The following is a 45,928-nucleotide window of genomic DNA, read 5'->3' as shown; positions in this document are numbered from 1 at the left end:
GTTGAGGGGATGGGGGAGATGGGGGGATGGGGAGAATAATAACTCTTCAGTCAACAGTCACCAGTTAACAATCATCAGTCAACAGTCATCAGTCAACAGTCATCAGTCATCAGTCAACAGTCAACAGTCATCAGTCACCAGTCAACAGTCAACAATCAACAATCAACACTCCTCGTTTGCCCAATTACACAAAGGTATATGTAATGGAGAAAAGTATTTCATCTTTAGTAATGGTTTTGAAGCGACGGAGTTGGCCGGCTTTGGCGACGTTTGTTGCTGTGATTGGGGGAGCAGTAGCCTACTTAGTTTTTGCTCCAAGTTTGTATCGAGCATCAGCAAAATTGATATTGGATGACAAACGGGTGAGTGTTTCTGAGTTGGGGCGCGACCTCACACAGGTACCTGCGGGTGTACCTGGCGGCCCTAGTCCGTTGGCGGAACAGGCAGAATTAGTCAAATCAGTACCTATTTTAGAGCGATCGCTGGCTAAGGTTTTTCCTGTTTCTCAAAGCAAAAGCAAGTTGACAACTAAGAAATTCAGTAAAGGTTTGCGAGTCAAAATTGTCCCAGCGACGAATATTTTGGTTATTAGCTATCAAACCCAAAACCCAATTCTGGCTGCTAACCTCGTGAATGCTGTTTCTCAAACAATGGTTGAGGAAAGTGCCGAACAAATTCGCAAAGAAGCTGCAAATGTCAGGAAATTCTTGGAAAAAGAGGTTCCTGTGGCTCGTGGGCGGCTGGAACAAGCGGAGGCTGCGGAAAACAAATATAAACAAGCTACTGGTTTGATTTCTTTTGCTGACCAAAGCAAAAGTTTAGTTGATAGTTTAGCTACTTTAGAAGACCAGGAGAGGACTTTATTTACCCAACTCCAAGAAAGGCGATCGCGTGATGCATCCCTACGAGAAATTACTACTACTCAAAGCCTTGGCAATGCTTATGCATCCATACGCGGTGGTCAAGACGAGCAACTCCAGAAACTACGCACTCAATTAGCAGATTTGCAAACCCAGATAGCTACTGTGCGTCTGCGGTTCACAGATAACCATCCAAGTTTGATATTGCTGCTGCAACAACAACAAGCCCTCAATGCTTTGTACAATCGCCAATTAGCTAGTCTTACCTCTGGAAATCGAGCTATTTCTCAAAATCACGTAGCATCCGATCCTCTGAGTCAGGATCTCACTTCTGACCTGATTGGCAATGAAATTGAAAGTTTGGCATTGGAAAATAAGCTCAAAGTTGTTCAGTCTTTAAAAGCTAATCTCCAAGCTCGTTTAGCACAACTACCAATTCAACAACAACCTCTGACTGTACTGACGCGCCAACGAGAAGAAGCAGCAGCATCTTTAAAGTTGTTGCAAAGCAAACTCGAAGAAGCGCGAATTGCTGAAGCCCAATTAGTTGGCAATATGCGAATTATCGAAGAGGCTAAACCACCAACTTCTCCCAGCTTCCCCAAACCTCCTTTGGTATTGGCCCTGGCTACTGTGGTGGGGGGTGTCTTAGCTGTTGGTGTGGTATTACTTTTAGAAGCCACCGATAACACCATACACGATACTTCCGAAGCCGAGGAAATACTGACAAAAATTCCCATGTTGGGAACATTACCATCTCTACCTCACAAAGCCCTGAATCTCCAAGCAGCAGAAGGATTTTTAGACGATATTGCTTTGGTGGAACCTTATCGGATGTTGCTTAAGACTCTAGAGTTTCGCAGTTCTCAGAAATTGCGGAGCATTGTTATTAGTAGTACTAAATCTGGAGAAGGGAAATCAGTAGTTGTTTCCCACTTAGCAGCTGTTTGTGCAATGTTATCTCGACGAACGTTGATTATAGATGCCGACTTACATCGTCCGATGCAGCACAAGCTGTTTAATTTACCAGCTAAACCCGGACTTAGCGAAGCCATCACCAAAGAGCGATCGCTATTAAATGCCGTGCAACTTGGAGATATTGAAAACCTTTCGGTGCTGACTGCCGGCGAACTACACCCAAGACCCTCCCAGCTACTAGAGTCTGAGGCCATGAAGTCGTTGATAGCAGATGCTACAGAAAATTACGATCTAGTAATTATAGATACTCCTCCGTTAAATATCAGTGCTGATGCAGCTACCTTGGGTCGCTATACCAATGGTGTCGTGCTGATTACACGTCCTAGTTTTACTCTCAAAGATTTCCTGAAAAAAGCAGTATCAGAATTTACACAAAATCGAATACCAATTCTGGGAGTAGTAGTTAATGGTATGGCAGTTCAAACTGAAAAGTCTTACCGTTATTTATCCCGTCCTGCGATCCATTCAACTCCCCCAAGGGATACCGTCAATTCTGGAAACGGTTCGAGGTCGAAGTGATGATATGCAATAGGAGTCAGAATTCAGGAGTCAGGAGTCAGAATTCAGGAGTCAGGAGTCAGAATTCAGGAGTCAGGAGTCAGGAGTCAGGAGTCAGGAGTCAGAATTCAGGAGTCAGAATTCAGAAGTAAATCGGCTGTAGGGGCGTACAGCTGTATGTCCCTACCTATATCTATATCTGTATCAGGTATTTCGTGAAATTTATGAAGATGTTCGCCAGTGAACGCTCCTGGATACTAAAGATTGGGTTGGCAGGTTTGGTAATTGGGTTACTTACAGCATTTATGCCTGTTTATCTGGCGTTGATAGTGGGAGCGATCGCGGTAGTTTTCTCGTTCTTTGCCAGCTTCGAGCAAACTGTACTCGGATTATTAATCTTGCGTAGTGCCCTCGATCCTTTTTCTGCTCGACAAATTCCCTCTTTATTCGCCATTGGTGTGGATGTCCTGACTTTACTTTATGTGACAGTCACATTACTAACTGGGCGGGTAGTACGTACTGATAAGTTTTGGTGGTTTTTTGCAGGTTGGGTAGTTCTCCAAGGTTTGGGAGTCATACTCATACCTTTAGGAGAACAGGATCTAGATGCTGGTGCTTTCTTAAATAGTATCCGCGAGTGGGTGCGTCTTTTTTCTTCGCTAATGGTCTATTTGCTAGTAATGCAACTGCAAAACCGACTTCATCCACAAAAGATTATTTCTACATTATTTTTCGCTCTCATCTTACCCTTGACAGCAGCAACAATACAGATGCTTGTTCCCGCTTCCATGCTACCAGGCGTACTGCAAGCTACCAAAGATCCAATCACTGGGGAAATTTCCCGAATTAATGGCACACTTGGTCTAGCTAATACCTTTGCAACTTTTTTGTTGCTGTTCATAGGTTTGACTTATTGGAAACTAAATCAGTCCCAGCGTCGTTGGCCTTGGATAATACTGCTTGTTGTACTCGGCTTTTTCTATGTGAGTACTAAAACTTTGTTTAGCTTGATCATGCTGGGTATTCTGATTTTGGTTTTGATTGCACCAAGATTGAATCTGATTAATTTGATTGGTGGAGCATTGTTATTTGCAGTAGTTATAGTTTTATTTGCTAGCACTGAGTTTGGACAACAACGCCTCGCCTCTTTAACTCAAACACCGTTGTTAAATCCAGATTTAGATATATCGCGGGCAATTTTGTTGTCACATGGAGACGGTAATAGTTTTAACTGGCGACTTGCTCAGTGGTCTTTACTCATACAAGCTTGGGAGCAGTCGCCGATTTTGGGTTATGGTCTAGCAACTAGTCACTATTTAACTATTTACAATAACTACGCTCACAATGATTATGTCCGAGCTTTAGTAGAAGGCGGAATTTTTGGGCTTTTAGCTTTCCTACTGTTTCTTTGTATCCAAGCTACATATTTAATTCAGTTACTTCAACGCACTTCTTCTACTAAACCTCAGCGAGATTTGTGTCGGGTATTGTTAGCTATTCTTGCAGCTGTGGCTGTCGGTATGATTACTGAAAATATTTGGAGTCACACCACCTTCTTTTTCTATTGGTGGACTTTGTTTGCAGTTGCTACTTGGAATTGGAATCGGCCAAATCTGAATTTGAGGAGTGGGGAGTAGATATAACTGTGTATCTGAATAAATTTTTTATGATTCAGCCCTCGATTGATACTGATAATCATGCTCAAATGACAGCACGACATCAAAGATCCTATCGAGTGGTTTTAGTGCATCCGAGTGCGGGAGTTAACTGGAGTGGAGGGTCGGAGATTTTTGCCATAGAACTTGCCGATCGCCTGAGTACGTACTTTGATGTGGAATTATTAGCGGGCGATCGCTGTAGTCAATTTTACTATCCAGCTGGTGGTATTGACCGCACAAAGGCACGTCAGATTGTGAATAATTTAGCGATCGCTTCTCTATTGAAACGTTTTTTTACCCATTCCGATATTGCCATCGAACACTTGACAAGTTTTTTACCTTGTGCATTTCGACTGCTCACACACCCCGCGGACTTAATTTTTCCCTGCAACGATTACGGAGGCTTAGCGGTGGCAGCTTTTGTCCGTAGCCTAATTGGTACGCCCTTTATTTATACCGAGCATACTGGATTATTAGCCCAAGGGCGACTGCTTGCACGTAATTTGCGATTTTGTCCCGATCATCTCGTGGTTTTTTCGGAAGCTATGGCTAATTTTGTGCAAAATTTACGACCTTCTCAACCTACTACCGTTATTCCCAACGGTGTAGATACAAACCGATTTACACCACAAGGAGAACATCTAGACTTGGGTTTAAAAAAACCTTTAGTTTTGTGTGTAGCTTCTTTGAATCGTCACAGTCACAAGCGAGTTGAACTAGCAATTAAAGCTGTAGCTTCGTTACCAAAAGTTAGTCTTCTTATTTGTGGAGATGGCATAGATAGAGCATACTTTCAATCCTTAGGCGATCGGTTATTAGGAAGCGATCGCTTTGCCATCAAAATCTTTCCCAGTAATCAAATGCCCAAAGTTTATCGCAGTGTCAATGCCTTCACTTTACCTTCAATTAATGAACCATGCGCCCTTTCTTATTTAGAAGCAATGGCTAGTGGCTTACCAATAGTGACCACAGACGATGAAATGCGTCGCTATATGGTTGGAGATGCCGGAATTTTATGCGACGTTACAGATATAGAAAATTATGCTGCTGCCATTGCCAAAGTCTTGAGTGGAGATTGGCTGCAAAAAGCAGTTATAAATGCTTCACGTTTTAGCTGGGATACTATTGCATTATCTTACCGCAATGTCATTTTGCAAACGATTTTGCAACCAGGAAAAATGTACTCTAAAAATATTTAATTAAAAGAGAATTCAGAATTCAGAACTCAGAATTCAGAACTCAGAATTCAGAACTCAGAATTCAGAACTCAGGATTCAGAACTCAGAATTCAGAACTCAGAATTCAGAACTCAGGATTCAGAACTCAGAATTCAGAACTCCTCACTCCTAACTCCTAACTCCTCACTCCCAACTCCCGATTCCCCAATCCCTAATTATTATGTCAATTTCTCGGCGAATTGCTTTTGCAGTTAGTGTTTCTTGGCTAAGTCGGGTGTCGATAATTTGCTCAGGCTTAGTTTTGACTCCGACTCTCTTCCGATTTATGGGAAAAGAGGAATTAGGACTATGGTATTTACTAGGTAATAGCCAATCTTTTTTATGGTTGTTATCTTTAGGAATCACGCCAACTTTGACACGGCATATAGCTTTGGCAAAAGGAAAAAGCGGTTTCGATCCAGAAGTAGAATTAACAGATGAAACTCAACAACATATTGGAGATTTAGTAGTTACAGGTCGGTTAATTTTACGATGGTTAGCAGTAATTGTTTTCTTTGTAGCTTGGGTTATTGGTTATGCTTTAATCAGTAAAATTGAGTTACATGAAGTTTCTCAAGAGCAAGTGCTTTGGTCTTGGACATTGATGTGTGCTGGTTATGCCATCGCAGTTTGGTTATCTTACTTTGATTGCTTACTGGCAGGTATGGGATATGTTGGTTGGGATGGTTTGATTGCGGTCTTAACCTATTTTTTAATTATATTTAGCAACATGGTTGCAGTCATGTTGGGAGGTGGATTATTAGCATTGGCAACAATTTCTGTAGTGGCTGGGTTAATGCAGCGGTTAATATTTATTACAATTATTCGCTGGCGTTTTCCGAATTTATTGCTTTTTCAAGGCAATTGGAATATTCAATATGCTAAAGCACTGTTTAAACCTTCTTTATACTGGTGGTTAACTGATTTAGGAGTATTTTTAATTTTACGTACTGATACTTATTTTATTGCTTTATTTAAGGGGTCTCAATTTATTCCTAGTTATCAAGCTACTTATAATTTAATGTCTAATATTTCTCAAGCTGGTATTGCTTTTGCTGGTTCTTCAGCAGTTTTTATTAGTCAAGCATGGCAAGCCGGAAATTTAGCAGATATTCACCGAATGACTTTACGGAATGCACGCATAGGATTGTCCATTGTGGCTGCGGGAGTTGCTTTTTTGCTGGTGGCGGGTGGAGGTTTTATCAAATTGTGGTTGGGTAAGGGTAACTTTGTTGGTCTAGATGTGTTGGTAATTTTTTGTATTATCGTCTCCTTAGAAACTCAACATGTAATTTTAATCACAAGTTCGCGAGCCACGGAGGATGAAAAGTATGCTCCTTGGTCTTTAACTTCGGGTGTTTTGAACTTAATATTTACATGGATTTTGATTAAACCTTTGGGTTTACTGGGAGTAGCAATGGCGACAATGTTCGCACAGATACTAACAAACAATTGGTATGGAGTCTATAGACCAATGGTGCGTTTGTATCTCAACTTTGGCATTTATTTACGTCAAGTAGTTGGTTTATGGGCTACTGTGCTGGTATGCTGTTTGGGCCTGTCTTGGTTAGCAAAGAGAAGTCTGTTGCTGTTAGGAATAACTTCAGAATGGGCTGTAATTGTAACTACCGCAGTTATTTGTGGCGCTGTGCTATCAACTTCACTGTGGATGAGTGTTTTAGAAAACCATCATCGCCAAAGTATTCAGGGAAAGCTAAAAGCTTGGCTGAAGCTGCCTGAATTTTAAAATGAAAAAAGTTGACACTGTAATAATACTGTGCCCATTTGTAGCTATTAGTAAATGTAGTTACTAAGGTAACTCCAAAAAATAAATTATTCCGGTTAAAGCGTTGACTGTGAACCGTCAATAGTCAACGGAAACAGTTAACAGTTTTCTATGGAATATTTTTTTACCTGGAAGTTACTAAGTGCTGCGATCGCTCTCGAATTTGTATATCTGATTAAAGATTTATATATTTGTGAATAATAATTAAGAAAATATAAAATCATCAGATAGATGCACAAGTAGTTGTAGTTTTATAAAGTATAATTAAGAAAAAGATAAACAAATCTAAGCAGTAATATAGGCGAAATTTGCCTCGAACGGCATCCGAAAAGGGTAAAGTTCTGATTGTTTTAGATAAAAGACTATTCCTATCCTGTACGTGCAACTAAGTTGCAGTTCAGGAAACAAGGCAGCAAAAGTGTAAATTTCAACAGTTGAAGAGGCAAACAAAGCCGTGGGTCAGTATCAACCTGCTCAGCTAAAAGGCTACAATCCAGAAGCGATCGCTCGCTACTACCGTTACCGTCCCTGGCTAGCTTGGGGGCGACTGGTGAGAATTCTCTGGTCTTTTGCAGGATTTATACTCAATATTAAGTTGGATGAATGGCGAGATCGAGTAGAGCAAAACAAAGTAAAACGAGCTGTAGAGCTGCGAAAACTGCTCACGAATCTGGGGCCGACTTTTATTAAAGTTGGTCAAGCCCTTTCTACAAGACCAGACCTAATACGCAAAGATTTTTTAGAAGAACTGGTGAAGTTGCAAGACCAGTTACCACCGTTCGATAATGCTATTGCTTATCAAATTATCGAAACCGAACTAGACCGCCCAATTCATGAAAGTTTTAGCGAACTGTCAGCGACGCCGGTAGCTGCGGCTAGCTTGGGTCAAGTATATCGCGGTCGTTTGATCACTGGGGAAGAAGTGGCAGTGAAAGTGCAACGCCCCAACTTGCGCCCCGTTCTGACACGCGACTTATATTTGATGCGCTGGGCGGCGGGTTGGCTAGCCCCTTGGTTACCTCTGAATCTCGGTCACGACCTGACTTTAATTGTGGACGAATTCGGCACCAAGTTATTTGAAGAAATTGACTATATCAATGAAGGTCGCAACGCCGAAAAATTTGCTAGTAATTTCCACAACGACCCCCAGGTGAAAGTTCCCAGCATTTACTGGCGTTACACTAACACCCACGTTTTAACCCTGGAATGGATTAACGGCTTCAAGCTAACAGATACCCAACGCATCCGGGAAGCAGGTTTAGACCCAGAAGCCATTATTCAAATTGGCGTCACCTCAGGTTTGCAACAGTTATTAGAACATGGCTTCTTCCATGCAGACCCCCATCCTGGTAATTTGTTTGCCATGCCCGATGGTAGGATGGCTTACATAGACTTTGGCATGATGGATCAGTTGGAAGAAACCACCAAAGAAACCCTAGTGGATGCCTTAGTGCATTTGGTGAATAAAGACTACACCGATTTAGCCGAAGACTTTGTAAACTTGGGTTTCCTGACGCCAGACACAAACATTTGCCCAATTGTACCTGCATTAGAAGCGGTGTTGGGAAATGCCATCGGTAAAAACGTCGGCGATTTTAACTTCAAAACCATCACCGATGAATTTTCGGAACTGATGTATGAATATCCTTTCCGAGTTCCGGCGAAGTTTGCTTTAATTATTCGTTCCTTGGTGACTCAGGAAGGTATTGCCTTGAGTCTCAACCCGAATTTTAAAATTGTCGAGGTTGGCTATCCATATATAGCACGGCGATTGCTGACAGGAGAATCACCAGCATTGCGGCGACGACTATTGAACGTGCTATTTAAAGATGGTAAATTCCAGTGGGAGCGGTTAGAAAATTTAATTGCGATCGCTCGTACCGATGGTAATTTTGATGTCGTACCCACAGCCCAAATGGGATTGCAATATTTAATGTCCGAAGAAGGCAAATTTCTGCGCCGACAGTTGGTCATTGCTCTCACCGAAGATGACAGACTGCACACCGAAGAAGTCCAACGCCTATGGAACCTGGTTAAAGACGACTTAAAACCGAATCGTTTATTCAATGTAGCCATCGGTATTTTGACAGAATTATCCAGAGAAGGTGCAGCTGCGATATTACCAAAAGCGACATTTCTTGGGTCTTTTGTCGGAAACGAGCCAATACGGTTTGGTTAAAGGGGAAAGGGRAAAGGTTTCAAATACATCCTTTACCCCTTACCCCTTAACCTTTTCCCAGACCACAAGGGAARTTCATACTGCTTATCCGAACCSTATTGGAAAACCAGCCACCAGGTAAAAATTAAAAGTTTTAATCAGAATTCAGGAGTCAGAATTCAGAATGGCTTCTGTATTATGACTCGCTGATGTAACTTACTTCTACATCAGAGAATAACTGAGTTTGAGTCATCCATTAATTGATTTTGATTCCTGAATTCACCAATTTTGAATTCTTCTTTTTATAACCAGGAGTTTCCATGTACTATTTCCCCTTGCAACCGCCTTATTTTCTGTTAATTGTAGGCTTTTTTGCCGCCTTAACCTCTGGTATTGCATTATCTGGAACATTAAAAGTAATTGTACAGAAATGGCCAAGGGAACGCTCAGAAAATACTAAGCCAAATTCCTCATTAAAACAATTATTTGTGCCATTTCTCGGCATCACTGCTGGTATTTGTTTATTTATGTCTTCAGGGTTAGAAATATTTGGTTTTCCCACCTTGCTAGCTTTAGGAGTTGGTTTACCAATCAGTTTACTAACCTGTTTATTAGTGTGGTTGCAGTTGGGAAGTATGCTCAACTTTGCCCAAAGTAGAGGAATGCAATCTCTAGATTTAGATGCTGAAGGGTGATGTAGTAGTCTGTTCAATTAATTTTGTAATAAAAAAATCTTCGTAGTAAGGACTTTAGTCCTTGATTTTTAAGCACTAAAGTGCTTACTACGAACTTATCACAACTAATGGGACAAACCACTACTGGTGTGTTCCATTAGTTCTGAGGAGTGAACTCAATCTTCTTTCTCTCTTTCTCTGCGTTCTCTGCGCCTCTGTGGTTCGTTCCTTAACCAATCAAAATTAATGGGACAGACCAGTAGTGGTTTATCGCATTAGTTCTGATGGGTAAACTCATTCTTAATTTTTCTTTCTTTGCGCTCTTTGCGTCCTTTGCGGTTCGTTTATTAACCCATCAGAACTAATGGGACAGACCAGTAGTAGCTCGTCCCATTAGTTCTGAGGGGTGGACTAATTCTTAATTTTTCTTTCTTTGTGCTCTCTATTTATCAGTCAACAGTCATCTCTATTTAGTAATTTTATCTTTAAAATTGCGATAATTTAACTTAAAATTGTTGATTTTTTGTTGAATAAAACTGGTGGTAGATTTTTGCATAACCGTTAACTTGCTGGGGCGCGTAAAGGTTTGGGGGCGTTTTTCAGGCGATTTTAAATAGCGATAGTGTAAGAAAACATCGCGGTAGGGAATATCAACATCTTCCCCTGTACAAAGGCGAGTAAAATCGGATGAAGATACACTCATATAGTGAAGATACGTGATGGGTGTTTCCTGAGCGTAAAGAATATTATCTACAACATTAAATTTAGAAGCCCAATGGCAACCGGTAGCGCCTTCATAATTGGCATAGTTGTAGTAAGAAATTCCACTTTTTAAAACTAAATAATTAAGAACTGTTTGGTCGGAATCTGCCCATGCTAGGGCATCCGCTTCACCTGCTTCTAAACTAGTTAAAAAATTTGCTAAAGTAGCATCATCAAAAATATGTTTTTTAGAAGCAAACCAACCAGAACAAAAAATGCGATCGCTAATATTTTCTTGATGAAAAATTTGTTGTAATTTATCTTCTGTCCAGTCAAAAATATACTTCAAATCTGATTTATATTGAAAGTCGTTTGTTATCCAATCATATTTATCTAATTTTTCATAAACATCATCTAGTGGTTTCATTAATAGGGTATCGCCATCAAAAAAAATAAATTTTTCAAATGGGCCATCTAAACAACAAAGTTTTCTATGTCTTTCTATGCGAAAATTCTCTGCTAAACCATATTCTCTCCAGAGTTTTAATGCTCTGGGATGAGCTTTCCAAATACGAGTACCAAATTCTTCCCAGCGAGCTATTGAAGCATCATCTTCAAATAAAGTGACATTATCCCTAGTTGCTATCTCTGCTTTTACTTTATCTAGCCGATTATTATATGGAATTACGCAAACAGGAATTTTTCTACCAGCATTTGCTTCGATACTGTTGAGCAAAGCAATTAGTTGGTCATATACTACATCATTGGCTAGGGTATAAATACCATCAATCATTGGCGTACTCCTCATATTAAGTGCGGCTAGCAACAAAGGGAAATAAACGGCGAGTTAATTTTGGAAGAAAAGCAAACTTACCCTCGTGAAGATAGCGATAGTGTTCCCACAATTCCCAATAAGGACTACCGGCTTTAATGCGTGTCCCCGCCCAATGCAGATATTTTAGTCGTTGTCCCCTGTCATAGAGAGCATAGCCTTGCTGTTGGAAATTTCGCGAACCCGCCCAACTACCGGGGCCTCCCCCAGGAATTTTAACGAGATTTCCACGTTTGGCAATGAGTTTGAGAATTAAATAATTTAAAATTGGTTGGTCTGTAACTCCTTCGGAAAAATCAAAATATTCGCGATGGGCTGCACATTCGCGCAAAGTGTCATCCATTTGTTGTTCGGTAATTGTTCCTTTTTTAGCAGCCCAAAAACCACTATTAAAAACATCTTCTAATTGAGCATCTGAAAAAATTTGCTGTTGTTTTACCAATGGTGAAAAAATATTTCGTAACTTGTCATTGGCGTAATGATAATCACAGCAAAAGAAATCCACTTCTGCAAGTTTATCTAAATTGTCAGCAATTTTTTCAAAGACGACAATATCAGTATCGATATAAATAAACTCATCTAAAGGGCCAAACCACGCCACTAATTTACGCATTTTATTTGGTAAGGCGAGGAAATCTCGGTCAAAAATTTCGCCAATGCGTTTGGTAAATTTATCAATGAAATCTAAATCTGGGAAAATTTGCACGTTGTGTAAGGTTGCAAGTTGCTCTGCTACCTTGTGATAATTTTCGTTAAAAGGTATGAGATAAATTGTTACTTCTGGGTCATAGTAACGAATACTATTGAGTAAGGCGATGGCATTATCCATCACTCGGTCATTGGCAACAATATAAATTCCCCTGCTCATAAATTATCCTTGTTTGATTAACTTCAGTTTTCGTAACGCTCTGGTAAATAAATTTGGTGTGGGAGCTTCATTATAATTCTTCGGAGGAGTTGTAAATACTGGGCGTTTTTCTGGTTCGTGTAAATAACGATAATGGAGAAATAAATCTCGATAGGCAAAGTCAATATTTTCTCCAGCACACACCGCCTGGGTGAGATTCGGAGGAATGCCAATATAATGAATGTAAGTTAGGGGATTGCCTTTGTCATATAAAATATGTTCTCGTTCTTCAAAGTGTTTTGAGGTTGCAGAACATCCTGTTTTGAGATTATCTGGTAGTTCGCGAGCAAAGTTATAAGTAGAAAGCTTAGACCTCATTACCATGTAATTGAGCAGTGGTTGTTCGCCAGCACCTTCATATAAAATTTCTGCTTCGCCATTTTGTAAATTAGATATCAGCCAATTTCTTTGTTCTGTATCAAATATTCCCCGTTTTGAACCATAAAAGCCAGAACAAAATATTTCTGTATCTATGCGCTTTTGTGCAAACACTTCTAGTAATTTAGGAGATTTAACATTGTAGATTTTACTAACGTCTTTAAATTGAAAATCGTAAACCACAAAATCATGGTTATCTAATTTTTCAAACACCGCATCAAGTGAATTCATCACCAAGGTGTCTGCATCTAAATAAATAAATTTATCGAAGGGGCCATCGAAGGCACAAAAACGACGATGAGCGCCATAAAGGCGGAATTTACTACGATTTAATCGTTCTGGTGCTGCTGAGAGCATAAATTGATCCCAGCGTTCGATTGATTCTTGGTTATCGTAAATAAATACATTGGGTCGATTAACTATTTCCTCGGCTATTCGCTGTGTTCTATCATCGAAAGGATAGATACAAACTGGAGTTTCTTTACCCAAAATTACATCAATACTGTTGAGTAAAGCTATTAGTTGATCGAAAACATAATCATTGGCTAGGGTACAGATACCATTCATAATTTATGAGTGTTGAACAACAAAGTCTGACAACCAGTTAAGCAGATTTAATTTGTGTAAAATGATTTGACGTGCTTCAGCGATCGCATCTTTAGCCTGATACCATGCATCGGGTGTTGCTGTGACTTCTTGGATATAAGCAATGCCTTTTTCATCTAAACTAGGCAATCTTAAAAAACTACCAGGTGGCAATAATTTATCCGCAGCCGGGCCGCCATAATAAATTGGCAAACACCAAGCAAGCAAACTATCCCAAAGTTTTTCACTGACATACCAATTATTATCAGCATAGTTTTCAATTGCTAAGTTGTAATAATATGGAGCCATCCCATACCATTTATTACCCAATTCCCCCGATTTTTTCGCCGATTCTGGTAAATTCCGCCCATACAAATCAAACTTTATACCACTCGATTGTAGAGATTGTAAAAAGTCTAAACGTTGGCGATGGTTGGCTGTGCGGTTAATTCCTGAAGTAATCCAACTACATGGCGCAACTTTTTGTGGAGGTGGCATTTCATTCAAATCTTGAAAGGTGTTTGAGTGATACCAAATAGCAGGCATATAATCGGGAGTAGGGGCAAAATCATCAGGGCCAGAAATGTAACTGCAATATTTATCGGCTACTTGATAATTCTTTTTAGTGATTTCTAAAACTTCATCTAAAGGCGGTTCTCTGAGTAAATAAATAATCCGTTCTTTGGGCACACCACGCAATAGAGAATCAACATTGACGACTGATTTTTGCTGGCGTTTGCGTAACTTATCTACCCAAGATTGTTGCGGTGCTGGTTGGGGAAAATCAAATTGATACATGAGCAGAAAATCTGGTTTGGGTGCTATTGCCTGCATTTGCATGTTGCCCCAAATTCCAAAGTGATGCGGGGTTTGTTGCCAAAGCCAATCGGCTCTAGTTTCTAAACCTCGATAACTGCTAATCATTCCTACTGTAATATTCATGTTAATAATTTCGATAGTGAAGAATTGAGACGCGGGGACACGGTGACGCGGGGACACGGAGAGCAAGAAAATAAAATTAGAGATTATGAAGTTTTAGACGAATGGGTGTTAATTGTCCATTGTTCAGGGTGTGAAATCATAGCTACTATTTGACTAAGTAATTCTTTACAGTGCCTGTCTAAATCCAAAGCTTGCTCTTTGCTTAAATAACCACATCTGGTGGCAATCTCAATCCAAGTTTGAGTTTCAGCAGCTTCGGTTTCAGCATCACTCAGCTTACTGATAAATGCTGCTGGATACCTTCTTTTTCGCCAAGACTCAGAAATATTAGCTGCTACAGAACGAGAAGAACGTCTTATTTGATCTGTGAGTGAGTAGCGTTCTTCTATTGGAAAACTTTTAGTTAATTCAAAAATTGTCATTGCTACATTTATTGCATTTTTCCATACTCTTAACTCCTTAAATGAACGAATATTTCCCATTTCTAGATTTCCTCATCACTATCATTTCTTTTTCTTCTCTCCGCGTCCCCGCGTCTCCGTGTCTCCCTGTCTTTATCCAATAATTGGAGGAAGTAGAGATTCATCGACGTAACTCAGGATTTTTGCGGCTCGATTTTCCCAAGAAAATTGCTTGACAAATTCGATGCTATCTGGATAGCCTTCGATTTTTCGGGGATGAGTTTCTAAAACTTGCTTTAAACTTTCAGCAAATTTGTTGGGGTTATCTGGTTCGCACCATGCAGCGATCGCTTGGGTATTTTGAAATTCTGTTAATGATGGAATTTCTGTGGCGACAATGGGAGTTCCGGAGGCAAAATAGTCAAATAATTTTAAGGGAGATGTGAAAGTTGCGGCTTGTCCCGAACAATGAGGATGAGCTAAAACATCGGCTGCTTGTAGCAAAGATGCTAATTCGTGATGTAAGATATAGCCCAAAAATTTAATGTTGTAAATTTGTTTTTCTTTGGCTAATTGCTGATAATGTTCTACTTCTGTTGGTTTACCACCTGCACAGACAAATTGCACTTCTGGCATTTGTTGAGCTACATCAATTAAGATATCAATACCTTTAAATTGCTGTATTGCTCCTGCATAAACTACCAATTTTTGATTGTCATTTCGTAATAATTTTTGACGCCATTCTGCTGCTTTTTCTGGTTGTCTTTCCATAAATAAATGATTAAAACCGTTGTGCAGTCTAATCACTTTTTCTGGCGGCATCCCATTTCTAATCATGCTTTCGCGGATAGTTTCTACAACTGTAACGGCAATTTGTAACAGTGGATTATTGACAATTTCTGGGTCGAATGGTTTTTCTTCGTGATGGTGATGTTCGTAAATTGCCGGAATGCCATTTTTAATGGCAGCTTTGACAAAATTCCAGTTGCGGCTGTGGACAAGTTTGGTAGTTGGAAGTATATGAAATGGTAAATAATATTTGCAGGCGATGGTGTTAGAATCTGTGAATTTACTGGGTAAATGGTCAATGGGCCAAGGCATGGGCAAGGGCGAGACTTTTAATTTGTCATGGAGGTTGTAATATTTAATCAGTTCTGTTGGTGTTTTTTGCGGTTGAAAAGGACGCGCTAGATTCACTAATTTACTAGGATTTATTTTTTTATCAAGATATACCAAAACGGTAGAATAACCCAAGTTAGCAGCAGCATTAGCAGCGTTTGTAGATTGCACTAAATGAGCCTCTGGCTTTGGCAATTCATCACCAATAAAGTAAATATAATGTTTTTTCTTATGGTAATTTTTCATCATTTTAATTACTAATACTTTCCTCGAATTTTTCTAAATTATTAATTAGATATATGGCAGATTCATAACTTTCTGAAAGAAATTGAATTTGTTCTTCTAAGCTATAAAGTAAATTATCAGACAGCGAACGGAGAGAACTAAGAATAAGGTTCAAAGAAGTACGAAATTCTGCTGATATTTGATTAAAATTTTGATAATGGCTACTGATGACATTTTGATTTTGGTCGGAAATTGCAAGGATTTGCCCACTGATTTGCGAGTTAATCACGTCATCAAAAACATCAATGGTGTTGAGAATTCTCCAAGCTGATTTATAAGAATCTTCGATTAATTCTTGCCGTTCTTGGGCATCATCTACCAAATCATCAAGTAATAAACGCAAAAATCCAATCATTGAGTTTAATTGCGTCCGAATTTCGTGAGAGATGCGGAGTAAACTTTGATTTGGTTTGGTAATAGTTTCAGGACGTTCGGCAAATTGCATTGAGTAGAGGCGTGAGTAGTAACCACCTTTTTGTAAAAGTTCTTCATGGTTTCCTACTTCTACTACTTGTCCTCGATCTAATACGGCAATTCGATCGGCTTTTTGGACTGTGGAAAGGCGGTGAGCAATTACTAATGTGGTACGATGGCGGCTGAGTTCATCGAGTGCAGTTTGTACTAAACGTTCGGAAACAGTGTCTAAGGCGCTGGTGGCTTCATCTAAAATCAAAATTTCCGGATTTTGCACTAATGCGCGGGCGATGGCTAATCTTTGCCTTTGTCCGCCAGATAACATAACGCCGCGATCGCCAATTAAGGTATCAAATCCCTGGGGTAATTTGCTAATAAATTCATAAGCATTTGCTCGTTTGGTGGCTGTAAGAATTTCATCATCGGTAGCCTCAGGACACCCATAGGCGATGTTATTTTTTACGGAATCATTAAAAAGAAAGGTATCTTGACTGACAATTCCCATCCGCCGACGCAGGGATACCACATCAAATTCCCGTAAATCAACGCCGTCAATGGTAATAGCACCAGCGATGGGGTCGTAAAATCTCGGTAAAAGATCCGCTAAAGTCGATTTTCCCGCACCAGAACCGCCTACTAATGCTAAAGTCGTGCCACGGGGTAAATATAAATTCACATCTTTGAGGACTAACTTTTCATGGCCTGGGTAAGCAAAGCACAAAGAATTAAAAGATACTCCCTCTTGTAATTTTGTGTAGGGAAGCTTACCGTTGCCCATGAATGGCTTATTATCCAAACTTAAAAATTCATTTGTCACATCCACACTAGCGGCTGTGCTAGCAAAGTTGCTGCGAATGGTATTTAGCTGAGAAAGTAATGGCAAAACTCGCAGCAACACTAATAAATATGTCAAAAGTACGGTAGAAAGAGAAGAAATTTGATTGGCAAAAAAGGTTTTACTCAAAATTACAATCATCAGCAAAGCCGTAATCCCCATCACCTCGCCTATGGGCGCGATCGCTTCTGAATTCACCTGAGATTGGAAATCTGCTTTTTCGCGATCGCGGATTAATTTTTGAATGCGTTGAAATTCTTTTTCTTCATTTCCTGTGGCTTTAACTAACCGAATTCCGTTCAAAGTCTCCAGCACAGAAATTGAATATGCTTTTGACATTTCACTGAGCATCTTGCCAAAAATTTTAGAACGGGAAATCGCATATTGATTTACTAATGTCACTAGTGACAACAACAGTGTAGCTGCAATTGTTAATTGCCAAGATATTGACAGTAATAAACCCACAAAAACTAAAATAGTGATTCCTAAAACCACTATTTTCACTATACTACCCAAAGCACTAGCAGCACGTCCGATTTCTCCACCAAGGCGATTGATTAAATCACCAACTTTAGTTTTTGCATAATAATCTATATCAATTTCTAGTAATATTTTTAATCCAGTTTCTCGCATATCCGCCGTTAATTTGCGAGTTAGAGAACTCGATGCCAAGGCGCTAGCATAGGTAGCTAAATTTTTTAAGATAATTGTAAAGATAATTGCCCCAGCCATAATCCCTATCCGATAATTTTCTGGAGCATTATCAAAGGGAGATATCATCTTTCTCAAGATGGGAGGGGCAGTAGTTAAATCTACTTCTTGTCCGACAATTTTTAAAACCACTGGCACAATTAAAGCTGTGCTAATCCCATTAAATAAAGCTCCAGAAAATCCTAACAATATTGTCAACAGAATCAAACCTGGATATGGTTTTGCGAATCTTAGTAATAGTTTTCTGGTAGACATGGGGTATTTTAATTAATATGATTCATAACTTGGCAATTACTGACTTAAGTGTAGAAGCCATCGCCTCTATGCTATAGTGTTCCACACATCTTTGTCTTGCCTTAATACCTTGCTCATTTGCTGAATCTAAATTGTGAAAAATAAATTGAATTTTTTCAGCAAGTTGTTCGGGACAAGCAGGTTCAACTAAATAACCAGTATCAGTTACAATTTCGGGAATATCTCCAACACGCGTTGATAATACAGGTTTAGCCATTGCCATGCCATCTGTCAACTTTAAAGGAAATTGAGCGCGAGTTTCTGGGGTATCTCGCTGGGGAACAACTACAATGTGAGCAGCTGCTACTAAATCAGGCATAACATCAGCTGGATACTTTGGTAATTTGATAATCCAACGTCCCCATTGTTGTTGAAGTTGGCGATCGTAATCATCATAAGGACTACCGCCGACAATTACCAATCTCAAGTCTGGTTGATTAATTTTATCAAGGGCGGTGAGAACATCTTCTAAGCCTTTATAAGGTCTTGGCGCACCAGGAAACATTAAAATTCGATATTCAGATAAACCATAACGACTTCTACTTGATTCCGCATCATATTCAGTCGGATCGAATAAAGAGGTATCTTTGCCATTGGGAACAAATGTACCGCCAAAACGCTGCTGCAAAAATTTAGTATGCACTGTTATAGCATCAGCTTGATTTATGAAACCTTCCATCCATTTCACATACAAAGGATGATGAGGATTTCTGAGTGCGCCGTCTGGCTTGAATAAATCTCTTACTAATTGTTTTGGTGCAGGATGATAACGCCAATCATCGCCACCATGCCAACTCATTTCCCAATCATCTATATCTAGAATTAATGGTTTATTGCTGAATATTTTCTTGAGTAAGCCAACTCCAAAACTGGCTATTTGGGGCTTGATAGCATAAATTATATCTCCACTAATTTTGGGTAAAAATTCGTGGACTTGTCCAAAGAATTCCGGAAGATTTTTACCGGGAAGATGATAAACTTTTAAATCTTCTGGTAAATTTCGATATAAATTATTTCCAAATAAAAACCCTAGAATTTCAATTTCATATCCTAAATTGATTAGGGCTGTTGCAAGCAAATATGCACGTAAAATAGCTGCACTTGACAAATCTGAAACCAACAGGGATATTTTTGAAAATTTTTTCACTATTTTTATACTTAATTTTTATCAACAAGAATTCAAGAGTCAGAATTCTAAATTCTGAATTCTGAATTCTGAATTCTGACTCCTTTTTATTTAGTGCGCCAGGGATTTGTAACTTGATTCGGTAAAAATACTTTAGCTAATCTATCAAAAATCCTGGTGTATAACGAACGGGTAACATTTTTAGCGTACTGCGGTCGATAAGGATAGGTACAATGAAGTACTTTAATTTCATCCTCAACTTTATATGCATCCTGCCATTTGCTGAGATAATTATAGGTAGGTGGTAGTATTTTCATGTGGGGACGGACAGATGCGATCGCCGAAGCAAAAGCCCCTTGATCTTTTAAAAGCAATTTATCTTGGTTATTTTTGACAATTTCAAAATAATATTGAAATTTATCAAAAAATATCTGGTTAATTTCTGTTTTGCGAAAAGCTATAAAACCGCCATTATACTGGACGCTATCTACTTGCAAAGGTAAGCCCACAGATTGCAGAATTGGTAAGACATGGGGTAAAAGTTCTTCCTGTTTGCCACGCAATAAATTTGTGGCTTTAACAATAGCAGGTTGCACATCTTCAGTTAACAAGAAATCGTATTCATCCATATACTCAAATACGTCGTTGATATCGGAAAGCAAACAAATATCTGAGTCTAGGTAAATAGTTTTATCAAATTCCGAAGCATCATACAAAGCTAATTTTGCTTGCCTTGAGGCTAAAACAGTATTTTCATTCGTTGGTACAGGCTTTAAAATTACATTTTTGAAAGCCTTTAGCAAAGGATAAAGAACTGGTGGAACTTGGTCAATTAAAATAATTATTGGTTCCTGATGAAACTTTCTCACCGCAGCTAAGAAATGAATACAATCTTGAAAAGGGTAAAGCCCAGTTAAAATTGTAATAAATCCTCTAGTTTCTTTTGGCATAATGTGAATAAATAATTGTTATTTAGTTTGTGGCTATGTCAGTCAAATTTTCTCTAAATTACTTGATAACTCAATATGATAAAAGAGAGATTGATGAAATTTTACCTGGAAAGTTTATTAATTTTAAGAACCAAAAATAATCAATTAAATCTAGCTTTGTGTTTGTAGATTTTCCCAGAGAAATTTTACTGATTAATTCATCCGAAGTTGACTTTATTTAAGTATAATTACCGTAAAAGCACGGTTGTATATTATCATAGTTAAAGTTGCACTAGACCAATGACAAATCAAGTATAAATACTCGAACTAACCGATGCAGGTAGCATTATTACTGAGTTAAATGTAGGATTGCTACTCAATACTAAACATTGATGTTGTAAGGGAGATAGAGCTAATGCAGGTAATTCGTCTGGAAGCACTCTCAGACAACTATATATTTTTGTTACACGATTCCAAACAAAACATCGCTGCTGTTGTCGATCCAGCACAAGCACAACCAGTATTAAAGAAACTTGGAGAATTAAAAGCAGAATTGGTGGCTATTTTCAATACACACCACCATAACGACCATGTAGGCGGTAATAAGCGATTAATGGAACAATTCCCCCAATTAATAGTTTATGGGGGAGCCGAGGATCGTGGTAGAATTCCCGGACAACAGGTGTTTTTGCAAGAAGGCGATGGCGTGCAATTTGCAGAACGCACAGCTGAAGTCATCTTCGTTCCCGGACATACCCGCGCTCACATCGTTTATTACTTTCCCCCCGAAAATCCTGGCGAAACGGGCGAATTATTTTGTGGCGACACCTTATTTTCTGGAGGTTGCGGTAAATTATTTGAAGGAACGCCGACACAAATGGTGGAATCTTTAAGCAAAATTCGTTCGCTACCGGATGATACACGCGTCTGGTGCGCCCACGAATACACCCTCAGAAATTTGAAATTTGCTTTAAATCTCGATGGCGACAACACCGACTTACAACAGTACTTCGAGCAAGTCCAAGCTTATCGGAATCGAGGAGAAGCCACCGTACCCTCACTTTTAGGAGTCGAGAAACGCATCAATCCTTTTCTAGGCTGGGATCGCCCATCGTTACAATCAGCAGTTAATAGAAGGGATGCAGTGCAAACCTTTGCACGTATCCGGGAAATGAGGGATAACTTTTAGTTATTGGGCATGGGGCAGAGGGGCGGAGGGACAGAGGGTAAAAACTCATCTCCCCATCTCCCCATTTCCCCATCTCCCTTATCTCGCTATGCCCCATGCCCCAATACTTCAACTTTCTCAGGAGAATAGTTGCGATCGCCCCCTGCGTTTCGCTAGGATCTGTAAGCTTTAGGGTATTGGCGAAGCCGCTCTTAATACAGCACGGCGAAAGCCAAATTAATCATATCTTACAGGAAAAACGAAAAACGATGGCGAAACGCGTGCAGTTAGTTTTAAATCAGGATATCAGTAAACTGGGAAAATCTGGTGACTTAGTGGAAGTAGCTCCTGGCTACGCTCGTAATTATCTGCTTCCTCAAAAATTGGCTATCCATGCCACTCCTGGTATTCTCAAGCAAGTAGAACGCCGTCGGGAACAAGAACGTCAACGGCAATTAGAACTCAAGCAACAAGCTCTTGAGCAAAAAGCAGCTCTAGAAAAAGTTGGCAGCTTAACAATTGCTAAGCAAGTTGGTGAAAACGAAGCTATTTTCGGTACAGTTACCACCCAAGATGTTGTAGATGCAATTAAAGCAGCCACCGGTCAAGAAGTAGACCGTCGCGGTATCACTATTCCTGATATTAACCACCTTGGTACTTATAAAGCTGAAATCAAGCTGTTTTCGGAAGTAACAGCACAAATTGATATTCAAGTCGTGGCTAGCTAAATTAGGCAGGGGGATGTAGCTTTAGCTTCTCTTTGGGAGACGCTAGCGCGAACCCGCAGGGTGGGAGATAGGGGAGACATGGGAGACAAGGAAGATAAGGAGAATAATTCTTAACTCCTAACTCCTAACTCCTAACTCCTAACTTATAACTTCCCACTCCCAACTAGCTTTCTTCTCAACACTAAAATCGTTTTATGGCTGAAGAACTAAGTTTTAAAGGCGATGGTAGCGAACGCTTACCACCCCAAAATATCGAGGCGGAAGAAGCGATTTTGGGGGGGATTTTGCTAGATCCAGAAGCGATTAGTCGAGTGAGCGATCGCTTAGTTGCCGAAGCATTTTATATTAGCGCTCACAAAGATATTTATCAAGCAGCAGTCAGACTCCACACACAAGGCAAACCCACAGACTTACTTTCGGTTACAAGTTGGTTAACTGACCACGATTTACTCGCTCGCATTGGTGGTAGAAATAAATTAGCAACTTTAGTAGACCGCACAGTTTCAGCTGTGAACATTGACGCCTTAGCAGGGTTGGTGATGGAAAAATACCTGCGGCGACAATTAATTAAAGCTGGTAATGAAATTGTGCATCTTGGTTACGAAACAGAAACCGAATTACCAATAATTTTAGACCAAGCCGAACAGAAAGTTTTCGGCGTTACTCAAGAGCGTCCGCAATCAGGTTTAGTTCATATTGCTGATACTTTAATTAATAATTTCCAGGATATTGAAGAGAGAAATCAAGGCGTTGCCTTACCTGGAATTCCCTGTGGATTTTATGATTTAGATGCCTTAACCAGCGGCTTTCAGCGTTCCGATTTGATTATTGTTGCTGCTAGGCCTGCAATGGGAAAGACAAGCTTTTCGATGAATATTGCACAATATATTGCCAATTACGAAGTTAATATCAAGGGTGATAATAATATTGACCAGAGGAAAAAATTACCAGTTGCTGTTTTTAGTTTGGAAATGTCTAAAGAACAGCTGACACAACGTCTATTAGCTAGCGAGGCACAAATTGAAAGTGCTTATCTACGGACTGGACGCCTTAGCCAAACACAATGGGAACCTTTAAGCCGTGCTATTGGTACTCTTTCTGAAATGGCAATTTATATTGACGATACGCCGAATATTACTGTTACACAAATGCGTAGTCAAGCAAGGCGACTGCAAGCAGAACAAGGATTACTAGGTTTGATTGTTATAGATTACTTGCAATTAATGGAAGGTGCAGGTGATAATCGCGTACAAGAATTGTCAAAAATTACGCGTCAACTCAAAGGTTTAGCCCGTGAATTATCTGTACCGGTTATTGCTTTATCTCAGTTGAGCCGAGGAGTAGAAGCACGTACTAATAAACGCCCGATGTTGTCAGATTTGAGAGAATCTGGTTGTTTGACAGGTGATAGCCTAGTGACCTTAGCAGATAGTGGTTTACAAGTACCAATTAGGGAATTAGTAGGCAAATCTGGTTTTGCTGTTTGGGCGTTGAATCAAGCGACAATGCAGTTAGAAAAGGCAATTGTTAGTAATGCCTTTTCTACAGGGGTGAAGCCTGTATTTACCTTAAAAACTCGATTGGGTCGAAAAATTTGTGCCACAGCTAATCACAAATTTCTAACAATTAATGGTTGGTGCAGACTAGATGAATTAAGTCCTAGACAACATATTTGTTTACCAAGACATTTACCCAGTCATGGTAAACAAACTATGACTTATGCTGAGGTTGCATTATTAGGCCATTTAATTGGCGACGGTTGTACATTGCCACGTCATGCCATACAGTACACTACCAGAGAGATAGATTTAGCCGAGAATGTTGCTTTTTTGGCAAAAGAAGTTTTTGGAGATTCAATTGTTCCAAGAATTTCGCCGGAACGTGGCTGGTATCAAGTTTATTTGTCTGCAACACAACGCCTAACTCATAGTGTGAGAAATCCAGTAGCCAAATGGTTAGACTCCCTTGGTGTTTTTGGTTTAAGGTCTTACGAAAAATTTGTTCCTCAAGAATTGTTCTCACAACCAATAGAGTTAATAGCTTGTTTTCTCAGACATATTTGGAGTACAGATGGATGTATCAAGTTGGTTGCAGGTAAAAGGTTAAGACCTATTGCATATTACGCAACCAGTAGCTATAGACTAGCTTTTGATGTACAAACACTTTTGTTAAGGCTTGGTATTAATGCAAAACTCAAGATAGTTCCTCAATTGGGCAAAGGTAGAAACCAGTATCATGTAAAAATCACTGGTAAACCTGACCTGGAGTTATTTATTCTTCATGTTGGAGCAGTGGGAGAATACAAGCTAGGTTCACTCCAACAGATTTTTGAACACCTTGAAAACTGTATTCACAATACTAATAGAGATATAATTCCCAAAGATGTGTGGAAAAAACATGTTGTACCTGCAATGCAAGCTGTTGGATTGACAACAAGGGCATTACATTCCGACATTGGAACATCCTATTGTGGCTCTACGCTTTACAAAGTAAATTTGAGTCGAGAAAGAGCTTTGAAAGTTGCTGAGGTCGTTCAATCAAATGAGTTGTTTGCTCTTGCCAAAAGTGATGTTTATTGGGATGAAATAGTTTCAATTGAATATAGCGGCGAGGAAGAAGTGTTTGACCTCACCGTTCCTAATTTGCATAATTTTATTGCAAATAACATCATTGTTCACAATTCAATTGAACAAGACGCAGATTTAGTAATCATGCTTTATAGGGATGAATACTACTCTCCAGATACACCCGATCGCGGTATTGCAGAAGTGATAATAGCTAAACACCGCAACGGCCCTACAGGTACAGTAAAACTTTTATTTAATCCACAGTTTACCAAGTTTCAAAATCTCAAACTTTGAATTAGGCATTGGGAATTGGGCATTGGGCATTGGGAATTGGGCATTGGGCATTGGGCATTGGGCATTGGGCATTGGGCATTGGGCATTGGGCATAAGTCAATAATCGATAGTTCTTCTTCCCCTGCTTCCCCTGCTTCCCCTGCTTCCCCTGCTTCCCCTGCCTGCTTCCATGCCCCATGCCCAATTTTTACTTAACTCCTAGCAATTCCACATCAAACAGCAGCGTAGCGTTGGGTGGAATTACGCCACCAGCACCACGAGAACCATAACCTAACTCTGGCGGGATGATTAACTTACGGCGACCGCCTACTTTCATGGTGCTAAGTCCTTCGTCCCAACCTTTGATTACTTGTCCGACACCGATTTTAAATTTGAAAGGTTGACCGCGATCGCGGGAACTATCAAACTTAGTACCATCTTCTAAAGTGCCGATATAGTGAACCTCTACTGTTTGTCCGCGTTCAGGAGTCGCCCCAGTCCCCTCTTTTAATTCGACGTATTTTAATCCAGAGGGGGTGGTTACGACATTAGCATCAGACATAGTATCGCTCGCAATTAAGATATTGTTTTCAGTTAAAATTGTGGGCGCTGGGGGTGTTGAGGTTATCTGGTCAGCAATGGCAGTATTCTGTTTACTGCCCACTTGCCCCACAAATAAAACCACAACAAACACCGCAATGAACGCCACACTCAGGAAAATTGCTTTCAAAATCAGTTCTCCCTACTTAGGTAGCCTGGTCAAAACATTACCAACAGAACACATTTAGTTTAAATCACAAAGGGCAACCTAGCGCCAAAGCTTATTTTCTAAATCGCGCACTTGACGTTCTAAACGATCAATTCTACCCCGAAGTTCGTCTACTTCTGACTGGCGAGCCACTCCTAAATCTTGCATCATATTTCGCATTTGTCGTTGCATTTGGGCGTCCCAGTTTCCTTGCTCTGATTTTAACTGCTGGGCAATATCATCTATAACCGCCTTGGCTTGTTCGGGATTGAGCTTACCATCCTTTACCAAATCATCACTGACTTGCCGCAATTTTTCTGCAACTAAAGACGTTGTGCCAAGACCCACCATCATTAGTTGTTGCAACCAGTTGTTGCTGTCCATACTCCGTATCCTCTTAAATTGATTTCAAACACCCGACCTTAGCTCCTGAGTGTAGGCGATCGAGCTATGCTGGAAGCGTAACTCTAGCCTACAACTCTATTCTGGCAAATTAGCGAACGCAGGCATCAAAGGACGTGGTTATAGAACTCCTCAAATTTAAAGTTGCCCCTAATTTACAGGAAAATTTTATCTACAAAGATGCAGAAATTTGGACAACAGCCAATACGGTTCGGATAAGCAGTATGAACCTCCCTTGTGGTCTGGGAAAAGGTTAAGGGGTAAGGGGTAAAAGATGTATTTGAAACCTTTCCCCTTTCCCCTTTCCCCTTTCCCCTTTCCCCTTTCCCCTTTCCCCTTTCCCCTTTCCCCTTCCCCTTTTCCCGACTTATGCAAGAAGTCTAATATTAGTATTCAGCTAGATGCTGGTTGTAATACATTATTTAACAACCTGTAGTCATTCATACTAATTGTAGTTAGGATGAAGAATGTGTAAATTTTTATCTTCTAGCTACGGTATTGCTGATTCACATACAGGTAAAACTACTGGCATGGAAACTAACGAGTTAAAGTTTGTCTTGAAGTTATTGGGATTTAAGGATTATCGAGCAGAACTCAAGGCCTTTGATGCTTTTAAAGCTGAGAGAAATAAAATTTGTAAAGCATTGGGCGATCGCGAGCTGGTAGACTATACCCGCGAGATTACCACAGTTAAAATTTCACCCCCTGGTCAAGCTGTACTTAAAGATCCAGCCCAAGTACCCATTGCAGATAAAGAACTCAAGGTACTAGAGCAAATTGCTAAAGCTTCAGGTAAAATCGCTCCCAGCAAAATCACTTCAGCAAAAAAAGCTGCGGAACGAGATGCGATATTACAGGTGTTGAGCGATCGGGGTTTGATTGAAGTTGAAAGAGGAATTAAAAAAACTAAAGCTGAAGTTTGGCTAACTCAAAGAGCAATTGAGTATTTACGGGATGATTACATTCCCAACAAAGGCTCTAACCCCGTCCTCAGCTTAGAATTGCTGGGTAATTACCTACGCTTTTTACGAAAAACTCTGCGGGTGAAGCCTGAACCAGTTTCTCCTCCACCACCTCCCATCAATTCCGCTGATAAAGAAATCAGTGATGAAGAAATTTTACAAATTATTGAGAAATTAGACCGAGAATTGGGTACTGACAATTATTTGCCTATTTTCCATCTGCGGGAAAAATTACAACCGCCATTCTCACGGGATGAATTAGATAAAGCTTTATATCGTTTGCAAGCAAGCGATCGAATTGATTTGAGTTCCTTATTAGATCCGACACCCTACACTCCAGAACAAATTGATGCTGGAATTTTACAAAAGGTGGGTGGTTCGCTGTTCTTTATCACTGTGAACTAACAATACACACAGTTTTTCATCAAAATTAAGTTTGCTCAATTATCCGAATTAATTATGGCATCTATCAACGATATTATTAAACGCGAGGTTAACCCGTTTGACCTAGTAAATTTGAAGACGGGTAATTTTTGGGGTCAAAATCAAGAATTAGAGTCTGTGGTCGAGTCAATTCATCAAGAGGCAATAACAGAAATTGAAGGATTTCTCGATTTAGTAACTAAAGATAATTGTAGTCGTACTGTTTTACTTGTAGGTGATGCTGGTTCTGGCAAAAGCTATCTTTTAAGTAGACTAAAACGCACCTTTAACTCAAAAGCCTTTTTTGCTTATATAGGGCCTTGGGTTGAGAACGATTATATGTGGCGTCATCTGCTACGTAATACAGTTGATAGTTTAATTCAAGTACCAGAAAGACAGGAAGAGTCTCAGTTAATACTCTGGCTGAAAAATTTATCTGTTTTCACAAAAACCAATCTGAAAAAACAGCTTTTTAATGATAGTTTTTGGCAATTATTATTAGGCGATCGCCAAAAATTTGTTAACCATCTTAAAAAGACTTATTTGAAAGCAGGTATTTACAATCCTGATGTTTTTTTTGGTGTGTTACACGACCTCACAGATCCAGAACTTTACCCTATAGCCTGTGAATGGTTAAGAGGAGATAATTTAAGCGAAGAATCAATGCAAGCTTTGAGACTTAGACACTGCATTGATGCAGAAGACGCAGCGAAGAATATTTTGGCTAATTTTGGTAAAATTTCTACTGCGACTCAACCCATTGTTTTATGCTTTGACCAAGTTGAAACCTTGCCAAATTGGACTTCTAATCCTCAACCTTTATTTAATATAAATACTACTATCCATAGCGAAAATCTCAAAAACTTTCTAATTATTATCAGTATAGTCACCAATGCTTATAAGCAAAGTTATCGTTCCATTCAACAGTCAGACAAAGCCAGAATCGAACGATTAGTATCACTAAAACCCATTAATTTGAATCAAGCAGAAGCACTTTGGACTTACCGATTACAAAGTATACATCAAGAAGCTAATCCTAAGCCTGATTTACCTATTTTTCCCTTAAATAGACAATTGTTAGAGGAAAATTTTCCTGGTGGTAAAACTATGCCAAGAACTGCGTTTATTGTTGGCAGGTTAGAGTATCAACAATATAAACTTTCTCTATTGAAAGAAATTGTAGTAGTTAATATACCACCAAAGACGCCAAAAAAGTCAGAAGGTCAACAAGGACTAATAGATATTAAAATAGTAAAAAATGACCTTACCTCAAATATTAGCGATCGACAAAAAGAACAAGCTGAATTTGAATTAATCTGGCAGCAAGAATATAAAAAAATTCAGGATAAGCTAGTTAAAATATCTCTTTTAGCAGCACCTGACCTCATACGAATGGTGCAAGAAACTTTAGAGGCATTACAAGTACAGGCAATTAAACCTAAACTCATCAGTGGCACTTATGCCAGCTATTCCTTAAGTTATCAATCGCCATCTAAGCGAGAAAATATAGGAATAGTGTGGACAGAAGATGCTAATATGAATAGTTTTTATAACGTGATGAATGCTTGTCAAAAAGCTATTCAACAAAATGTTTGTCAAAGGCTTTATTTAATTAGAATTGGAAGTATAGGAAATGCAAAACTCGCTGGATATAAAATCTATAGTCAAATTTTCACTGGTACTAACCATATTCACATCAAACCAAATCTTGCTTCAGTTCACTATTTAGCGACATACCATAGCTTAGTTAATTCTGCACAGGCTCAGGAATTAGTTGTTGGTGGTCAAGCTATTACTTTACCAGGATTACAATCTTTAATACGTGAGTCAAAAATTTTAGAACAATGTACTTTATTACAGAATTTAGGAATTATTACTAAACAAGAACCTAAAAAAGATAATTTAAATAAAACTAAAGATTTGCGACCAGTCAAAGATTTCTTGTTGAATCTAGTAAAAACCCAAGGTTATATGGGAGTGCCTACTTTAATTTCACAAGGAGTTAGTCAATTTTCTTACGTGGAAGAAAGTGAAACTCAACATTTAATTGATTTATTATGCCAGGAAAAGAAAGTAAAAATTATTAACCCTAAATCTAAGTTGGAAGACCAGTTAATCCGTTTACTCACTAACTAAATAGATTAGCTTTGATATAATATTAGCCAATGCACTACCTAACACAAGCTGCTGAAATACAGACACAAATTGCAAAATTCACCTTGGCTAAAGTGCTATGGCTGGATACAGAAGTAGCTAATTGGAATACTCCATATCCTAAACTCTCATTAATTCAGATATTAGCAGAACCTACAGACTCTACAGGAAAGTTTGCTTATATTTTTGATGTGTTGAATAAACCTGATTTGATTGCACTCTTTATTCAGCAAATCATGGTTAATTCTCAAATTGAGAAGGTATTTCATAATGCAAGTTTTGATTTAAAGTACTTGGGTGAAAAATCAGCACAAAATATTACCTGTACCCTGAAGCTAGCAAGAAAGATTACCCTCAAAAAGTTACAAACATCGAATTTAAAGCTGAAAACTTTAGCAGCGGAACTTTGTCAATTTTCTCATGTCGATTCAGAAGAAGGTAGAAGTGACTGGGGGAAGCGTCCTCTGAGTGAGAAGCAGCTACATTATGCGGCTATGGATACAGTTTATTTGGCTGCTGTTCATCGCCGTTTATTAGAAATTGATAGCCCTAATTTTGTAACTAATATTTTTAATATTATGCCTGATGATTCAAAAAATATATCTTTAACAGCTACTAAAGTCAGAGTTGCGTTTGAATGTCCTCGGCTATTTTATTTACATCAAAAATTTGGCGGTAATACTTTATTTATACCACAAAATAATCAAATTGGTATTGGGAATAGTTTTCATAATTTGGCTGATAGTTTTATTAAGTTAGCTGTTAGTGAATCAAGATTTACAGAAATATTCAAAACTAGTACATCTCAATTAAACATAGAGGAAATTGCCTCTCTTCTGCAACAGCTTTTTTATGAAATTAAATTTTCTACTTATTTAGAAAAAGCTATTGAACAAGATGCAAGTGCAGCGCAACCACTGTACAAAGTTTGGCAAGGATTACAAGGATTAATCAGACGCTTTGCAGAATTACTTGTTATCAATCGGCGTTATTGTAGCGCAGAAGAAGTTATTCCCAACACTTTTGTTTCTCAAGAACGTAAGCTTGAGCATTATTTTCAACTACCCGATCGCACACAACAAAGGGTAGGAGGAGAATTTGATTGTTTGGTGTATAATTTTGAAGTTAAGCGTTTGTGTGTACTTGAATTTAAAACTTATCAACCAGTAGATCCATCAGCACAATTGGCTCAAGTTGCTCTTTATAGTTATATGCTTTGGCATCAAAAAAAGGTAGCGGTTGATTCGGCTGTTTATTGTGTTTTGCCAGAATTTAAAGAGTATCAATATTCTTGGGAACAGCTAGAAAATAACGTGCATCAGTTGATTCCCTATAAATTACACCAGATGCAACAATGGTTAAGTTGGGAACCACCTCATCCTAATTCGCCACCGCGAACAACTCAGCCTTATCTGTGTGAAATTTGTCCGCAAGAACAAAAATGTCAGACTTTTTTTGTTTCGCCTAGTTTATCATTTAAAGATAAGAATAATGGCGGAAAAGATGTCCAGCCCACAAGAACAAATTCTGTTAATGCTGATGCGATTGGTGAAGAGTTGGTTACTACTTTGCAATCATTTGGTATTAGTGTAGATTATCATGGTGCTGCTGTTGGGCCGGCTTTTATTCGGGTGAAACTTAAGCCTCATTTAGGTGTGAAAGTTAATGCACTTTTGAAATTGTCAGCAGATTTACAAGTGCAGATGGGGTTAGCAAATCCGCCGTTAATTGCGCCGCAAGCTGGTTATGTTAGTGTTGATTTACCTCGTCCAAATCGGCAAATTGCGAGTTTTGAAGAGTATGTTCAGCCGCAGTTTTTACCTCCAACAGTACCTATAAAAATTGCGATCGGGTTGAATATTGAAGGAGAATTGGTAGAGGCTGATTTATCTGATGCAAATACTTGTCATTTTTTAGTTGGTGGTACAACTGGTAGTGGAAAGAGTGAATTTTTGCGATCGCTCCTCCTCAGTCTCCTGAATCGTCATTCCCCAGAATATCTAAAAATCGCCCTAGTTGACCCCAAGCGAGTCACATTTCCAGAGTTTGAGAAAATGCCTTGGTTATATTCGCCAGTTGTTAAAGATGGTGCAAGCGCCATCGAACTAATGGATGAGTTAGTCGCAGAGATGGAATCGCGTTATCACCACTTTGAAAAAGCTGGTTGTGCTGATTTAAGTACTTACAATCAACGCTCTGCAAAGATTTTACCTCGTATTGTCTGCATTTTCGATGAATATGCCGACTTTATGGCAGAAAAAGAAATCCGCACATCACTAGAACAAAGTATTAAACGACTCGGAGCAATGGCACGCGCCGCAGGAATTCATCTCATTATTGCCACTCAACGTCCAGAAGCCAAAGTTGTTACACCAATAATTCGCTCAAACTTACCAGGAAGAGTGGCTTTGCGTACCGCCAGTGAAGCAGACTCAGCTATAGTCTTGGGAGGAAAACAAACAGCAGCAGCTTATTTACTGGGTAAAGGTGATTTACTCTACCAAATAGGCGCTCAAATGCACCGCTTACAAAGCTTATTTGTTAAAAATATTCAACTGCCATCAATATAGAAGATATGGCAGGGAACAAATAGGCAATAGGGGTGATTGTTGACTGTTGAGAGATATTGCTGTTTACGCTGCTTGATTGAATCAAAAATGGATAAAGTCGAGCTAAGTATGTGTAGGGTGTTTTGTGGCCAAGCACTCTAGAGACGATTGTCGGACTTTGAAGTTTTAACGTTTAGTGGCAAATACACAGTAAACACTGCTCCCTGATTAGGGGTATTACTAGCTATAATTGCACCTTGGTGAGCTTCAATAATTCGCTTAGAAATTGCTAACCCCAGACCATTACCACTACCTTTGCGTGCTGGATCTGTGGTATAAAATTGCTCAAAAATTCGAGGTAAATCGCTTTCTTTTATACCTTTTCCCTGGTCTTGAATTTGAATAATAGCTTGTTTACCTTGGCTATATCCAGAAATTAATATTTGAGAGTTTGGTGGTGAGTATTTAATTGCATTATTTAACAAATTAAGAATAGCCTGTAATAGCCTTTCTGCATCGCCCTGGATGGTTAAGTTTTCTACATTTACCTGTGTAGAAATCTTCAGAGTTCGCATTTGTGGTTCGACTGCATTAACAGCACGATTAATCAATCCATGCAGGGAGATGCTTTGCTTTTCTAGTTGAGTAACTCCTGCTTCCAAACGCCCTAAATCCAGTAAGTCATGAATTAATTGTGATAAACGCTTGGTTTCACTTTCGATAGTTTGGAAAAAGCGATCGCGCAATTCTGGTTCATCATACGCTCCTCCTTTGAGTGCGTCTACTGTCACCTGAACGTTACTGATAGGGGTACGCAATTCGTGGGAGACATTGGCTAAAAATACTCTCCGCTCTTGGTCTAGGGAAGCTAAACGCTCGCTCATCCGGTTTAATTCCCTTGATAATCGATCTAACTCATTGTTTTCATGGATAATTAGCTTATCGCCAAAATGACCGCTACCCAAACGAATGGCAAAGTTTTGCATCATCTCAATTGGTTTTGAGAGACTGCGAGCAAACCGACTGCTAATTAAGGCACACAGGAAAATCGTTACTCCTAGCGTTCCTAAAATACTCCAAATCACCTTCACAAACTGTCGCTTAATCTGCTCTAAAGTCATAGACATGCGGATTACGCCTAGCAATTGACCGTTACGCTCAATGGGTCTAGCTATGTAGAGGCGATCGTCCTTTGATAAAACACCTTTAGCAATCCCTTGTTTTACATGATTTTGTAAGGCTTCCTGCATACCAGGAACTTCAGACCAATCTTGAACCCGGCTGTCTAATTTGGGGTCGGAAGTGGCTAATAGAAGACCTTGTTGATTAAAAACACGTAGCGTTACAGTTTGTGGTGCGCCATAACGTTCCACTAGCTTTCTGACGTGGAGAATATTTTTTTCTTCTAGTCCATCTGCAACACTTTCACTTAACGCACTCGTCCAATTATCCAGATCTATTTGTCGCGATCGCATAAAGTAATCATAGAACGACCACAGGATATAACCTGCCATCAACGACGTTCCCAAAGCTGTGAGCATCAAGTATGTAGCTAACAACTTTGTATAAATAGTATTGAATTTAATCCGAGGTATCCAGCTTCTCATGAAAGCTACTCCTCAGAAGGGTTATGCAACACTGCTTTAATACGTGCTAATAGTTCGCGGGTGTTGAAGGGTTTAGTAACATAATCATCTGCACCTGCTTCTAAACCCCAAATTTTATCCATATCCTGATCCTTGGCTGTAAGCATGACAATAGGTACATTAGAAAATGCCCGAATTCGCCAGCAAACTTCCATACCATCGACTTCTGGTAACATTAAATCAAGCAAAATTACATCTGGAACTTGCTTGTGAAACTGTTTGATAGCACTATGCCCATCAGCTGCTGTAGTCACTGTGTAACCTTCTCTTTGCAGAGTATAGGTAAGACTATCACGCAGAGGAGCTTCATCATCTACAAGTAAAATGTGTGCCATTTTTGTATAAAACTAATCTCATTTTTTTTATAATTATAATTTATCTAAAAAACTATTTATCAAGTAAATCCTAAGAAATTTTAATTCAGAGCTAGTAACTATAGTAGGGCGAACGCATCTTATTTACTAATAAAAACTAAGAAAGATTTCAAAATGATATAGATAATTGTAAAAATTGAGTAACTACAATAAATAAATAAATAAATAAATTATTTGGGTTAAAGCGTTGACGGTTCACAGTCAACAGTCAACAGTCAACAATAGCAATGAATATTTTTTTACTTGGAAGTCCCTTATCTAACCATTTCTTATGGAAACTGCCATATCTTACCAAAAGGCGCATTCCCAAATTTTCTTTTAAAACTGGGATGAGCTTAACTCCCAGTTTGACTTGTACCTGGAATAGACCTATAATTGCGATCGCAATAGAAGGGGAGTAGCTGCTGGCGCAAAAATTAACAGCCAGTACATCTGAATCAACATACTGGCGATGAGCCTGGTTCAGGTGGCAAATAATTAAAACATTTGAAAGCGAGACCTTCACTAAGTTCACACCGCAGAGTGTAAGCTTGGTGAAGTTTTTCGCTTTCATCAAGCTTCACATCGGTCAACGATTCTTTAGGAGCTTGAGAGAGTGTTAACAGCTTTTACCGCAGGTTTGTTATTAATTACAGTTTCAGAACTAGGCGATAAAACATTTTTTATTGCTGTGATTTTGGCAATGCATCACTCGCGGCGGCTGGTATTTACAGGTGTGGTAGCTGCTTTAGCCGCAATGACAATACTTTCAGTGGTATTTGGACAGGCGGCATCTTTATTGCCGAAAATTTATATCCATTATGCTGAAATAACTTTGTTTATTGCCTTTGGGATCAAACTGTTGTACGACGCTAGTAAGATGCCTACCTCTGCTTGTGACACTGAAGTTGTAGAAGAGGCCGAAGCTGCGGTAAAACAAGCAGATTCACAGTTACCAAAGCGAAAAACTCCCCTAGCAATTTTAATAGAGGCCTTTGTATTAACCTTCATGGCAGAGTGGGGCGATCGCACTCAAATTGCCACCATAGCTTTAGCAGCCGGGAATAATCCAATTGGAGTGACCATAGGTGCAATTTTGGGACATGCGATTTGTGCAGCGATCGCCGTTCTCGGTGGCAAAATGATTGCCGGTCGCATTTCAGAACGTCAACTCACCTTAATTGGCGGATGCCTGTTTTTCATCTTTGGTATCGTTGCTGCCGTTGAAGGAGTGTAAGGGGAGTAAGGAGGTAGAGGAAAAGGTGAGCCAGCGCGGTCTTGGGGGTTTCCCCCATGAGCGACTGGCGTTAGCGTCAGCGTTAGCGACGAAGGAGCGTCACCCCGAAGGGGTTAAAAAGTAAAGGGAAAAGAGATCGATTTAACCTTTCCCCCTTCCCCTTTCCCCATTCCCCCAATCCTAATGCCCCATACCCATCACTTCGGTTTACTTTCCGCTGGAGGTGCGCTAGATGAAGTGGGATTGGGTATCAGAGGAGCTGTTGCAGCTTTGTTAATTTCGTCTTTGTATTGAGCGGGTGCTAAAGCTGCGGCGCGATCGAATAAAGGTTTTGCCTCTTGGTTTTTGCCCTGTTGCTTGAGAAGCATTGCTTTTGCCACAACTGGGCGAAAATCTTTCGGATCTTTTTTAATTGCCTGGTCATATGCAGAAGCGGCTTGCGTGTAGCGTTTCTGGGAAGCGTGAACAGAACCTAACAGCACTTGCACGGCCACAGTGTCGATGCTTCCTGGTTGATTTGTATTTGCTTGGGCGGCATCGGTGAGAGTATCTTGCAACAAGCCAATGGCTGCTTCGGGGCGTTGCTGGCTGAGTAACAGAGCCACCATTCCTTGTAAAGCCTTCAAATCACCGGGTTTGGTGTCTAAAACCGAGCGATAAGCTTGGGCGGCTCCTTCGCGATCGCCTATTTGCTGTTTGGCTTGAGCCAGCAGTACTGAATATTCTGATTGTTCGGGATTGAGTTTAGCAAGCTTTTCTAGAGGTTCAATCACAACTTGGATATCAGATGGTTTGACCTCACTTTTTTCCTTTTGGCTGAGTAGTTTTAGCCGCGCCTCTAATAAGCCTTTGAGCGCAGTCTGATTTTCTGGTTCCCTTTGCAAAACCAGCTCGTATCCCCTTACTTGGTCTTCCAGTTTTGATTTTTGCTGGGAGTCAGTTAAATTGCCTCCAGTGCTAGCGGTATTCTGGCTAGAGAATGGCGTATTATTAAATGCTCCCAATAAAGGAATCACCGAAACACCAACAAAAGCGAGAATTGCCAGCACCAGAATAACTTGAACTATCCAGCGATTGCGCGGTTGAGACACAGTTTTGTCTTTCTCCTGAATTCTAATGACATTATCATTTACACAAATCCTAAAGTTAAAAATTTCCAAAACTTTACGGAATACCGCTCATAGTCTGTGAATTTTATAACAATTAACTATCCACACTGCTAAAGTAAGTGATGACTTTAGGAGGAGCCGTCAGAATTGTAGCTGTGATATGCTTCCGAAACTAGTGTCTGGAACGCTAGATTAGACTTTTAGTGTTTACACACTAAATTTAACGCCTTTAGGATTGTGTAGAGTACTCTAGTGTGACTTTGTAAAAAGTAAATATACTTTCTTTACTCCACACAAACGCTCTTTTCAGCTGCCTTTTTTTAATCCCACAATGGGATGTGTCTGTGCCGCAAGGAGTTTTTATGAATTCCGACCTGATGCCATTGCCCGAATCTTCCAATTCTTCTGCCTCTAACCAGGGAAAAAATACCATAGAGGTAGCCGCTAATGTTATTGATACAACAGCAAACCAGTCCTCTAAAGTTGAAAATTCGCCTGTTAACCCCACTGAAACTGACTCAAATGGGAACTTAGTGAATCGACAGCAACCGATTCCGCCTCCCAGCGAGCCGATGCAATATCGAGCCATTGGCTTAGTCCGGGGTCGTTATCTTGCTAGCAGCGAACAATTTACCCAAGGTACGCTGCTGACTACAGATGGTGTAGAACTCAATGCCGTCCTGCTAGGGCGGATTATGAGCCTAGTCAAGAATCACTTAGACTTAGACAAAGAACATTTGTGGGTGGTATATCCACGTACAAGACAAGAAAATGATACTTTGCACATCCAAATTGTTGGAGTTTGGGAGCCAGAAAATCTGGCCAAAAACTTGATAATTGAGGATGAGCCAGACTCCGAGTCACAAGAAGTAGAAACACCAGATGATGGCTTATCCGAAAACTCTGAACTCAACACAATACCCCTAATACCCTCATCAGAAATTACAGATGGTGGTTTTTCTGTGCGCGGTGAGGTAGTATACCAGTCTTTTGACGCTAAGAGCTTGGTAGTCAAAATTAAACAAGCGCCACGCAAACCAACAGACAAACCCAAATATTTTAAGTTGAAATTAAGGGGTGTGCTAACCACCAAAGCAGTGGGGAAATTCTGGGATTTCCAAGCCAAGCGAGAAGCTGATGTTTTAGTGGTAGAAAAAGGCGAGGCGATCGCTGATTTACCGAAAAAACGCAAACCAGGATTTAAAGGAGGCCCCCGTGGTGGTAGGAAACCATTCCCTCCCAGACGTGGTAGTGAAACTCCCCGTCCCATCAAGAAAGGAAGTGCAGGTGGCGATACTCCTGTAATTTCCAAGCCCATACCTAAAACAGCCACTCCTAAGCCCATCAAGCGGCCGAAACCACCGCAGGAGTAGGGGATTGGGCTGGGAAGGGGCTGGGGAGCTGGGGAGCTGGGGAGATGGGGAGCTGGGGAGATGAGGGGATAGGGAAGTGTGGGGAGTGTGGGGAGTGTGGGGGGAAAGATTTCTTCCTCATCCTCCCACACCTCCCACCCCTCCCACACTTCCTGCTTGCCCAATGCCCAATGCCCAATGCCCAATGCCCAATGCCCAATGCCCAAGTTTAAAAATCCGTCCAACGATCTTGGGGGAGGAAAGAACGCTCCATTGGAATTGGAGAAACCGGTTCTGTAAGGGTAAATTTACCTGCTTCAATCCACTGTTTTAGCTCTAGGGCAACTTGCCTGGAAAAAAATAAACTTGCTAAGGGGGCAGAGCGTACCGCTTTGCCCTCTATGCTAATCCGCCCGGATTTGAGTTGGGCGTAACTCACTAAACCAAAGGTGGGACGGACGCGGCGGGGAATGGAAAAGTCTACTATTGGGGCTACTAAGTCTCGATCTTGCACCGCACAGTGTTCTACTACTTGTTCGTTCAATACGGGAAGCGGTACGCCAACGCCTAACATCAATGAAGGCCCGTAACTTTTGAAGTAACAACCCCGCACCCAATGAGCATTCATTTGCTTGGCATCGCCAATTAAAGCTAAAGTGGCGGCAGGGCCAATGGGTGTGCGATTCGCTAAACGTTTTTGTAAGGGAAAATGCTGAGTCCCTTCCCAAGCGACATAGCCAACACCACCACCTAAAAAAATTCTTGTACCAATACCGATAAGTTGTAAATCCGGGTCGTTGAGTAACGGGGAAATTGCACCGGGATTAGAGTAAACAGCATTCCCCAAACGCGGTTGTAAAGGCCCCAAATAAGTGAAAAGTGGGCGATCGCCACCATTCACACCAACGATAAAATTTTGATAAAGATTACGCGGATTAAATAAATAAAATTGATTAATTGTTTCGCTGGTAATTGTAGTTTCAAATGTTGCTCTGGGGTAACAATCTGTTACTTGTCCTTGCGCTCTCACGTGTATCGGCTTACCAGCGATTAAGTCTTCGATGACATGACCACCACCACGTTCTCGGACTTCTTCACCATCCATCACTTCTACAGCACAGCTGGCACCCAAATATAAATCTACTGCCCCAAAACCAGAGTAAGCTGGAACGCCATCTAACCAACAACGGCGAATTTTGATTGGGGGGTCAGTGTGTCCCAGGTTGATAATTGCACCACTTGATTCCATTGGCTCAAAAGTGCCAGTGGTAATGACATCAACTTCTTTCGCAGTTTTAGTAACACCGATTTCTAGAACTCGTGCTTTTAATTCTTCGGTTGTCAACACTACCGCACGTTGGCGGCTGATTTTGTCGTTAATTTCAGCAATTGTTCGCATTTTATTGGTGCTAGCGCCTTTTATTGTCTTCTTTTATAAATGACAGATGACATGATTTCTTCTTGAAATAGTTATAAAATTCAAGTTTTTTCCGGCGCAAGTCGGCTAAAATCCATAAAGTCATTGGCAGCGATCGCACGCATAACCTCCACAACACCGTAATTAGTAGGGATGAAGGGTTGTTCGCCTTTAGAATTATCAGCATTCGCAACCTAAGTATCCTTCCTGAGGCATATTCCCAATAGCCGTAAAATTAATACAACAAGACTCTTGCTTTATCAATCAAATGTATGTATGGTTAGGATTGAGTACAGCACAAGTTTACTAAATTTTACACCTTGATCAACTGAGTAAGAGGCAATGACCACTTCTGAATTAACTAATTTTGAGAATAAAAACCAAAGTCAAATTTCTGATACATTTCAAAATTTATCCTCTTCAACAGAAGAAAAAAAATTGTTTACCTTCAAGGTAATTGAGTATTTATTACTGGCAATTTTCGTTTCTTCTATTCTGTTTATTAATTTTTATTCAACTGATAAAACAGTTGTTATTTATGGAACAATCTCTCTAACTGTTTTGTTTTTTTTGTTATTAATCAATCGACAAGTATTTCAGGATTCTAAAAAGTCGGTGGAAAAGTCCGAACTAGCTAGAAAAGCTGAACTATATACTTACCTATTGGCTAATAATACTTCCTGGAGCCAAAACACTCTGAGTTTAGCTAGAAAAAAAGCTTTACAATACTCTCAAGACTTAATTGATGATTATAAAAGAGTTAAGACAGTATCGAGGAACCTTTACTACATTTTGCAAATAGCAACAGTGATTTTGTCAGGGGTGACACCAATTTTAGTTCTGGTAGATAAATTAGAATCAGGACAACCTTGGCTGAAGTGGCTCCCCGTTCTTTGTCCGGCTCTTGCTTCCATACTCGCCAGTATTGTTACCTCTTTTCCTTTTCAAAAGAATTCCATTGCTGCTAACACAGCCGTTGAATTGTTAGAGGCTGAACAAGAAAAATTTATATTGGGAGTAACTCAGCCCTATCGTTGCTATGATGTAGCTGACGAAATTCAACAGCAACAAAAAGCAAGTCAGGCATTAGAATACTTTATTGTTCAAGTGAATAACATTCACCTCAACCAAGTGCAACAAGCGTCTGAAACTCAAGCAGACAAAACAGAATCGACTTCATCGAACGAATCGAGTAAAGAGTCAGCTAATGAAACAATAAAGTGATGAATTACTCTTATGTAATAAATCAGTTAGCTATTCTCCCTTGTGATTCTTACCAACAGAATTTATCGATTTCGCTCTAAAACTTGAAATTCCCGATTGTTTAAAAGTCGGGAATTTTTTTATTTAGAAATACAGCGTTTTTCTGGTATGAAAAGGCACTGGTGACTGATGAGTTATTATTAAACCTGTTGCAATCAATTGCTTTTTGCTCTCTTGTGGGAAAAGGGAATCATGTTAAAGGGGAAAGGTAAAATCCCAAACCTTTACCCTTCTGCTTTTCCCGACTTTTGCAATAAGTCTATTCTCCCTTACCCCCTACCTTATATTTTAAAGTGAAATGGTATTACCCATACCTCACAAAGTTACAATCTGCTGTAACTATTCATCTTGAGGTAAAGCTTTATCGACAGCTTCTTCTCCATCGTTATCTGGGGTTTCTGTTGACCAAGGATCGTCTACTTGAGGAAATTTAGAACTGATGACAAACTCAGTTTCTTGTGGATGATGTCCCCATTCATCTAAAACATCTTTAATCAAAACTTCTTGTACCCAAATTTTAGCGACAACGGTTAAGGGTAATGCTAAGAATAATCCTAAAAATCCAAAAAAAGTGACGAAAAATAATTGAGAAATTAAGGTGACAGCTGGTAACAATGAAACTTGATGCGCCATAACAATGGGGGTAATGAAATTACTCTCCACCTGTTGAATAATAAAGTAGAGAATCAAAACAGCGATCGCTTTCCAAGGTTCGTCTAACAAAGCGATGGCCATTGCTGGTACTACACTCAGTGTCGGGCCGAGGTTGGGAATTAGATTTAAAAATCCAGCCAAAACCCCTAAAGCTAGTGCTGCTTTGATACCCAAAACAGATAAGCCAACTACACTCATTAATCCCACTACACCCATAGCAATCAGAGCGCCTGTTACCCACCCCCCCAAAGAAATTTCGCATTTATTTAAAATTCCCTCCACTCGTCGCCGATAAAATGAAGGAAAAAGCCGCACAAAAACTTTGCGGTAAGCTACAGGGTCGGCTAACAGCATTCCTGTTAAAACTAGCACTAGTAAAACTTTGACAAGCACTTCCAAGGAACCAGAGACAAAAGCAAAGGAATTTCCCACTAGCCGATTTACAAAAGGCTGTGCTTGTTGGATGAGACTGTTGATATCTGGAACGTAGGGAACCAACTCACTAGGGATGCGGGTTCTAAGTGCATCTAGCCAAGTATTAAAGCGCTGAAATCCTTGGGGAACCCGATAAGTTAATTCTTGAAACTGCTGTGCAAAAGGTGGCACAATTAGCCAGAAAAAACCCACAATTACTGCAAAAAAGATAGCGACTGACAACACCACAGCGAGTCCGCGCTTCATACCTGAACGTTGGAAGCGTTTTGCTAGCCGATTTAAAGTGGTGGCTAAGACAACTGCGGCAAACATCAGTAATAATACTTCTCGAATTTGCCACAAAATGTATAAAGAAAGAACGATCGCAATTAAACCGATCCATTGACCGAGGTTCACAGGCTGACTCCCAACACTTGGCGAGATGCAATTTTCTTGTAATTCAGCTAGGTTAGCTGATTTCCATCACTCGTGCCTAGATATAGGCTTCAGATAGTAAGGGACTGGTGATTGGGGAGATTGGGGAGATGGGGGAGATGGGGGAGATGGGGGAGAATAATAACTCATCAGTCATCACTCCCCAGTCATCAGTCTCAGTCATCAGTCCTCTGCCATCACCGAATATTTTTCACAACCAAAGAAGTTAACTTTGTTTGTATGCTTGGAATCGCCACAGGAGAGCGATCGCCACGACGGCGATGGGTAATAAAACTATAATTAAGGCATTAGTTGTTGTTGCCGAAATTGATAAATATGGAGCAACGTACTTAATTAACGCCGATATCAAAGCCGAAATTAGAAATAATTTGACAAGGAATCCTGATTGATTTTGCATAACAGTACGGTAATACACATTTTTCTGTTGGGTGTACGCGAATTTAAACTCTACTATCTAGTTTCTAAAATAGAAATCAATAGAAAAGCTGTAGTGCATCTAACGCAGCATAAATTTTTGTGTTGAATGTTGACTGTTGACAGTTAACTGTTAACAAACTTCATGAGTAACTGTACAATTTTCCAGCGTCATAGCTGACTAAAGAGATAAAAATCTTTATTACCTAAATTTTTCACTCATAACAGCCAATATTCCCAATTTGTTGGATTCATCTATATACCTTATTGAAATGTGTTTTTGTTTGATATGACACAGTTATAAATTTTCTCATCTTATGATTTACCTACCAGTTTCATTACTGCTATTTCTTTTATTGTTACTATTACTACCATTCATTTGGTTTGTTGTAACAGTAGATGTGGTGGAAATCGCAGTGGCTAAGCTGGGATTTTCTCCCAACATCGCTTTTTTATTGCTGGTACTAGTAATTTTCACAAGCACTATCAATATACCCCTATACCGTGTAGTCGCTCCAGTTCATCTAGCAGATGATTTTGCAACACTATGGTTAAAAGAATTTTGGGGTATTCCTTTAAGGAAAGTTGAGCGTTCCACGGTGATAGCGCTAAATGTCGGTGGAGGCTTAATTCCTGTGTTGTTGGCATTGTACCAATTTGCTCGCGCAAATGCTGTTGCAATTTTGCTAGTCACTGCCATAGTTACCGTTGTTAGCTATTATGCAGCGCGGGTAGTGCCAGGAATAGGTATTCAAATGAATCCGTTATTGGCTCCTTTGACTGCTGCTTTGTCTGCAATGTTAATCGCTGTACCTCATGCTGCTCCCGTAGCCTTTGCTGGTGGAGTATTGGGAACCTTAATTGGTGCTGATTTGTTACATCTCAAAGACATTCAATCTATGAGTGCAGGAGTACTCAGCATTGGTGGTGCTGGGGTATTTGATGGCATTGCTTTATGTGGATTATTTGCTTTGTTACTAAGTTAGTGAGGAGTTAGAAGTTAAGAGTTAGGAGTTAGAAATTCAAAGTGAAAACTCATAACTCATTATTTGCTTTGTTACTAAGTTAGTGAGGAGTTATAAGTTAAGAGTTAGGAGTTAGAAATTCAAAGTGAAAACTCATAACTCAACACTCATAACTCAACACTTGTAACTTAATTGAGGGTACATCAAAATGCCTGTTGAAACTAATAATAAAAAGCAGATGAAATCGCCCAAATCTGGGCAGTTCAGTGGCAGTTTCTTAATTCTACTAACCCTATTGTTAGTGTTGAATTTTATTCTTCCCAGTTTTTTGATATCAAAATCGCCGCAGATTCCCTACAGCACATTTTTGGCTGAAGTAGAAGCGGGGAAGGTGGATCGAGCGATTGTGAGTAGCGATCGCATTGAATATACCATTAAAACTCAAACTCCCGATGGCAAATTCAAAGAACAAGGGTTCGTCACTACACCAGTAGGTATGGATTTAGATTTGCCAAAACTTCTCCGCGAACATCATGTGCAATTTGCAGCACCACCGCCAAACCAAAATGCGTGGATTGCTACTTTACTCAGTTGGATTGCACCACCGTTAATTTTCTTTGGGATTTGGGGCTTTTTAATGAGTCGCCAAGGAGGGCCAGCTGCACTAACGGTGGGTAAAAGTAAAGCTAGGATTTATTCGGAAGGTAGCACTGGCGTAAAATTTACTGATGTGGCTGGTGTAGATGAAGCCAAGACAGAATTAGAAGAAATTGTTGATTTTCTGAAAAACGCTGGTAAATACACCGCACTAGGGGCCAAAATTCCCAAAGGTGTGCTGTTGGTGGGGCCTCCGGGTACTGGTAAAACATTACTAGCAAAAGCGATCGCTGGTGAAGCTGCTGTTCCTTTCTTTAGTATTTCTGGTTCCGAATTTATTGAACTGTTTGTTGGTGTTGGTGCAGCACGCGTCCGCGATTTGTTTGAACAAGCCAAAGAACAAGCTCCCTGTATTGTGTTTATCGACGAGTTAGACGCACTCGGTAAATCTCGCGGTGGTGCTGGGCCAATTATGGGGGGTAATGACGAACGGGAACAAACCCTCAATCAGTTACTCAGCGAAATGGATGGCTTTGACGCCAACACAGGGGTAATTATCATCGCCGCCACCAACCGTCCAGAAATTCTCGATCCGGCTTTACGCCGTCCTGGTCGATTTGACCGTCAAGTTGTAGTCGATCGCCCTGATAAAATTGGTCGAGAAGCAATTCTCAAAGTCCACGCCAGAAACGTCAAATTAGCTGATGATGTCGATTTAAATACCATCGCCATTAGGACTCCTGGCTTTGCTGGCGCAGATTTAGCCAACCTTGTAAATGAAGCCGCACTGTTAGCCGCAAGGCGAAATAGTCAAGCCGTAACAATGGCAGATTTTAACGAAGGTATCGAACGTTTGGTGGCTGGCTTAGAAAAACGCTCCCGCGTCTTGAATGAAACCGAGAAAAAGACCGTAGCTTATCACGAAGTTGGTCATGCTATCATCGGTACTTTGATGCCTGGTGCTGGTAAAGTCGAAAAAATCTCCGTGGTTCCCCGTGGTGTCGGTGCTTTGGGTTATACAATTCAGATGCCAGAAGAAGACCGTTTCTTAATGCTGGAAGACGAAATCCGCGGTCGTATCGCCACTCTTCTAGGTGGACGTTCTGCCGAAGAAATCGTTTTCGGCAAAGTCTCCACTGGCGCTGCTGACGACATCCAAAAAGCCACTGAGTTAGCCGAACGCGCCATTACTCTTTACGGAATGAGCGATAAACTGGGGCCAGTGGCCTTTGAGAAAATTCAACAGCAATTTCTCGAAAGTTATACCAACCCACGCCGTGCTATTAGTCCCAAGGTGGCTGAAGAAATTGACCGAGAAGTCAAGCAAACCTTGGATAATGCCCACCACATCGCTTTGACTATTTTGCAATATAACCGCGAGTTATTAGAGCGAACCGCACAACAACTCTTGCAAAAAGAAATTTTGGAAGGCTTGGAATTGCGCGAATATATTAGTCAAGCGAAAGTACCCACAGAAGTAGAACAATGGTTGCGTACAGGCAAAGTATCCCAGGACAAACCATTATTGCAAACACTGTTGGTTTAGGGAACTCCAAAAAATGAACAGCAGTATGTGGTTGTTGAGTGATGAGTGATGAGTGATGAGTGATGAGTGGTGAGTTATTATTCTCCTGTGCCCCCGTACAGGCAAAGTATCCCAGGACAAACCATTATTGCAAACACTGTTGGTTTAGGGAACTCCAAAAAATGAACAGCAGTATGTGGTTGTTGAGTGATGAGTGATGAGTGATGAGTGATGAGTGGTGAGTTATTATTCTCCTGTGCCCC

The 45,928-nt window shown here is 40.1% G+C and carries 37 protein-coding genes; 19 read left to right on the top strand and 18 right to left on the bottom strand.

Annotation, left to right across the window (positions count from 1 at the left end; all coding sequences use genetic code 11):
• Window positions 1-203 precede the first annotated feature (203 nt).
• From VF06_RS32755 to VF06_RS32725, 6 genes are all read left to right on the top strand, one after another.
• Entirely contained in the window at window positions 204-2,357 is a 2,154-nt protein-coding gene (locus VF06_RS32755) for a GumC family protein (protein ID WP_099071618.1), read from the top strand.
• Window positions 2,358-2,566: 209 nt separating this feature from the next.
• The gene (locus tag VF06_RS32750) at window positions 2,567-3,973 is read left to right on the top strand and encodes an O-antigen ligase family protein (protein WP_099071617.1); all 1,407 of its coding nucleotides are present in this window, start codon (window positions 2,567-2,569) and stop codon (window positions 3,971-3,973) included.
• Window positions 3,974-4,002: 29 nt separating this feature from the next.
• Entirely contained in the window at window positions 4,003-5,193 is a 1,191-nt protein-coding gene (locus tag VF06_RS32745; RefSeq protein WP_099071616.1) for a glycosyltransferase, read from the top strand.
• Window positions 5,194-5,392: 199 nt separating this feature from the next.
• Window positions 5,393-6,958: a lipopolysaccharide biosynthesis protein gene (locus VF06_RS32735; protein WP_099071615.1), complete on the top strand. Its 1,566-nt coding sequence runs from the start codon at window positions 5,393-5,395 to the stop codon at window positions 6,956-6,958.
• 493 nt (window positions 6,959-7,451) lie between these two features.
• Window positions 7,452-9,176 carry an ABC1 kinase family protein gene (locus VF06_RS32730; protein ID WP_099071614.1) on the top strand — a complete coding sequence of 575 codons (1,725 nt, stop codon included), beginning with the start codon at window positions 7,452-7,454 and terminating at the stop codon, window positions 9,174-9,176.
• Between the two features lie 299 nt (window positions 9,177-9,475).
• Window positions 9,476-9,850 (top strand): hypothetical protein, encoded by a 375-nt coding sequence (locus tag VF06_RS32725; protein ID WP_099071613.1) that lies wholly within the window; start codon window positions 9,476-9,478, stop codon window positions 9,848-9,850.
• Between the two features lie 445 nt (window positions 9,851-10,295).
• On the opposite strand, the gene VF06_RS32720 is transcribed toward VF06_RS32725, so the two are convergent.
• From VF06_RS32720 to VF06_RS32680, 9 genes are all read right to left on the bottom strand, one after another.
• Complete coding sequence (locus tag VF06_RS32720) at window positions 10,296-11,324, bottom strand: Npun_R2821/Npun_R2822 family protein (RefSeq protein ID WP_099071612.1); 1,029 nt, start codon at window positions 11,322-11,324, stop codon at window positions 10,296-10,298.
• Window positions 11,325-11,340: 16 nt separating this feature from the next.
• Window positions 11,341-12,231 carry an Npun_R2821/Npun_R2822 family protein gene (locus VF06_RS32715; RefSeq protein WP_099071611.1) on the bottom strand — a complete coding sequence of 297 codons (891 nt, stop codon included), beginning with the start codon at window positions 12,229-12,231 and terminating at the stop codon, window positions 11,341-11,343.
• A gap of 3 nt (window positions 12,232-12,234) precedes the next feature.
• Window positions 12,235-13,215, bottom strand: coding sequence for an Npun_R2821/Npun_R2822 family protein (locus tag VF06_RS32710; protein ID WP_099071610.1), 981 nt, complete (start codon window positions 13,213-13,215; stop codon window positions 12,235-12,237).
• A gap of 3 nt (window positions 13,216-13,218) precedes the next feature.
• The gene (locus VF06_RS32705; protein WP_099071609.1) at window positions 13,219-14,175 is read right to left on the bottom strand and encodes a glycosyltransferase family 10 domain-containing protein; all 957 of its coding nucleotides are present in this window, start codon (window positions 14,173-14,175) and stop codon (window positions 13,219-13,221) included.
• An 83-nt stretch (window positions 14,176-14,258) separates the two neighbouring features.
• A complete protein-coding gene (locus VF06_RS32700; RefSeq protein ID WP_099071608.1) occupies window positions 14,259-14,657 on the bottom strand; it encodes a four helix bundle protein in 399 nt (132 codons plus the stop codon).
• A 72-nt stretch (window positions 14,658-14,729) separates the two neighbouring features.
• Window positions 14,730-15,941 (bottom strand): glycosyltransferase family 4 protein, encoded by a 1,212-nt coding sequence (locus tag VF06_RS32695; protein ID WP_099071620.1) that lies wholly within the window; start codon window positions 15,939-15,941, stop codon window positions 14,730-14,732.
• 4 nt (window positions 15,942-15,945) lie between these two features.
• Window positions 15,946-18,195, bottom strand: a complete 2,250-nt coding sequence (locus VF06_RS32690) for an ABC transporter ATP-binding protein (RefSeq protein WP_099071607.1) — start codon at window positions 18,193-18,195, stop codon at window positions 15,946-15,948.
• Window positions 18,196-18,217: 22 nt separating this feature from the next.
• Window positions 18,218-19,381 (bottom strand): glycosyltransferase family 4 protein, encoded by a 1,164-nt coding sequence (locus VF06_RS32685; protein ID WP_099071606.1) that lies wholly within the window; start codon window positions 19,379-19,381, stop codon window positions 18,218-18,220.
• 86 nt (window positions 19,382-19,467) lie between these two features.
• Window positions 19,468-20,310 (bottom strand): hypothetical protein, encoded by an 843-nt coding sequence (locus VF06_RS32680; protein ID WP_099071605.1) that lies wholly within the window; start codon window positions 20,308-20,310, stop codon window positions 19,468-19,470.
• 394 nt (window positions 20,311-20,704) lie between these two features.
• On the opposite strand from VF06_RS32680, the gene gloB reads away from it, so the two are divergent.
• The 3 genes from gloB (at window position 20,705) to VF06_RS32665 (ending at window position 25,046) form a co-directional block, all read left to right on the top strand.
• Window positions 20,705-21,478, top strand: coding sequence for a hydroxyacylglutathione hydrolase (gloB, locus tag VF06_RS32675; protein ID WP_099071604.1), 774 nt, complete (start codon window positions 20,705-20,707; stop codon window positions 21,476-21,478).
• 248 nt (window positions 21,479-21,726) lie between these two features.
• Window positions 21,727-22,185, top strand: coding sequence for a 50S ribosomal protein L9 (gene rplI, locus VF06_RS32670; protein ID WP_099071603.1), 459 nt, complete (start codon window positions 21,727-21,729; stop codon window positions 22,183-22,185).
• 194 nt (window positions 22,186-22,379) lie between these two features.
• Window positions 22,380-25,046: a replicative DNA helicase gene (locus tag VF06_RS32665; protein ID WP_099071602.1), complete on the top strand. Its 2,667-nt coding sequence runs from the start codon at window positions 22,380-22,382 to the stop codon at window positions 25,044-25,046.
• 1 nt (window position 25,047) lies between these two features.
• On the opposite strand, the gene VF06_RS41595 is transcribed toward VF06_RS32665, so the two are convergent.
• From VF06_RS41595 to VF06_RS32655, 3 genes are all read right to left on the bottom strand, one after another.
• The gene (locus VF06_RS41595; protein ID WP_180267577.1) at window positions 25,048-25,224 is read right to left on the bottom strand and encodes a hypothetical protein; all 177 of its coding nucleotides are present in this window, start codon (window positions 25,222-25,224) and stop codon (window positions 25,048-25,050) included.
• Between the two features lie 9 nt (window positions 25,225-25,233).
• Window positions 25,234-25,755: an FKBP-type peptidyl-prolyl cis-trans isomerase gene (locus VF06_RS32660; protein ID WP_099071601.1), complete on the bottom strand. Its 522-nt coding sequence runs from the start codon at window positions 25,753-25,755 to the stop codon at window positions 25,234-25,236.
• 78 nt (window positions 25,756-25,833) lie between these two features.
• A complete protein-coding gene (locus VF06_RS32655; protein ID WP_099071600.1) occupies window positions 25,834-26,157 on the bottom strand; it encodes a phasin family protein in 324 nt (107 codons plus the stop codon).
• Between the two features lie 548 nt (window positions 26,158-26,705).
• On the opposite strand from VF06_RS32655, the gene VF06_RS32650 reads away from it, so the two are divergent.
• The 3 genes from VF06_RS32650 to VF06_RS32640 are packed head-to-tail and all read left to right on the top strand — an operon-like array spanning window position 26,706 to window position 32,284.
• Complete coding sequence (locus tag VF06_RS32650) at window positions 26,706-27,542, top strand: transcription factor RcaD (RefSeq protein ID WP_099071619.1); 837 nt, start codon at window positions 26,706-26,708, stop codon at window positions 27,540-27,542.
• A 54-nt stretch (window positions 27,543-27,596) separates the two neighbouring features.
• Window positions 27,597-29,696 (top strand): P-loop NTPase family protein, encoded by a 2,100-nt coding sequence (locus tag VF06_RS32645; RefSeq protein WP_099071599.1) that lies wholly within the window; start codon window positions 27,597-27,599, stop codon window positions 29,694-29,696.
• A 29-nt stretch (window positions 29,697-29,725) separates the two neighbouring features.
• Window positions 29,726-32,284 (top strand): DNA translocase FtsK, encoded by a 2,559-nt coding sequence (locus VF06_RS32640; RefSeq protein WP_099071598.1) that lies wholly within the window; start codon window positions 29,726-29,728, stop codon window positions 32,282-32,284.
• Between the two features lie 137 nt (window positions 32,285-32,421).
• On the opposite strand, the gene VF06_RS32635 is transcribed toward VF06_RS32640, so the two are convergent.
• The 3 genes from VF06_RS32635 to VF06_RS32625 form a co-directional block, all read right to left on the bottom strand.
• On the bottom strand, window positions 32,422-33,870 hold the full coding sequence (locus VF06_RS32635; protein ID WP_099071597.1) for an ATP-binding protein: 1,449 nt from the start codon (window positions 33,868-33,870) through the stop codon (window positions 32,422-32,424).
• 5 nt (window positions 33,871-33,875) lie between these two features.
• Window positions 33,876-34,244, bottom strand: coding sequence for a response regulator transcription factor (locus VF06_RS32630; protein WP_099071596.1), 369 nt, complete (start codon window positions 34,242-34,244; stop codon window positions 33,876-33,878).
• A 247-nt stretch (window positions 34,245-34,491) separates the two neighbouring features.
• Window positions 34,492-34,836, bottom strand: coding sequence for a hypothetical protein (locus tag VF06_RS32625; RefSeq protein WP_099071595.1), 345 nt, complete (start codon window positions 34,834-34,836; stop codon window positions 34,492-34,494).
• Window positions 34,837-34,878: 42 nt separating this feature from the next.
• Here VF06_RS32625 and VF06_RS32620 point away from each other — a divergent pair, with 42 nt between their 5' ends.
• The gene (locus tag VF06_RS32620) at window positions 34,879-35,499 is read left to right on the top strand and encodes a TMEM165/GDT1 family protein (protein WP_099071594.1); all 621 of its coding nucleotides are present in this window, start codon (window positions 34,879-34,881) and stop codon (window positions 35,497-35,499) included.
• Window positions 35,500-35,696: 197 nt separating this feature from the next.
• On the opposite strand, the gene VF06_RS32615 is transcribed toward VF06_RS32620, so the two are convergent.
• Entirely contained in the window at window positions 35,697-36,590 is an 894-nt protein-coding gene (locus VF06_RS32615) for a tetratricopeptide repeat protein (protein WP_099071593.1), read from the bottom strand.
• Between the two features lie 380 nt (window positions 36,591-36,970).
• Between VF06_RS32615 and patR the strand changes: the two genes are divergently transcribed.
• Together patR and VF06_RS41590 are read left to right on the top strand one after the other, a co-directional pair.
• The gene (gene patR / locus VF06_RS32610) at window positions 36,971-37,981 is read left to right on the top strand and encodes a heterocyst master regulator PatR (protein WP_099071592.1); all 1,011 of its coding nucleotides are present in this window, start codon (window positions 36,971-36,973) and stop codon (window positions 37,979-37,981) included.
• A gap of 44 nt (window positions 37,982-38,025) precedes the next feature.
• Window positions 38,026-38,193 carry a hypothetical protein gene (locus VF06_RS41590; protein WP_180267578.1) on the top strand — a complete coding sequence of 56 codons (168 nt, stop codon included), beginning with the start codon at window positions 38,026-38,028 and terminating at the stop codon, window positions 38,191-38,193.
• Here the strand turns inward: VF06_RS41590 and VF06_RS32605 are convergent.
• Window positions 38,190-39,359: a homocysteine biosynthesis protein gene (locus VF06_RS32605; protein WP_099071591.1), complete on the bottom strand. Its 1,170-nt coding sequence runs from the start codon at window positions 39,357-39,359 to the stop codon at window positions 38,190-38,192. The two genes, VF06_RS41590 and VF06_RS32605, sit on opposite strands and share 4 nt — an antisense overlap.
• A 360-nt stretch (window positions 39,360-39,719) precedes the next feature.
• Here VF06_RS32605 and VF06_RS32600 point away from each other — a divergent pair, with 360 nt between their 5' ends.
• Window positions 39,720-40,601: a DUF4231 domain-containing protein gene (locus tag VF06_RS32600; protein WP_099071590.1), complete on the top strand. Its 882-nt coding sequence runs from the start codon at window positions 39,720-39,722 to the stop codon at window positions 40,599-40,601.
• A gap of 378 nt (window positions 40,602-40,979) precedes the next feature.
• On the opposite strand, the gene VF06_RS32595 is transcribed toward VF06_RS32600, so the two are convergent.
• A complete protein-coding gene (locus VF06_RS32595; protein WP_099071589.1) occupies window positions 40,980-42,125 on the bottom strand; it encodes an AI-2E family transporter in 1,146 nt (381 codons plus the stop codon).
• Window positions 42,126-42,379: 254 nt separating this feature from the next.
• Here VF06_RS32595 and VF06_RS43555 point away from each other — a divergent pair, with 254 nt between their 5' ends.
• From VF06_RS43555 to ftsH, 3 genes are all read left to right on the top strand, one after another.
• Window positions 42,380-42,553 carry a hypothetical protein gene (locus VF06_RS43555; RefSeq protein ID WP_180267579.1) on the top strand — a complete coding sequence of 58 codons (174 nt, stop codon included), beginning with the start codon at window positions 42,380-42,382 and terminating at the stop codon, window positions 42,551-42,553.
• A 342-nt stretch (window positions 42,554-42,895) separates the two neighbouring features.
• Window positions 42,896-43,564 (top strand): DUF1614 domain-containing protein, encoded by a 669-nt coding sequence (locus VF06_RS32585; protein WP_099071587.1) that lies wholly within the window; start codon window positions 42,896-42,898, stop codon window positions 43,562-43,564.
• Window positions 43,565-43,751: 187 nt separating this feature from the next.
• Window positions 43,752-45,686, top strand: a complete 1,935-nt coding sequence (gene ftsH / locus VF06_RS32580; RefSeq protein ID WP_099071586.1) for an ATP-dependent zinc metalloprotease FtsH — start codon at window positions 43,752-43,754, stop codon at window positions 45,684-45,686.
• The last annotated feature ends 242 nt before the right edge of the window (window positions 45,687-45,928 follow it).

Source organism: Nostoc linckia z4, from assembly GCF_002608075.1.
GTDB lineage: Bacteria > Cyanobacteriota > Cyanobacteriia > Cyanobacteriales > Nostocaceae > Nostoc > Nostoc linckia.
The sequence above is the reverse complement of the archived record's forward strand: the minus strand, read 5'-3'. Positions and strand labels throughout refer to the sequence as shown.

Coding starts and splice junctions, on each gene's coding strand:
- VF06_RS32755 (WP_099071618.1), top strand. CDS start 204: ATGGAGAAAAGTATTTCATCTTTAGTAATGGTTTTGAAGCGACGGAGT.
- VF06_RS32750 (WP_099071617.1), top strand. CDS start 2,567: ATGTTCGCCAGTGAACGCTCCTGGATACTAAAGATTGGGTTGGCAGGT.
- VF06_RS32745 (WP_099071616.1), top strand. CDS start 4,003: ATGATTCAGCCCTCGATTGATACTGATAATCATGCTCAAATGACAGCA.
- VF06_RS32735 (WP_099071615.1), top strand. CDS start 5,393: ATGTCAATTTCTCGGCGAATTGCTTTTGCAGTTAGTGTTTCTTGGCTA.
- VF06_RS32725 (WP_099071613.1), top strand. CDS start 9,476: ATGTACTATTTCCCCTTGCAACCGCCTTATTTTCTGTTAATTGTAGGC.
- VF06_RS32720 (WP_099071612.1), bottom strand. CDS start 11,324: ATGATTGATGGTATTTATACCCTAGCCAATGATGTAGTATATGACCAA.
- VF06_RS32715 (WP_099071611.1), bottom strand. CDS start 12,231: ATGAGCAGGGGAATTTATATTGTTGCCAATGACCGAGTGATGGATAAT.
- VF06_RS32710 (WP_099071610.1), bottom strand. CDS start 13,215: ATGAATGGTATCTGTACCCTAGCCAATGATTATGTTTTCGATCAACTA.
- VF06_RS32705 (WP_099071609.1), bottom strand. CDS start 14,175: ATGAATATTACAGTAGGAATGATTAGCAGTTATCGAGGTTTAGAAACT.
- VF06_RS32700 (WP_099071608.1), bottom strand. CDS start 14,657: ATGGGAAATATTCGTTCATTTAAGGAGTTAAGAGTATGGAAAAATGCA.
- VF06_RS32695 (WP_099071620.1), bottom strand. CDS start 15,941: ATGAAAAATTACCATAAGAAAAAACATTATATTTACTTTATTGGTGAT.
- VF06_RS32690 (WP_099071607.1), bottom strand. CDS start 18,195: ATGTCTACCAGAAAACTATTACTAAGATTCGCAAAACCATATCCAGGT.
- VF06_RS32680 (WP_099071605.1), bottom strand. CDS start 20,310: ATGCCAAAAGAAACTAGAGGATTTATTACAATTTTAACTGGGCTTTAC.
- gloB (WP_099071604.1), top strand. CDS start 20,705: ATGCAGGTAATTCGTCTGGAAGCACTCTCAGACAACTATATATTTTTG.
- rplI (WP_099071603.1), top strand. CDS start 21,727: ATGGCGAAACGCGTGCAGTTAGTTTTAAATCAGGATATCAGTAAACTG.
- VF06_RS32665 (WP_099071602.1), top strand. CDS start 22,380: ATGGCTGAAGAACTAAGTTTTAAAGGCGATGGTAGCGAACGCTTACCA.
- VF06_RS41595 (WP_180267577.1), bottom strand. CDS start 25,224: ATGGGGCATGGAAGCAGGCAGGGGAAGCAGGGGAAGCAGGGGAAGCAG.
- VF06_RS32655 (WP_099071600.1), bottom strand. CDS start 26,157: ATGGACAGCAACAACTGGTTGCAACAACTAATGATGGTGGGTCTTGGC.
- VF06_RS32650 (WP_099071619.1), top strand. CDS start 26,706: ATGGAAACTAACGAGTTAAAGTTTGTCTTGAAGTTATTGGGATTTAAG.
- VF06_RS32645 (WP_099071599.1), top strand. CDS start 27,597: ATGGCATCTATCAACGATATTATTAAACGCGAGGTTAACCCGTTTGAC.
- VF06_RS32640 (WP_099071598.1), top strand. CDS start 29,726: ATGCACTACCTAACACAAGCTGCTGAAATACAGACACAAATTGCAAAA.
- VF06_RS32635 (WP_099071597.1), bottom strand. CDS start 33,870: ATGAGAAGCTGGATACCTCGGATTAAATTCAATACTATTTATACAAAG.
- VF06_RS32630 (WP_099071596.1), bottom strand. CDS start 34,244: ATGGCACACATTTTACTTGTAGATGATGAAGCTCCTCTGCGTGATAGT.
- VF06_RS32625 (WP_099071595.1), bottom strand. CDS start 34,836: ATGAAAGCGAAAAACTTCACCAAGCTTACACTCTGCGGTGTGAACTTA.
- patR (WP_099071592.1), top strand. CDS start 36,971: ATGAATTCCGACCTGATGCCATTGCCCGAATCTTCCAATTCTTCTGCC.
- VF06_RS41590 (WP_180267578.1), top strand. CDS start 38,026: ATGGGGAGCTGGGGAGATGAGGGGATAGGGAAGTGTGGGGAGTGTGGG.
- VF06_RS32605 (WP_099071591.1), bottom strand. CDS start 39,359: ATGCGAACAATTGCTGAAATTAACGACAAAATCAGCCGCCAACGTGCG.
- VF06_RS32600 (WP_099071590.1), top strand. CDS start 39,720: ATGACCACTTCTGAATTAACTAATTTTGAGAATAAAAACCAAAGTCAA.
- VF06_RS32585 (WP_099071587.1), top strand. CDS start 42,896: ATGATTTACCTACCAGTTTCATTACTGCTATTTCTTTTATTGTTACTA.
- ftsH (WP_099071586.1), top strand. CDS start 43,752: ATGCCTGTTGAAACTAATAATAAAAAGCAGATGAAATCGCCCAAATCT.